Below are 56,343 nucleotides of genomic sequence, written 5' to 3' on the forward strand. Positions count from 1 at the left end.
CAGGCTACCAAGAAATTTGGGGTCCTGGGCGCCATGGTCCTGGCAATAATGTTTTCTGCTACTTCCAGGATCCAGCGAAGTTTGTCATGGAGTATACGTGTTATTTGGAAACAGTTGAAGATGAGGCCGAATGGGTAGCACGTGTTTGGAAACGGGTGCCGCATCTGATGGATCAATGGGGAATTGCCGGACCTCCTAAGCCGGAAACACGGGCAGCGATGGCTGGAAAGCCGGATCCAGGCTGGGTCAATGCAAAAGAATTGGTGTAACGGAGGGGTGACACGATGGATTTAGGATTAAAGGATAAAGTAGCTGTCATAATGGGAGGAACCTCTGGAGTCGGATTAAAAACTGCGGAAATGTTCCTTCAGGAGGGGGCTAAAGTAGCGGTCTGCGGCAGAAACTCAGAGCGGAAGGAAAAAGCTTATGATCATCTCCTTCAATTTGGCTCCATAGATTCCATTTATGCGGCAACATGCGATGTAACGAGTAAAGAGGATGTCAACGAGTTCATCAACGGGACAGCAGCCCATTTTGGCGGGATTGATATCCTTGTGAATGCAGCAGGACAAAGTGTTATGGGATACTTTTTTGATGTGACGGACGAACAATGGGAGCAGCAAATCCAATTGAAATACTTTGCCATCATTTACGCGGTGAAGGCGGTTCATCCTTATTTGGTCAAGCAGGGCGGCGGACGGATCATCAATATCAATGCGACGCTCGCGAAAGAACCGGAACGTCATATGATTGCCACAGCGGCAACGCGGGCCGGATTGCTAAATTTAAGCAAGACCCTTTCCCAAGAGCTTGCTTCCGATAATATTTTAGTTAACTCGGTTAGCTTAGGTTTGATACGGACCGATCAATGGGAGCGGCGCCGATTGAAAAATGCACCTGAAATAAAAGCGGAAGATTATTATGCAGACCTCGCAAAAAAGAGAAATATTCCGCTGGGAAGAGTAGGAGAGGCAGAGGAAGTAGCCAGTGTGATTTTATTTTTAGCCTCAGAGAAAGCAAGTTATGTATCGGGTTCCACGATTGAAACAGCCGGAGCGCTGGGGAAAGCGCTTTAATTTTCGGGTAAAGGCAGGAATAGATGATGAGTGAACAAAAGCAAATGGAATTTACAACAGCAGATGCAGTAGTAAAGGAACTTGTTCGTGCCGGCGTGGAAGTGGCTTTCGGCATTGTCAGTATCCACAACATGCCAATCTATGATGCGATCCTTCGCGAAGGAAGCATCCATTTAGTCTGTTCCCGCGGTGAGAGCGGCGCGGCCAATATGGCGGACGGCTATGCTAGAGCGACAGGGAAATTAGGAGTAGTGATTACAAGTACGGGAACGGGTGCCGGGAATGCGGCAGGTTCCTTAATTGAGGCATGGGCAGCAGGGGTGCCGGTTCTTCATCTAACTGGTGAGGTGGCTTCATCATATCTAGGAACTGGCAGGGGATATATCCATGAATGTAAGGACCAGTTGTCGATGATGGAAGGATGCAGTAAAAAAGCGGTCCGTTTAAGAAGGCCTGAGCAGGCAGCGGCTGTTGTCAGGCAAGCGATTCAGGACGCCTTTGCCTATCCGGCAGGACCTGTAACGCTTGAAATCCCCATTGATTTTCAATCTGCTATTATCCCTAATTATCCGATTGATGAAATCAGAACAATGGCTCCATCCAATCAAACCTTTCCATATTTGCCTGAAGAGGCATTAATGAAAATCTCCCAAGCCCGCCGTCCGGTTATTTGGGCAGGAGGAGGAGTGATTACATCCAGTGCATCAAAAGAAGTTCAAGAGCTGGCAGAAAAGATTGGAGCGGCTGTCATTACAAGCCAGTCTGGAAAAGGAAGTATTCCAGAAGACCATCCTCAGTGCATCGGTCACTTTGCCGCTTATGAATTAACGAAAGACCTGCTGAAAAAGGCCGACTTGTTAATCAGTATAGGTGTTCGATTTAGAGGGAATGAAACCTCCAATTGGAAAGTTACTGTTCCACAAGAACACATCGCCATTGATGCCGACTGGCTGGCGATTAATCGAAACTACGAGGCAAGCTACGGGCTAGTAGGGGATGCCAAACAAATCTTACAAGGGTTAAATCAAGAATTATCTAATACATCAATTGTTCCGGATTCTGCTTATCTTGATGAAGTACAGTCCGTTCGGGAAGAATTGCGTACTCAGCTAAGAGCCACACTTGGACCATATGAACAAATTCTTGATGGCATGCGAAAAGTACTGCCGCAAAACACGATTTTAGTCCGCGATGTCACCGTTCAAGCGAATGTGTGGGGCAGCCGACTATTTGAAATCTATGAAGCTAGGACATCGATTCACGCATCTGGAGGCGGTATTGGTCAAGGGCTGCCAACTGCGATTGGTGCGCAAATGGGCTTCAAGGATCGCCCGGTTGTCCTGATGGCAGGTGATGGCGGGTTTATGGTCAATGTCGGCGAAATGGCAACCGCCGCTCAAGAAAAACTGCCATTAATTATTGTCCTGTTTGATGATGCTGGTTACGGGGTGCTTCGAAATATTCAAAGTGCCGCTTATGGACGTCAAGTAGCTGTTGATTTGATGAGCCCTGACTTTGTGCAGTTAAGTCAATCGATGGGATTTGAAGCATCACGAATCGGATCTCCAGCAGAATTTGTCACAGAACTTGAGAAGGCCGTAGAAAACAAAAAGCCAACGATGATTGTAGTAGACATGGATGCGGTTGGACCAATGGCGAAACCATTTGGAGGTCCTCCGGGTGCAGCTGATGCTTTCAAGCCGAAGAAGTTATAAGGAGGAATGACAGTGATTTCAACATATCCAGCGGTTTCTGGTAAATATCTGATTGACGGAAAATGGATTCAAGCGGAAATAACAGCGAATGTCATCAATCCAGCCAATACGAGTGAAGTGGTCGGCGAGGTGGCTTTATGTTCAAAGGCGGATGTGGACCAGGCAGTAGCCGCAGCAGCGAAAGCCTATGAAAGCTGGTCGCGAACTGAAATCGAGGACCGAGCAAACCGGATGCATCTGGCAGCCGAGGAGATCCGCGCAATCGTGGAAGAGAATGTCAGTTTGCTAGTCCGCGAGAATGGTAAAGTATTGGTGGAAGCGAAAAAGGATATTCTTCGATGTGTAGATATTATGAAACAAGGGGCAGAGGAATTACTAGAATGGTGGAAGCCTGAAAGCCTGCCTGGGAATCAAAAGGTGCAAATTCGCAAGCGTCCGCGCGGGGTTGCCGCGATCATCTCGCCTTGGAACTCACCGATGATTCTGACCTTTAAACGGGTCATCCCGGCTGTTCTGACTGGAAATACGGTGGTTGTGAAGCCGGCAACCAGTTGTCCATTAACGATCATGACGTTTTTAAAAGTCGTCGCTTCCTATTTTCCGGATGGGGTCATCAATGTTGTGTCAGGCTCCGGAGGTGTGATTGGGGATGCGCTTTGCTCGGATCCAAGGGTTCGCACGATTGCATTCGTGGGCAGCACGGAAACGGGGAAGGAAATTATGCGCGCCGCCAGCGGCACCGTAAAGAAACTGTACATGGAGCTTGGTGGGAACGATGCCGCAATTCTTCTTCCGGATGTAAATTTGGATGATGAAGCGATCAAGCGTCTGCGTTTTGGAGTTCTTCGCGCGGCAGGACAGGTGTGCTCAGCGATTAAAAGGATTTATGTGCACGAATCTAGATATGAGGAAGCTGTTGAAAAATTAAAGAAGGAATTCAGCCGTATACGGGTTGGAAATGGAATTCAGCCAGATGTGGAAATGGGTCCTTTAAATAACAAATCCCAGTATGATTACGTTAACGGTCTGATTAAGAGGGCAGCTGAATCTGGAGCCAATGTCATTACGGGAGGAATTCAGCTCGACCCGGAATCATGGGAACAAGGATATTTCATCATGCCGACTATCATTACAGGTATAGAGCAAACAAGTGAAATCGTTCGGGCGGAACAATTTGGTCCGGTCATTCCGATTCTGCCGTTTTCCGATATGGATGAAGTCGTGAAGCTTGCCAATGACAGCGAGTTCGGTTTAAGAGCGTCTGTTTGGACAGAGGATGAAGCGCTTGCGGTCAAATTGGCGGACTGCTTGGAAGCCGGTGCGGTTTTCCATAATAACCATACCGTGTTCCAAGACCTTCATCTTGATTTTCCAGGTTTAAAAGAAAGCGGGCTTTCCCGTGAAACCAGACATTGCGGGCTGGAATATTTCGCAGATTCTTACGGTTTGGCTAACTAAGAAAAGCGGAAGCGCCTTGACCAGGGAAAAAAGCAGTTCATTTTTTCCTAGGGGGACAAGCATAAGCCAATCCGTCGAGAAGGTTGCATTTTAACCTTCTCGACGGATTGGCTTAGACCAAAGAGCCCCTAGGCGCTGGAGCTGGACAATTCTCGAAGTCAGGACTCTTACATTAACTTTAGAAAGGAGGAAACCAGATGAGAATAGGGTTAATTGGCGGAGGAAATATTGGAAAGTTCCTTCTTCAAAGCATCAATATCAATGGTCTTCTTCCAGGGAGTAAAATTGTCGGCCTTTATACTCGAAACGAACAAACGGCAGGGCAGCTTGCGGAGCAGTTTGATACAGAAAGTTTTCTAGAGCCGCAATCACTGATCCAGTCTGCTGACATTGACGTTGTGATCGAAGCGGCGACAATACAAGTTGTAAAGGATTATGCCGCCGCCATTCTTGCAAGCGGCAAGGATTTAGTGCTTAGCAGTGTCGGAGCGTTAGCCGATGTGGATTTTTACCGGCAGCTTGAAGAAATTTGCCAAAAAAACGGCACGAAAATCTATTTGCCATCAGGGGCGATTGGCGGATTGGATATCCTGAAGGCGGCGAAATCCATCGGCGAGCTGGAATCGGTTTCGATTGTAACGAGGAAGCCGCCGGCGGCCCTGCCTGGTGCTCCTGCCGACTGCGAACAAGTGATGTTCGAGGGTTCAGCTCATGAAGCGATTGAATTGTTTCCGAAAAATATTAATGTATCAATCATTTTGTCGTTAGCGGGCCTGGGTCCAGATAAAACGGAAGTTAAAATTATCTCGGATCCAGCTGTCCGGAAAAACAGCCACTCGATTGAGGCAACTGGGTCGTTTGGAAAACTATCTCTGGTTGTCGAGAATGATCCAATGCCGAATAATCCGAGAACAAGCTACCTCGCTGCCCTCAGCGTTTTGTCTGTTTTGAAAAACAAAGATGCGGTGGTCAAGGTCGGATAAGTGCTAGAATGAAGATGGGGATGTTCATTTATAATAAGGAAGAAAACAGGGGATTCTCCTGTAAACATAGGAAATTTGGAACATAGGGGGAATAGGTGATGATGAAAACAAACATAAATCTTGAAGAAATGTCACAGCAAGATGTGATTGAATACTTAAAAGACTCCGTCCAGCCAGAAATTGGCGCAATTCCTGCCTCTCTGTTAGGTGACCCAAAGATTTATGACCTCGAGCATAAAAAAGTATTTTTGAAGACATGGCTGTTTATCGGTCATGAATCAGAAATTCCCAACAAAAATGATTTCATTACCAGGGACGTAGCCGGCTACTCCGTGATTATTACCCGCGGGGCAGATGGCGTCATCAGTGGTCTTTACAATATGTGTACCCACCGTGGGATGAAGCTTTGCCGGGCGGATGCAGGGAATAAATCTTCGTTTACTTGCCCGTATCACGGCTTTAATTTTAAAAATAATGGCGATTGTATCGGTGTGCCGCTGCAAAAAGATATTTACGGCGAGGACTTCGATAAATCGAGAATGGGGCTTTTGAAGATCCGAATCGAGTCCTATAAGGGGCTGATTTTTGGGACATGGAATGATGCCGCTGAACCATTAGAACAGTTTTTAGGTGATTTTAAGTGGTATCTCGATATTTTAGTGGGCCGTGCCGAAATGGAAGTCATCGGGCCGCCGCAGCGATTCATTATTCAATCGAACTGGAAAATCGGGGCGGATAATTTTGTCGGCGATTCTTATCATACAATGGTAACGCATGGTTCGATCGTGAAATTAGGGATGGTACCAAGTGCTACGTATTCCAAAAAGGGCTATCAAATCCATACAGAAAATGGACATGGCTTAAACCTGGGCACCCCTAATCCAGATTTTGCGTTTCCAGTGGAACTGATGGATGAATACAAGGCGAATTTAACAGAAGAACAGTTTGATGTATTGTCCAATTTGAAAAATATGATCGGCAATATTTTTCCGAATCTATCTTTCTTAATTTCTCATACGAAGGTAAAAGGCCAATTGATCTCTAATACGTCGGTCCGCCTGTGGAGACCGGTCGGCGTTGACAAAATGGAGGTTATTACTTGGTTTTTAGTGGAGAAAAACGCATCGGTTGATTGGAAGAGACGTTCACGTGAGTCGTATATTTTAACGTTCAGCCCGTCAGGAATCTTTGAGCAGGATGATACAGAGGTCTTCACGGATATAACAGCGGCATCCTCAGGCACGATGCCATTAGTGAAGCAGCTGACCTTTAATTATACGATGGGCTTACACCGCAAGCCTGTAGAGGATTTCGTCGGTCCTGGCGTGGTGTATGATGATAAGTTCACAGAGGCAAATCAACGGAACTTTTATCGATACTGGCTCGATCTGATGACATCTTAAGGCGGGCGGGGTCTGCATAAAAAGATTGGAGGGATCAAGATGAGTTTGGAAAAGATGCTGGCAACCTATGAATTTGAACAGTGGCTGTATACGGAAGCGAAGCTGCTCGATGATATTGATTTTGATGGTTGGTTCAGCCTGCTGCACCCTGATATTTCGTATCAAATGCCGGTCAGGGTCAACAAGGAAGGGATTGAACGTCCCGATTATTCTTTAGATATGTTCGCGTTTGATGATGATATTGAATTATTGAAAATTCGGGTGGATCGTTTGAAAACGGATTACGCCTGGGCGGAAATTCCGCCATCTCGTACCCGCAGGTCTGTTAATAATGTCCGCCTGCTGGAGTATGTGCCGAATGAAAAAGCGGTCGTCAACAGTTATTTGACGATTTACCGGAGCCGCAGCACCGATATTCACCACGACTTAATTTCAGGCGAGCGACACGATGAATTCACTTATGTGGACGGGGAATGGAAGCTGTCCAAGCGTGTTTTCATCGTTGACCAAACGACATTAAATACTAGAAATTTAGCTATTTTCGTTTAATCGTCAAAGCGAATTGTCGTTATTCTCAGATAAACGACATTACTCTCGGATAAGCTGCATTTACTCTCGTAAACAAAACTCTAAAATTAGCAGTTTTAAATAGAAAGGAGCACCCTGATGTCTCAGCTTAACGGAAAATCAATTTATTTGACCGGAGGTGCCTCCGGTATTGGCAAAGCTGTCACGGAGACATTTGTGAAGGAAGGTGCCACAGTCACCATCCTTGATAAATCTGCCACTGGATTGCATGAACTAAAACAGCTTTTAGGTGAAAAGGTTCAATGTATTGAAGGCGATGTCACAGTCTATGAGGATCATGTTCGTGCAGTCCAGACAGCGGTCCAAACTTACGGCAAATTGGATGTTTTTGTGGCAAATGCCGGAGTATTCGATGGATTTGCCAAGTTTGAAACGGTATCACCGGAAGCCATGTCCTCTGCTTACAATCTTCTGTTTGATATCAATGTGAAGGGATATTTTAACGGAGCAAAAGCTTCAGTGGAAGAGCTGAAGAAGACGTCCGGGAATATGATTTTCACTGTTTCCGGCGCAGGGTTCTATCCGGATGGCGGCGGTGTTTGGTATACGGCAAGCAAGCATGCGCAAATTGGCTTAATGCGCCAATTGGCATTTGAACTGGCACCGGATATCCGTGTCAATGCAGTAGCGCCTGGAGGAACATTAACTGCCCTGCATGTTATCCCGCCTCTACAGCCTTTTGTCAAAATCGTCGATAACGAAACGAAAGAGAAAAGCATAAAAAAACGGAACCCTTTGCAAATTGCCATGAAATCGGAAGACCATGTTGGAGCCTATCTTCTTCTCGCCTCTGATCAGGCACGTGCGATTACAGGTGAAATAATTTCGAGTGATGGAGGGCTGGCTGTTCGCGGTCTTGGATAGGGGGGTGACTGTCACCGCCCTTATTTTGGTGGAGGAAAAATTGTCTGTTGCAAGAGATCTTTTCAAAAAAGCTATAAAAATTGAGGTGAATCAAGATGACCGAATCATTGACGGAAAAAAAGCCGCTGGCCGGCAATAACGTCATCAATCAAATTGCATTTGTTGTTCGTGATCTTGAGCAGGCATCAGAAGCATTTGCTAAACTTCTTGGCATTCCAAAACCAAATTGGTTTTTAACCGGTGACCGTAATATATCAAAAGTGGTCTTTCGCGGTCAACCGACTGATTCGCGCAGTAAACTAGTATTTATGAATACGCCAACTGTGCAATTTGAATTGATTGAACCGAATCAAGAACCTGGGACCATGCGTGAATTTTTAGATACTGCGGGAGAAGGCATTCATCATATCGCCTTTGATGTAGATTCTATAAAAGATAGAGTTCCAGTTTTTGAGGAAAACGGATATCCACTCCTGCAGAGCGGCGAATTTACATCGAATGACGGCAGATATGTGTATGTAGATACATTAACAGATTATAAAACACTAGTGGAATTGCTCGAAAGTGCGGAGCCAAGGGACAACACAACACCTGCTGAAGTCTTCACTCCATTATTAGGAACCAATAAAGTCGAACAGCTTGCGATTGTTGTAAAAGATCTGGATGAAGCGGCTGAAGCGTACTGCAGATTATTGGGGGTGGAAAGACCACCGGTTATTCATTCAGGTCCAAGCGAGCTTACTCAGGTTGTTTTTGAAGGCCAGCCAACCGATGCAATGTCTAAATATATGTTTATTAACACACCTTTACTTCAGCTGGAATTAATTGAGCCGGGTGATTCGCCAAGCACGTGGAAAAAGCATCTCGAAACTCAAGGAGAAGGTGTCCACCATATTTCATTCGTCGTACATGATATGGATGAAAAAGTGAAATTGCTAGAGGATCTTGGCTATCCAGTTATCCAACGAGGGAATTTTTGGAACGGCAAAGGCAGATACGCTTATATGGATACGACCGCTGCATACAAAGTAATCATCGAATTACTTGAAAGATACTAAGTGCGGGAAAAGATTCGAAATTTTATTCAAAAGAAGTCCCTAAAACGGGGCTTTTTTGTTTTGAAGAGAAGTAAACTTTTTCGTCCAAAATGTGTACTGTATTTTTTCCATAAAATTTCTAGGGAAAGAGCCCTTCCCCATCTTAGTTTCTTTACATAAATTGTAGGGAATAAGTCTAAAGGAGGTCTATAGTATGTTCGGTTATGGTGGATTTGGTGGTTGTTGTGGCGGCTATGGCTATGGCGGCGGTTTCGGCTGCGGCTTTGCTTTAATCGTTGTATTGTTTATTTTGTTAATCATCGTAGGAGCAGTAATCTGTTTCTAAGTAAACAATACTTTCAACAAAAAAAGCCTGTAATGGCTTTTTTTGTTGAAATTTTTTTATCAGAGTCAGCACTTGTCTATTCACTTTTCCTATCTTGTACATAGTATATTATTACACCAAAGCCAAATCTAAATAAAATTTTTACCTCCTCAGAAACGTTTGCTTGATCAGCAGACGTTTCTTGTGTTTTATTTCGCAGAAAAGTGACAAGACAGCATCGATTTACGAAGAATACATTAAAAAAGTAAGCTCCCTTTTGAAGCTTACTTTTTTATATTCAACGATTCGAAATTCAATTTTTTAAATCTCCACTATTGTAATCCGTATGCCTTTATTATCTCTTGTTTAATACTATTTCCGGCATCATCCCAGGCACTGGCCCGAAGGGAGACAAAGCCTCCCGGTTTATTTGGATGCTTGATCGTGGCTGTCCAGCCCTTCCCTTCAGCAATTAATCCAACGTTTTCCCAGGATTTTCCTTCGTCAAATGAAACTTCAAGGGATGCTCCATCGATTTTTCCATTTCCTGGGGCACCTGAAATTTGGATCGCCGACAAACCAATTTTGGCCGAATGACCGGCAAGGGCATCTCCGTTCATGTCAGTATCCACTTTGTAATCAAGCGAAAGCAGCGGTAAATCTGTTTTAAATTCCTCTTGCTGTTTAGACCAGAACGTCCACTCTGTATGGGTTCGAACGGATGTATGCCAGCGTTCCTCATCACGGGAGGCATCACTGACTATTCGATATTGGGTATTTTCAACAGGATAGTTTGCAAAAGAATAGATTGCTTGTCCAATACCTTCCTTCACGAGTGTAGAACCTTGATATAGCTTTAGTGTTTGCTGACCAGGGTAAGTCATTTCTGCCCCTGTGCTTCCTAAGCCAGAATCAGCCCATGCAGGAACATTGATAATCAGGCTGTTCCCTGAACGGTAAGGTACCCAGAAGCCATCACCAAAGCGAGGGCGGACTACCGGAGCAAACCAGTCTTCCTCTAACTGCTGCCCTGGCTTGTTTTGGGCTAAAGGCTGACGCACTTCCCATTGGCCGTCTAGCACACTAGCCTGATGATACCAGGATGTACCCTCTTGGGCAGATACCCATTCTGTTCGGACAGCTGGCAGGGATAGACTCATAGGGTAGCCTACTCCAATTGGGCGGTATGCCGGGAGATCCCAGCGGAACTCTGCACCTGGAGCCGTGCGGTCTGATCTATATTGAGTATTAATTTTTACAAGATCCTTTGTTTTAGGTGAATAGGTTAAATCCTTTGGTATAGCATTATGATGGTTATCGACAAGATCATAAATGAAATCACTATCAGGATTACCTTCGACATTCAATTTCAATTTTCCAGAACGGGCAGCTTCAATGAGATTTTTACCCTCTGTTCCACTAATAGCAGCTACCGGAATTGGACTATCTGAAAGTGAGAAATCTTCATTTTCAATTCCAACAAATTCGCTCAGTTCTTTCGGTCCATCATTTACAGTGATCAAGAGTTTAGCCCCGGCCTTATAGGCTGCCGCAGCCCTCTCTGAACCGGATACTTCATCACTGCGTTCCACGATAACGGCCTTGTCCTTTACATTCAATCCATTATATTCTGATGCAGCACCCTTGCCTGCATATACGGTATCCAAATTGTATTTCCCTTTTAGAAGCGTACTTCCCGCTTGAGGGATATCATCTAATTCTTGGCCGTGGAAGTTGATCGTCAATAACGGCTCTGTAAGTCTCCAGCGTGTGTTCATGGTGAAATCACCATTTTTTACTGGCTTAGTTGGTTGAGCGTACATATGATCCTTCCAAACTGGCAGTACGTAAATGTCCTCGACGATATTTCCATCAATCGTACGGTGATATTCCATTTTTCTAAAATTCGCTTCGGTCTCTTTTGGGACATTAGCGGTTATTTCGTTCGCTTTACGGGCATCCAGTTCAACTGTTTGCGGTCCAGTTAGGTCGATTTCAGGGTTACCGACGAGTGCAACACCGGCATGATCTGTATTCACGTCAACATCCATCATCGACATAACCGAATAAGTTCCAGGCGGCAGTCGCAATTCCTTCGTACCGTCAACGGCCATAAACTGTGGAACTCCATCAGGACCAAGAAGGTTGATGTACGCTAGGGCAGGAGCTCCGTCACGATCGATTGCGTTTAAAGTTAGCGGATATCTTTCCTCTTCTTTGATCATACCCATCGCTGTATGGACCACTGTTTGACCATCAGCAGAGGCGGTAAGCTGCCCTTGGTAACGGGCACCGAGAGCTCCAAGCTGTGGGTCAAGTTTTACGGAAACATCAGCAGTACCATTTGCAGGGACAGTTACTTGGTTTGTTGAAAGTTTTATCATCCCAGCAGGCGCTTCTGACCCGCTGTTATCTGTAACCTTTACAGAAAGATCCAGTGTTATTGGCTGGTCGCTGTCGTTCGTGTACGTAACTTTTTTCTCAACCGGAGCATCTCCCTCATGCGGCCAGTCAAAAAAGCCAAAGTCGATGGATCCTTTCGCACGTACAGTTCCCAATGTTGCGGCTGCTACGTCAAGTCGGCCGGTTCCGCCCTCATATGGCTTAATGTTGTCCAGTTTCTTGGTTGTACTCATCAGCGCATCCTTTAGTTGCGTCCCTGTCCAATCAGGATGGCGCTGTGCGAGAATGGCTGCCGCTCCAGCAACATGAGGTGTTGCCATCGATGTGCCGCTCATCTTGAGATAAGAGCCGCTGCCCGAAGTTGCAAATTGAGAGCGGGCCGCAGTAATATCTACACCCGGAGCAGTAAGATCCGGCTTTAAGCCCATATCTCCGAAGCGAGGGCCTTTTGAAGAAAAGTAAGCCAAGTTATCTGACTTGTCAACAGCACCAACTGTAAGGGCTGCATCTGCAGCGCCTGGTGAACCAATGCTTTCAGTTCCCGTGTTGCCTGCAGCAATAACAAACAGTGCGCCTGTATCTTTACTTAGATTATTCACTGCTTCTGCCATCGGGTCTGTTCCGTCACTGGGCTCCGAGCTGCCTAAGCTCATGCTAACAATCTTGGCATTGTGTGCAGCCCATTCCATTCCATCAATAATCCAAGAATCCTGACCGAAGCCGTCATTACCAAGCACCTTCCCTACTAGTAGGCGGGCTCCCGGCGCTACTCCTTTATACTTTCCTGTTGACGCTGCTCCTGTTCCAAGTACAGTGGATGCTACATGTGTACCGTGAGCGTGATGGTCTTCTACGTCCTCGCCAGGGACAAAGCTCTTTGAAGCATCCAATTGACCAGCAATATCCGGGTGTTCCGCATCGATTCCGGTGTCAAGCACTGCTACCTTTACACCCTTTCCGTCATAACCGGCATTCCAAGCCGTTGGTGCGCCAATTTGTGGAACACTTTCTGCAAGGGTGGCTTCCACTTTGCCATCTAGCCAGACCTTTTCGATTCCTGGAGTCAACGCTGCCCGTGAAGCCTTGGCTGGTTGCGTTCCTTTAGTGATGTCTTGCCAGAATGTTTTCGTTTGCTTTTTATCAGTGGAAAGTGCCACACCATTTATGCTCTCTAGCACATGGGTTTGCTTGGCTCCTTTTGGTGTAGGTTTAGGCACAGCAGAACGAGTTTTAGACTCAGAATATTGAACGATGACAGGCAAAGTATTTTGAGAGGCATCATCATATCCATCAGCAATGAGCGTGGAGATATTGAATAAATCCTTATCCAAGAAGCCGGAGGCTAAATAAGACATTGCTTGGTCAGGTATGACATATGTATCCTTGTTGATTGTCATAATTCGTGCCCCGCCGCCAGCATGATCAGCGGGTTCTACGCTAATGACGCTTTGCCCATCGGCTAACTCTGTTACAGTGACAACATCCCCCGTAATAAGCGTGATGACATGCTTTCCTGTACTTGCTTTTGCGTTAATACCCTGAAGAACTTCTGAAATGCCGTCTGCAGATTTTACCAAACTTTTGCTAGAGTCATCGGCAAACGCTTGAAGGGTGGGTACGGTAAGAAGAGCAGTAGTCATCATCGCCGCAAAATACTTCTTGAATCTAGGCTTTTCCATTTTGCATTCTCCTATTCTGTAAAAAATTTGTCTTGCAATCTATCTCTATTAAAAGATTATAGAGTGAATTAAATCTACTGTTAATTGGGACAATTCTGACATTTTGAAAGCGATATACGTTGAATTTTTTTAAGAAGTGGGATTCTTACTGTAAAAAAAAGTTAATTTATCATGCTATCAACTTGGGACAATTTCATCAAAACGACAAAAAGGGACAATTGCTGCTGGCAATTGTCCTATTATTCTTTTTTAGTAGTGAGTATTTTCCTTACGTACACTTACTTTCCTGAGTTCTACTGGGGACCCAATGTTGAAAAGCTGGTTCTTAAGGTGTTGGTTAGCGATACGAAGATAGTGGTTGGCCGAAACAAAGTCCTGCTTTTCTTCATAATAAGCAGCAATCATCTGTAGATATTTACTGCCTCTATCACTTGGCATATGATTTTCAATAATAGCTAGTCCGTGTTTAATTAGATATTGAATGAGTGTTTTTTTCGGACCAGCTGCTTCTAAATATAGGATTTTTAATTCAATGTAGCGTGGGGACTTTTGATCCTGAAAGGACTCTAACACATTGGTTAATATTTCCGCCGCTTTGTCATTTTGTGAATCAGAAATAAGCGCCTCTGCAAGATAGGAAATTGTAATGTAATAATAGGGTGTATTTTTTTCTCTGAGATGAAGGGCTTGTGAATAATAGTCCACTGATTCCTCAATCTTACCCTGTCTGTAATACAAAAACCCTAGATTATGTAATGAAAGGGATCGCGTTTCTGTATCCTGAAGCATTTCGGCGTCACTTAAAATATGGACAAGCATTTCTTTCCCTTTATCAAATTCACCAATATAAATAAAATTAACGGCTAGAATCATTTTCACATAGACAATTCGCAAAAAGTTGTTTGTATTTTGAAAGACCTGCAAGGCTTTATAGGCATAATGAATGGACAAAGAATAGTGGCATAAATGTCCGTGCAAGGCCGAACGATAATAATAGTACTCTGAAATTTTGGTCTGAAATTGCTCAGCTTGTCCTTCAATACGTGATAGGAAAATGAGTGCCCTAGGGAATTGCTCCTTTCTGCCATTATAGATTCCCTGGAGCAAGTCCCACACATAAGCTTCAAACGGAGAAAATTTTGTGACATACCGATGAATACCTAGGGAGGAATTTTCAAAGGATGAAAAATTATCTAAAAGCAAGTAATAGCGGAGCATATATAACTCATAAAGATAAATCATGTCGGTACAATGAACGTATTCCTTGTAATCTTGCAATTCCTTATATAAAACACCAGCCTTCTCCTGGTGCATCCGTTCGATTGTCTCGTAAAATAAATCCAGCTTCTGCCTGATTAATTCAGTCTTTTTGTTTTCTTCCTCTATAGAAATCTGCAATCTTTCACATAACAGCTTCAGTGTTTTGGGATTGGCGTCTTTCGTATTATTTTCTATTTTGCTTAAGTGTGTAATCGAGCAAATGCCATGGCATAGCTGTTCCTGCGTCTTATTTTGCTTTCTGCGATGATAATAAATCACTTTTCCTATGGACATGCAATCTACCTACTCTCCTGGAACGAAAATAAAGGACTTTTTTCCATTTTAACTACTTATAGATTAATAGTAATTAAGTAAATTGGATTAATTTTTCAATTTTCGCACTAAGAAGAAATCATTAATGGATATTTAACTGAATATTACATATAGTCAGTGATATTAATTGACTAATAAAACGTAATAATACTAAAATGGATAAAATCAATAAAGAAGGTGTTTTTTTTTGTCAAAAGTAATGAAAGAAATCAACTCGGATGGTTCATTTAATCGCCAGAAAAATCGATTTACGACACCATTTGGTACTAAAGAAGGGGAGCTTCCTGTTGAGGCGGGAAGATATCGGCTTTTATGGTCGGCTGTCTGTCCGTGGGCGCATCGATCGGTCATCGTTCGCAGTATCCTTGGCCTGGAAGAAGCCATCAGTTTAGGAACCGCCAGCCCAATGCGTCCGAAACTCCCCCATGTGGACTGGGAATTTTCACTTGATGAAGGCGGTGTAGACCCAGTACTCGGAATCAGATACATGAGTGAAATTTATCAGAAAACAGAACCCGAATACTCTGGCCGTCCAACTGTTCCTGTGATGGTGGATGTAAAGGAACAAAAAGTAGTAAACAATGATTATTTTAAACTGACAAATTACCTGGAAACCGTGTGGGCCTCGTTACATAAAGAAAATGCTCCCGATTTGTATCCGGAACACTTGCATGGGGAGATAGATGCTTTAAATGATATCATTTTCCATGATGTTAACAATGGTGTTTATAAATGTGGTTTTGCCCAGTCTCAAGAAGCTTATGAAGCAGCATATGATACCTTATTTGCCAGATTAGATGAATTGGAAGCGCGTCTCTCCACACGCCGCTTCTTATTTGGTGAATATATTACAGATTCAGATGTCCGGCTATATGCCACATTAGTCCGTTTCGATGCCGCCTATTACTCGGCTTTCAAGACAAACCGCAACCGGATTGTTGATTTTTCCAATCTATGGGGCTATTTGCGTGATCTCTATCAAACACCCGGATTTGGGGATACGACTGATTTTCATGCTATTAAAGTGCATTATCATTTATCCAACCATATTGCTGGAGATGATCAAAAAAGCTTTCATATATTGCCGAAGGGTCCGGACTTATCAGGTTTGTATTCGCAGCATAACCGTGAAGTGTTAAGTACTAAAACAGAAAAGTTTTTAATCTATTAAGGGGCGTGTATAAAAGTGATCATACGTGATGCTAATGATGAGGAACTGCCGTATATTCGAGAACAGCGAGTTATTTCCTACGAGGAACATGCAAAAAAAATTCCCGATGGGCATTGGCAGGCATTGAAACGAGGCATTTTATCAGAGAGCGATACTAACCCAGATGTCGAGAGGATTGTGGCTGTTGTAGATGGTGCCATACTAGGGAGTGTCGTTTTGTTTCCTGCCAAATCGAATGCCTATGACGGATTTGTGGAAGAACTGGATTATCCGGAAATCCGTATGCTTGCGGTTTCCCCGCAAGCAAGGGGCAAAGGGGTAGCAACAGCTTTGATTAATGAATGTATAGGACGGTCGAAGGCAAAAGGACATAAAGCAATTGGACTTCATACGGGAGAATTTATGGATGATGCGATGAGATTGTATGAACGCCTTGGCTTTGAACGAGTGCCCCAATTGGATTTTGTGCCAGCGGATGATGGGATCGTGGTAAAGGCATTCCGGTTAGTTTTTAAAGAATAAGAGATTTTTCAAAAACACACTTGACAGGTCGGAAAAGTCAGAATAAAATGGTAATAATTTAAAAGTTTGCCAGGTAATTTAATATTAAGCTGATTGGATAACCAAAGGCTTATACTCACTTGTTGGGTGTAGGCCTTTTTTTGTTCAGAAGGGGGAGTGGATGATATGTTTTATCCGATTAGTAAGGGGAGTCCGCATTGTTGTCAGTTAAAGGGGAATTTTTATTTGAATAAAACCAAGTAAACTTATATGAAATAGGTAGTTTAAAAGGAGAGTGAGAAAATGGCAATAGTGGATCAAGAGAAAGCTAATTTTATTTTATCAACTTTAAAAAATATGGAGTATGGTTCTGTAATTATAACCGTTCATGAAGGTAATATCACACAAATAGATAAGACAGAGAAAATGCGCTTTGCCTCTAAAAGCGCGAGGGTAAAGAACCAAAAGTGACCACACTATGTAAACCGTACTCTTACAAACAAGGTTGCCGATCAGTCGTACTGAAGGCTGCTTATTTTTAGATAATGCTAATGGAGCATACTGCCTGATAAAGGCAACATCTCTTTATGCATTGAGCTAAAATAGGCAGCCTTTTTTATTAGAAAAAAGGGGGATTAACAATGTTATTAAGTCGAAAAATTGCTTACAAATTATCATTCTTTCTCATGCTTTTTGCTCTTGTTCTTGCGGGATGCAGCAGCAATGAGGCAGGCAGTCAGCCTGCCAAGAAAACGGAGGATGCGGCTAAAAAGAAACAGCCGATTGAATTATTAAATGTTTCCTATGACCCAACTCGAGAGCTTTACGAGGAGGTTAATGCGGAATTCGCGAAGGATTGGGAGAAGAAAACTGGCCAGAAGGTTACGATTCAACAGTCACATAGCGGTTCAGGGAAACAGGGGCGGGCTGTCATTGACGGCCTTGAAGCAGACGTCGTGACGCTTGCCTTAGCTTATGATATCGATGAAATCGCAGACAAGGGCGGCTTACTTTCAAAGGATTGGCAAAAGAAGCTGGACGATAATTCCACACCTTACACGTCCACGATTGTTTTTCTTGTTAGAAAGGGAAATCCCAAGGGCATAAAGGATTGGGATGACTTAACGAAAAAAGGCGTTTCCGTCATCACGCCGAATCCGAAGACTTCAGGTGGAGCGAGATGGAATTATTTGGCTGCCTGGGCTTATGCACAGGAAAAATTCGGCGGTGATGAAACAAAGATCAAAAACTTCATGAGCCAATTATATAAAAATGTTGAAGTGCTGGATTCTGGAGCACGTGGAGCAACGACGACATTTGTTGAACGCGGTATTGGTGACGTTTTAATAGCTTGGGAGAATGAGGCATTCTTGACGCTAAATGAGTTAGGCAAGGACAAGTTTGAGATAGTTGTTCCATCCCTAAGTATACTCGCAGAACCGCCGGTTGCCGTGGTCGATAAAGTGGTGGATAAAAAGGGAACAAGAGAAGCGGCAGAGGCTTATTTGAAATTCTTATACACCGATAAAGGACAGGAGATTGTTGCCAAAAATTATTATCGCCCGCGCAATCAAGACATTCTCGCCAAGTACGCGGATGTTTTTCCAAAAATTAATCTTGTAACGATTGATGACTATTTTGGAGGCTGGAAAAAAGCACAGGAAAAGCACTTTAATGATGGTGGAACGTTTGATCAAATTTATCAACCGAAATAATTTTGTAGAGTTTATAGAAAGATGAGCCCTTTCATTTCCCCAAACAGGAAAAAAAGAGCTTAAAGGGTAAATGAAGTGGTTCATTTACCCAAAAAGTTTAAAGCGGAAGGGGTCAACCTCATGTTTCGTTCCTTAAAAAGGAATCATGTGCTTCCCGGATTTGGTCTTTCACTGGGATTTACGATGTTTTACATTAGTTTTCTCGTCATTCTGCCATTATCGATGATATTCATTAATTCTGCTGATGCCCCGTGGTCAAAAGTTTGGCAGACAATTTCTGAGCCAAGGGTCGTGGCTTCCTATCAGCTCAGTATTGGTGCCTCCTTACTGGCAGCGGTTATCAATGTTGTATTCGGTGTTTTAATCGCATGGGTGTTGGTTCGCTATCGTTTTCCGGGGGGACGAATCATTGATGGGCTGGTCGATTTGCCCTTCGCCTTGCCGACGGCGATTGCTGGTATTGCTTTAACGACATTGTACACGGAAAATGGCTGGATTGGAAAATTCCTGGGATTTAAAGTGGCGTTTACACCACTAGGCATTACCATTGCCTTAACCTTTATCGGCTTACCATTTGTTGTTCGCACCGTACAGCCTGTGCTGCAGAGCCTAGAAAAAGAAATCGAAGAGGCCTCTGCAAGTTTGGGGGCGAACCGACTGCAAACTTTTGTAAAAGTACTCTTCCCAGAGCTGCTGCCGGCGGCACTTACAGGTTTCGCACTAGCATTTGCCCGGGCCTTGGGCGAGTACGGTTCTGTAGTTTTTATCGCTGGAAATATGCCGATGCGCACAGAAATAACCCCGCTGTTAATCATGACCAAACTGGAACAATATGACTACGCGGGAGCTACTGCCATTGCTGCCGTGATGCTTGTTTTTTCTTTCATTATGTTATTTATGATTAATTTATTGCAGTGGTGGACTAATCGAAAGTTTATTTAGCGAAATTCGGCAAGATAACAGATCATGAAAGAATTCTACGTGACCGAAAACGGTTAGAAACAGGGAAAAGGGTAACGTAGAAAGACTCTACGTGACCGAAAAGAGTTTGAAGCAGGGAAAAGAGTAACGTAGAAAGGGTCTACGTGACCGAAAAGAGTTTGAAGCAGGGAAAAGGGTAACGTAGAAAGGGGCTACGTGACCGAAAAGAGTTTGAAACAGGGAAAAGGGTCACGTAGAGAGACTCTACGTGACCAAAAAGGTTAGAAACAAAGAAATGGTAATGTATAGCAAACAATAATCAAAAAAATTTTTTAATAAGCAAGGAGGAAAACGATGGCCGGACATGTTTCTTTGCAATATTCAACCGCTCCACAACAAAACCAAATCCAAAACCAAGATACAGACCCTCGCTGGGTGCGCTGGTTCCTAATCTCAATCGCCTTGGCATTCATATGTTTGTTTTTGCTTTTACCGCTTGCAGCGATTTTTATAAAAGCCTTCGAAAAAGGTATACCTGTTTTTCTAAATGCGATAAGCGACCCCGACGCCTTAGCGGCCATTAAGCTAACTGCTACAATAGCCATAATTACCGTTCCACTGAATGCCATCTTTGGTGTTACGGCTGCCTGGGTCGTGACCAAATTCCAATTCAAAGGCAAAAGCCTTCTCATTACCATAATAGACCTGCCCTTCGCAATCTCTCCTGTCATCGCAGGTTTGGTATTTGTCTTATTATTCAGTGCCCACGGTCTGTTTGGACAGTGGCTGCTGGAACATAATATCAAAATCATTTTTGCCGTACCGGGAATTGTACTTGCGACTCTTTTGGTGACTCTGCCATTTGTCGCCCGGGAGCTGATACCATTGATGCAGACGCAAGGAACCGCCAATGAAGAAGCTTCCATGACACTAGGTGCCAGCGGCTGGAAAACATTTTGGCTGGTGACCCTGCCGAATATCAAATGGGGACTTTTGTATGGCATTATTTTGTGTTCTGCTCGAGCGATTGGAGAGTTCGGCGCCGTTTCGGTTGTGTCTGGACATATTCGCGGAGTGACCAATACGATGCCGCTTCATATTGAAATTTTATATAATGAATATCAATTTTCTGCGGCCTTTGCTGTCGCATCGTTAATGTCGTTATTCGCTATCTTTACCTTGATCATAAAAAATGTAATTGAATGGAAAGCGAAGGGAGTTTCCTAAAAATGAGCATCCAAATTCAAAACATCTCAAAATCATTCGGCACCTTTAACGCCCTTGAAAATGTTAATATCGATATTCAAACAGGAGAACTCGTTGCCCTTCTTGGCCCGTCCGGCTCGGGAAAAACTTCCTTGCTAAGGATTATTGCTGGTTTAGAAACGGCAAATCAGGGAGCCATTCTTTTCGGGAATGAAGATATGACCCACATCCATACCAAGGAGCGTAAAGTCGGGTTTGTGTTCCAGCATTATGCCTTGTTCCGCCATATGACCGTATTTGATAATATCGCCTATGGGTTAAAGGTGCGTCCTAGAAAAATAAGACCTTCCAAACAAGAAATAAAAGACAAGGTCTATGAATTACTGAAACTAGTAAAGCTCGAGGCTTATGCCGACCGCTATCCATCCAATTTGTCTGGCGGACAGCGGCAGCGGGTCGCACTTGCAAGAGCCTTGGCAGTTGAACCCAAGGTCCTTCTATTAGATGAGCCATTTGGTGCCTTGGATGCAAAGGTTCGGAAAGATCTTCGCAGGTGGCTTCGAAAGCTGCATGATGATTACCAGATTACTAGTATTTTTGTGACGCATGATCAAGAGGAGGCACTTGATGTTGCGGATCGGATTGTTGTTATGAATGAAGGGAAAATTGAGCAGATTGGTACACCTGAAGAAGTCTATGAAAATCCAAATAGTCCATTTGTTTATCATTTCTTAGGTAATGTTAATTTATTTAAGGGGCGTTTGCATAATGGGAAACTGCGCCATGGGAATTTTGAGGTCGACGCACCGCCTGAATTTGCGGAATCGATGAATACGGATGCAGTTGGCTATGTCCGGCCCTATGATATCAGCATTGAACGAGCAAAAAGCCTTGATTCAGTTGCTGCAAAAATCAGCTATATCCATTTGGTTGGAGCGGTGGTCCAGCTTGAACTTATTCGAAAAGATAACGGTGATTTTTTAGAAGCGGAATTAACAAAAGAACGCTATCGAAGCCTCAATCTAAAAACTGGGGAAGATGTGTACGTAAAACCAAAACAGTTGAAGGTTTTTATACCGGACGATTTTTCAATTTAAAAACAAGCAGATTGCTGCTTGTTTTTTCCATTTCTCCACTTAACCTTGTAAAATAAAAGGTAAGGGAGGTCATTTATATGGATGTAATTGATAAAGCACTTCAAGTTGCTAGTATAGCACACCAAAACCAATGCAGGAAAAATACCGATATACCTTATATCGCCCACCCTGCTGCAGTCGGGATGCTGGTATTGAAGGCGGGGTACAGCGATGACGTCGTCGCAGCGGCGATCCTGCACGATACTGTTGAAGATACAGAACTTACATTAGAAGATATTGTGCGGGAATTTGGAGCGAAAATTGCTGAAATTGTGGCAGGCTGCTCCGAACCAGATAAATCACAGCCTTGGAAAGCTAGGAAGGAACATACGATAGAATTTTTAAAGACCGCTTCTGTAGGAATTCGTGCAGTAGTCTGTGCTGATAAACTCCACAATGTCCGCTCCATTTTAAATGATTATGAACAGGTTGGCGACAAGGTATGGGACAGGTTTAATGCCGGAAAGGATCAGCAAAAGTGGTATTATACGAATATCGTAAAAAGCCTGGGCAGCCAATCAACTTTTTCTCTGTTAGAGGACTTAACAATAGAAGTGGATCAATTATTTCGCAAGGGGGATTAAGGGTGGAAATTAGATTGCTAACTTCAGCTGATGCTGAAAAGTATTGGGGTTTAAGGTTAGAAGCATTAAAACAAAATCCAGAGGCCTTTTTAACAAGTTATGAAGATGCAATGAAAAGAGAAAACCCGATTGAACAGACAGCCCGTAACTTTAGTCAGCCAGGGAACTATACGTTTGGTGCGTTTGAAAATGGGGAGCTGATTGGTGTCGTCACATTACTGCAAGAACAGGCGGAAAAAATCAGGCACCGGGCCAATATCTATGCTATGTATGTAACGCAGTCAAAACGCGGCTCAGGTGTCGGCGAGACACTGATGACCGAGGCTATAAAGAAAGCAAAATCAGTCGCAGCAATTGAAAAAATAAACTTATCTGTTATGGCCAGTAATGAAAAGGCAAAAAAGCTCTATACAAAATTAGGATTTAAAGAGTATGGATATGAGGAAAAGGCCATGAAAATAAATGGCGTATATTATGCAGATGAGCATATGGTATTGCATTTATAAATCATCGAAATTTAACAAAGTCGATTCATGAGGAGAGAAATTATGTGTTAAAATGGCTTTGTAGAGATTGGAGGTCGTCTAAAAAATGATTACATTCTACAAAGTCATTGTTTTCATTCATATTTTTTCAGCCATAATCGGAATGGGACCGGGCTTTATCCTGACAACCGTTGTTAAATCCGGAAATACCATGACTGAATTGCGGCATTCCTATAAAATTAGGCATAAGTTACATATTTATGTGATGATTGGCGGTACGCTTTTGCTTGTGACAGGTTTAACTATGGGCTTCCTCAATCCAAGCCTGTTTCGGATGGGATGGTATGTCATTAGTCTTATTCTATTTTTGGTGGCTCTTGCGTCTGGACCGCTCCTGCTGTCACCAAGGTCTAAACCGGTTAAAGCCCTATTAGAATCCCATAAGGGTGATGATATCCCTGAGGAATATTGGCGCTTAGCCAAAGCCCTTTTCCGAACTGAAAACGTGGCAAATGTTATTTTTATCGTTATCATTATCCTTATGATATTAAAACCATTTTAATCAAACAGGTATGGCGATTAATCCGCCATACCTGTTTTGTTGAGGTCTGAAAATAGATAGGAAAGCATGCCGGGAATTCTTTTTCTAAAAAATTCATAGCGGTGTTCCGCACCTTCAATAAGCTCAAAATGTAAGTTTTCCACTTTGCTTTTCAACATATCATAAACACTGTTCGTAAGACTAAGAAACAGCTGGTTCATTTCCTCGTCTTCGCCGACTTCCTTTGTGCCAAAGTCCATGTAAAATTTCTCGATGGCGGAGAGGGCGGAGTTCCTTAAAAGTTTCTCGATTTCTTCCTAGTTACGGTAAAAACCAGGCGAAATAGCGGCGATTCTTTTAAAGATATGAGGATACTTGCAAGCAGCATATGTAGAAATATGACCGCCTAGAGAAATGCCTGCCATCGAAGTATGGTCCGTAACCGTTCTGTATTTCTTATCGATGAGCGGTTTCAGTTCATGGAGGATGAAGTCCAGATATTCTTCGCCTCTGCCGCCTGAAGGGCTGGTGTACCCTAAAACTTTCTTACTTATTTCACCGTTCACCCATGGACAATATTCATTTACCCGCTCCTCGCCCTCAGGGTTCAAGTCAATCGCAACGACAATAATGTCAAGACCAGTTTGTTCCAAGTGGTCCTTCATTCCTAACGATATCCCTCGTATAGCCCCTTCGTCTTCAAAAACATTTTGTCCATCGTGCATATACAATACAGGATAGCGTCGTTCATATTCGTTATAGCTTTCCGGCAGATAGACTCTTATCATTCTTTCTTGTTTAAAGGAGGACATATAAACAGGGAAATTTTCCAGCACAATCGTTCACCTCTATTAGTCTAGTAATCTAAATTTACCATAATTTTTTAAGATTTTTACAAATTTTAGCTCATCATCTAAAATAAGGATAAAGGGGGAGTGGTATTTTGGTATTAGTAATTTTAGCTGCAGGACTCTTGGTAACGGCAGGAATTATTACGCTGGTCCTGAAAGGCAGGACAAAATTAGCAAAAGAAAATATCCCTGACCGTCTAGGTGCCCTTGAACATGTACCCATCCAGCCGTTGCTTGAAAAATTTAATGCCGCTATAGATGATGATTATATCCAGCAAGTTAAACAGCGGTTCCTTCAGGAGAATCCGAAACGAACTGAAGATGAATTTGAATGGCGGCTGTTCGAGTTAAAAAGGTATTTTGTACTGACGAATCTCTTAAAACAAACGCCTATGTTTAGTGAAGAGGTCGATGAAATCTGGCATGCTATGCTGCTTTTTACACAAAAATATCAGTCGTTTTCAGAGAAATTTATGGGGGAAATGCTTCACCACACGCCTAACACGAGCCCCAAACCTGCTCCGCAGGAACGTGCCTTTTTTGATTGGGTCTTCTCGCAGTTGTTTCAAATTACGGAATATAGCTGGAAATCGTGGGGGAGTTTTTTCAAACATCCGATGGACACCGCGGTTTTAAAGGACTTTAGACAAGGTAGTAATTTATGGCTTCGAGAAAAATATTTTAATATAAATGAAGATAATAAAGAATTGGTTGATTATTTGATTGCTCAAATGAAAGAGCAATTGAATGAAGCTGAAAAAATCTATCAGGAAGATAAGAAAGGGACATTCACAAGGCAGCGGACATTTGGGGAAATGACTTCATTGTCCCTTACGATGGTCTTTTTCTCCTATTATTATTTTGATGATTATTGGAACTATACGAAAGCTTATGCCTATGCGAATGCAGAAATTTCCACGAGCGGATGCACTACCGCCATGTTTTGTGGAACGGGTTCCTCTACAGACGGTTCAGGTGACAGCGGTGGCAGCCACCATGGAGGAGGGGATCACGGCGGTTCAAGCTGCTCTAGTTGTTCAAGCTGCGGCGGGGGATGCTCATCTTAGGCCAGGATATGATAATATTACCTTTATAACCTTTTAGGAGATGGTTTCATGATCAAATATAAAAGCCTCCATCACGTCAGTCTTTCGGTGACAGATTTAGAACGAGCAAAAGCTTTTTACGGAAAAATTTTATGTTTGAAAGAAATTGAGCGCCCTGATTTTGATTTTCCAGGTGCTTGGTATGAAATAGAGGGGAAGCAGCTTCACCTAATTGTGCATCCGTCATCACAGACGATTCGACAGGATAAAAGCCTATCAAGTAGAGAAGGTCACTTCGCGCTAAGGGTGGAAAACTATCATGAAACGCGAAATTGGTTAAGAAAAAATGAGATTGAGATTCTAGAAAAGCCCAATAGCAAAAGTGGATTCGCACAAATCTTCTGCGCGGACCCTGATGGGAATTTAATTGAATTAAATGTAGATCAAAAGGAATTGTAATACAAAAAAACAAGCAGTTGTTCGATCTAACAACTGCTTGTTTTTTCAGCTAAGCCTCATTATTTAATGCTACTTTTTCCTTCAATTCTTCTTCTTCCCAGCCCTTACAAACATCAACCCAATTCTTGGCAAGTGAATATTGAAACATTTCATCATTCGTCAACTCGATTGCAGAGTTGGAGCTCCCGCAAGCTGGAAATAGGGTTTCGAACCGTTTCATGGAGACATCTAAGTAAACATCGAGCTCATTTTTTAAGCCAAAAGGACAAACTCCGCCGATAGCATGTCCGGTTTGATCGAGGACCTCATCGGGAGTAAGCATGCGCGCTTTGAAGCCGAAGGTTTGGCGAAATTTCTTGTTATCGATTTTGGCATCCCCTGCGGCCACGACCAAAATTGCTTGATCGTCTTCTCCGCGAAAGGACAAAGTTTTCGCAATTCGGGCAGGAATTACGCCAATTGCTTCGGCTGCCAGTTCTACAGTAGCACTTGAGGTTTCAAACTCCATCATATCTTGTTCACGATTCCATTGTTTAAAATGCGCTTTTACACTTTCAAATGACAACGTATTTCATCCTTCCTCTAATGGTGTTATGGAAAATCATAACACATATTAAAAAAAGAAGGAAAAAGCTGACTTATAAAATGGAAAGTGTAGTATTAAAATAGAATTATTGAAAGAAGGGGGTCGTGAAAATGGACAGGAACAAATTTTCAGCGATTGCTCATCGTGATCATGCTTTTTATAACCCGATGAGTGAAAAAAAGATGATGAAAATGATAGGTATGCTCTCGGTAAAACAGCAGGATAAGGTAATTGATATTGGTGCTGGCCGCTGTGAGCTCTTGATTCGACTAGTGGAAAATTACCAGGTATCTGCTACAGCTGTTGAGTTGTACGCTGGGGCAATTGAGGAAGCAAAAAGACGTGCAAGCAGCAGGATTCCTGAGGGAAGCATTGAGTTTATTGTAGATGATGCTGGTGCTGCAGTCGAAAAATGTGAATCAGGGAGTTATGATTTAGGAATTTGTATTGGATCGACACACGCTTTAGGCGGGCTGGAGTCTACTTTGGAGACAATGAAGCGTCTCGTCCGCAAAAATGAGTTCATTTTAATAGGGGAAGGTTACTGGAAGCAGACTCCAAGTGCAGAGTATTTGGCGGCACTTGGGGGAGCGGAGGAATCTGAACTCAGGAGCCATGCAGAGAATGTGAAAGCTGGCGAGGAATTAGGCTTAGTTCCGTTATGGTCGTATGTGGCCAGCGAAGAGGATTGGGACGAATATGAATGGCTCTATTCCATGTCGGTTGAGAATTATTGTCTGGAGAATCCGGAAGACCCAGACCATGATGCAATGCTGGAGCGAATCCGTGCCTGGCGCCGCACCTATTTAACGTGGGGCAGGGATACGTTGGGATTTGGATTGTATTTGTTTCGGAACTGATACATGGTTGTGATTTTGTATCTGGCATTAAGAGAGGTTCATAATGCCCGTTAGGCTAAAAAAATAGGGTTGATAGGCATTAAGAGAGGTTCATAATGCCCGTTAGGCAAAAAAATAGTGCTGATGGGCATTAAGAGAGGTTCATAATGCCCGTTAGGCAAAAAAAAATAGTGCTGATGGGCATTAAGAGAGGTTCATAATGCCCGTTAGGCTAAAAAAAGAGGGTTGATGGGCATTAAGAGAGTTTTATAAAGCCCGTTAGGCTAAAAAAATAGAGTTGATGGGCATTAGGAGAGGTTCATAATGCCTGTCTGGATAAAAAAATAGGGGTGATGGGCATTATAAGCTAGATAATGATTGTTAATTCCTTTAATTATCGTGATGCCCCTTGAAATCCCTATTTTTCCAACTGCAATCACAATTAGCTTTTAACTTATTATTAAAAGTCTGACCCCTTTGGACACTATCGCAGCCACTCTCTTTCATTTTATAACTCACAGCTTGACTAGGCCCCGAATACACTAAGAAAAAGCGGTTTTATGCATAATGGAGGGGAACAACTTGAAGGTTTTTCAAGTAAAGGGGATACCAGAGAATAAAGTAGAGCTTTTGGAAATGACACCAGACGGAAAAGTGAAGGTTCGAAATTTAATCACTAACGATATCATTGAAACAACGCAGCTGGCTTTTGATATGGCATTTGAGCCATCAGATTATTCATTCCTTTCGGTAAAGGGCCAGAAAATTACTCAGAAAGCAACAAAGATGGAAATTGACGCGATGATTGAAAAGGCAAAAGTTGAAATAATCCAGATCTTTGGAAAGTGCACCATCATGGCTGTCCAGCTGCCAAATGGTTTTGTCCTGACGGAATCTTGTGTCTCAACAGATAAAGAATTAAATAAGCAGTATTGTTTAGAGCGTATCAAAAATAAAATCTTGGAATTGGAAGCTTACAAATTTAAAAGCTTAACAACTGAATAACGCCCTTTTCCAAAAAACTACAATATTTCTCTTGATTCTTTGAATCGAATCAAGTAGTATAAAACATACGATATAACGAAAGGGTGACCATAAAGCCAATGATCTACTAAACCTATTTTTAGAAAAAAATTTCGTATAAAACGGATATATTTTTTCTGGATAGGTTTAGTGCGGGCTTTTATAGGCAATAGGGGAGTACAAGTAATGAACGGAGTACTCTGCCCTGTTGCCTCAAAGTGCCTCCTATCCAGATTGATGGATAAGGAGGTTTTTTTATGACGGAAACAACTAACCAGGGACTATCAATGGGGGCATTATTCCGTAATCAAGTCATTCGCACCATTTTGCTTTCTACTTTCTTTTTGCAAATTGGTATTTGGGTGCGCAACTATTCGATTTTATTATTTGTAATTGAGCAGACAAATGAGGACCCAGTGGCGGTCTCACTTATATCAGTTGCTGAATTCGCACCAATCTTTCTCTTTTCCTTTATCGGGGGCACTTTTGCTGACAGGTGGCGTCCGAAACGGACAATGGTTTGGTGCGATTTGCTCAGCGCCCTTTCTATTTTTGTAGTATTATTAACACTCGTCCTAGGAAGCTGGAAGGCTATTTTCTTTGCAACACTGGTTTCCTCGATTCTTTCCCAGTTTTCGCAGCCTTCGGGAATGAAGCTGTTCAAGCTTCATGTGAGGGAAGAAATGATTCAGATGGGGATGTCCATGTATCAAACGCTGTTTGCAGTGTTTATGATCCTAGGACCAATTATTGGAACGTTTGTTTTCCAGCATTACGGCATTAACGCAGCGATTGCGATCATGGGTGTTGCCTTTATTCTATCTGCTGTGATTTTGATGCTGCTGCCGCCAGACCGCGAAATAGTGGAAAAGAAAGAAAAAACCACACTCGTCGAAGAAATGAAGGCAGGGTTCCGTTATGTGTTGAACAGTAAAGCACTTACGTTACTTGGAGGCTGCTTTGCTGCAGCTGGCTTGGCGCTGGGCCTGACACAGCCGCTTGCGATTTTCCTCATTACCGAAAAACTAGGTTTGCCAAAAGAGCAGCTGCAATGGCTGATGGCTGCTTTCGGCGCAGGAATGATTTTAGGAGGAGGTCTCACAATGGGACTCGCGAAAAAAACTCCTCCGCAAATTCTGCTTGCCATTGGTATGACTGTGAGTGCCCTAGGGTTTTTTGTGATGGGCCTATCGGAGCAGCTATGGATTACGCTGACAGCACAATTCATTAGCGGTTTGTTTATGCCGTGTATTCACATTGGTATTAATACAATGATTTTGAAAAATACCGATGAAGCCTTTATTGGACGCGTCAACGGAATATTGAATCCCATGTTTATGGGGACAATGGTCATCACCATGACTATGAGCGGCTGGTTGAAGAAGAGCTTATCACTTGTCGCGATGTATGAAGGTTCGGCCTTACTCTTTTTCGTTGGTGTTTTATTCCTCGTGCCACTGTTCAAAGGCTCTTCAGCTTTAATGAAAAAAGGGGAAGAAGTTTAATGAATACAAAAGCAGCTATGCACTTTGCGTAGCTGCCTTTTTGAGTTTAATCCTCAAGGTGCTCCAAATGGTTCAATAGTTGAAAAATTTGCCCTCGGTGATGGGCTTCATGTTCAACTAGATGATATACAACCCACTCGGGGGTTACATCATAGTTTGGCAGAGCTCTTGGCTTTCTCCAATCGTCCATATCCATTGTCCGGAAATGAGTAAGGAAAATTTCACGTATGGAATCCAGTCGATCGAAATGAGCTTCAATGGTTTCACCTTGAAAATGTGCTAATTCTCCTGAGGAATTCCGGTGTTCTAATGGAAACATAGCTTGTACATCAGACGGCCATCCTGAACAAAGGACTTCTTCATATAACCAATCTGCTTCAATTAGCGCAATATGGTAAAGCAGGCTTCCAATTGAATGTCTACCGTCCAGCCTTCTATCAATCAATTCCTGACTCAGTCCAGCTAATCGTTCTTTAATAGTGCGCCGGACATCTTCTAAAGACCAGAGCCAACGACCGATTTCTGGTTCATAGCCAGGTAATGGCATCATCAATAAAGACCTTCTATTCATCCTATCACTCTCCTTCACCGTTCAGTATTCTCCTAAAAAAATTGTATTCCTGCTTTTGGGTGAGAAGAAATAATATAAAAAATCGTAGGGAGACACTACGATTTTTTAGCCAGCATTTCTAGTCTTCCCACCGTTTCACCTAGAAAGTTCTCAATAGTCATGGCATGAAAATTGGCATACTCCTGAGCTTTCTCTTTATATTCTTGTTCCGCGACACTTACCTGATGCTGTGCCAAATAAGAACTAATCGCTAGGGAAGGAACTATCGTTAGCAGAATATATATGAGCCATTTATTTTTAAAAAGTAAAGTTAAAAACCGAAGGAAAGCCAAAAGGATCTACTCCTCAATATGTATATACTATTATCTTTATTATATAACTTTCTGCTAATGCTTGTCTTGAAACTGGGGATTTGCCAATTCATTTTTATCAGACAATCATATTTTAATATAAAGTAATTGGTATGGAGGTGTAAGTTTTGCAAGACAGAAGCCGAAGTGGTCTTTTTTCCTTCTGCATTTTTCCTGGATACCGTTGGTGCGGACCTGGATGCAGCGGGCCAGGCGCCCCGATTAATGATGTGGATGCGTGCTGCCAAAAACATGACCAATGTCTAGATAAAGGGATATCACCTTGTCAATGTGATGAAGAATTCATGGATTGCCTTCATAATAAAAGAAATAGAGAAACCGATAAAGGCAGAAAAGCAGCACTAATGTATGACTTTATGAAAGTGAGGTCCGCGTTTACTTGCGGAGGCAAGAAAAGGTTTTTATGATTTTCCTAATTGTGGTAAGATGGCAGGATAGTTAAGCCTATCTGTTGAATATAATTACTTGAAAGGAACCATTTTTAAATTTGGGGGTAATACATGTTTATTTTTTGGCCTTTCACCATTATTTCGCTTATCCTCGCCATTATTGCCATAATGTTAAATAAGAGAAAAATTCTTTATATTTCCTCCATTCTTATCTTACCCATGTCCCTTTATCTTGCAGCTACTCCACGTTTCGCAGTATGGGGTTTAATTTTCCCCTTATTATATGTTGTGGCAGGGATATCCCTGAAAAAGAAGACTCGCTGGCATGCCATTTTGTTAGTGGTCCCGAATTATCTATTCTTCACATGGCTGGGATATATTGTGATTAATCAGTAACTGCGATACGTCTTATGTATCGTATTTTCTTGTTCATATATTTTAGAGAGTTATAAGTGAGGGGGGATTTGGGATGGAAAAAACACACGAGACACAACCCATTGAAGCATTTAAAGAGATTGATGATGATAAATTGTATACTCCAATCGAGGAGCTGCAGAAGATAACTGCTGGAGGTGTTTATAAAAGAAACAGCTTTAAAATAAGTTCCTTGCCTAAAGGGATTCGCTACATAGGGTATTTGATTATGGGGTTTAGTATCCTTACTTTTGTAATAGCCATAGTTCTAAATTTATTTTATTAAAATAAATTTAGGCGGTATGGGCTTACATACTTTCGGCGCTGATTTGGACGAATTCGTAGATGCCATTTTTAAAGGACTTAAGGAAGGTAAACTTGAAATTGGTTTTGCCAGATCAGAGAAGGCATTGCGGATGTCGAGAGATGAAATCGATGAAGCAGTAATCGGAATTTATGAAAATACGAAGAATTCAATCAAATAGAGGTTGAAAAAAAGGGTTCGCACATTAAATGTGACCCTTTTTTGCATTTTTAGAGTCATTTTTTTGGTGATCTATTGTTTTATTTGCGAATCCAATTTTCCCTCGCATCTCAGTATGGTGGTTGATCCTTAAGAAGGAATTATCCGTGCAAAAATGGAATATGTAGAAACAGAAACTTGATGGAACGGGGGATTCCAAAATGAAAGCAATAATTGTGACTGAGTTTGGCAACACAGATGTGATGAAATACACCGATTTAGAAATGCCGATATTCGGTTCTAAACAGGTTTTAATTCGAGTAGTAAAAACGAGTGTTAACTTTGCTGATATAAAGTCACGGTACGGGAAAAAGGGAGGAACCTTTCCATTTATTCCCGGCATTGATGCTGCGGGTGTGATAGAGGCAGTTGGTTCAGACGTTCAGCATTTAAAAGTTGGACAGCGTGTGATTGCGTTTCCCGCCAATGGTTCCTATGCAGAGTATATTGTGGCTGATGAAAATTTGACCTTTGCTATCCCTGAAAGTATTGGATTTGATGTAGCTGCTGCTAGTCCAATCGTTTCTTTTCTTTCCTATATTTTGCTCGCAGATCTAGCAAAATTAGAGCAAGGAGAAACGGTTCTCGTCCATGCCGCTGCAGGCGGGGTAGGGACGACCGCCATACAATTAGCCAAAATTTTAGGTGCAGGAAAAGTGATTGGGACAGTTGGAAGTGAAAATAAAATAAATGTGGCGCAAGAGGCTGGTGCTGATTATGTCGTTAACTACGAAAAGGAAGATTTCTCCGAAAAGGTGAATGAACTTACTGGAGGACAAGGGGCAAATATTGTTATAGACTCCGTTGCGGGGAAAATTACTGAAAAAAGTTTAGCGTGCCTTGCACCATATGGACGTTTAGTTCAGATGGGTAATTCCAGCGGTGAGGCAGGGAATTTTAAAACAAGCGATCTGCATGCTAGCTGCAGGTCGGTTCTAGGGTTCAGCTTAGGTACGACACGAAAACTGCGCCCCCATTTATTGCAGTCCGTTGCAGAAAAGGTATTTCCACTGTTAGCTAATGGCAGCTTAAAAATAAATATCGGCCACCACTTTCCATTGGTGGAAGCTGCAAAGGCACATGATTTAGTGGAAAATCGGATGAGTACAGGCAAAGTCTTGCTTGATGTAAGGGAAATGAATTAATCGCATTTTTCGATGCGCCGATAAATTAGTTAAAAACTGCGTTGCTGTATAAGTGACTTTAAGAATAGATTGTTCATTTTCAATTTCTTTAATTCAATGCAAGTAATGACTACCGCAATTATCCAATCATAAGCCCTTCCTTTTTAGCCGAAAATAATATGGCTCGCTCAATCAAATAAAGGGGGAAATGGCGTTGAAATGGCATAAATCAATACTTTCAATGATTCAGCAGCGTCAAGACAAGAAGGTTGCCTTAGCCGTGGATACTTCCACCAACGAGGCTCCCGCCATCCTTATTAATAACATAGTGAAACTGTTTGAACAGCTAAAGCCGGATACGATTTTAGTTCAAGCGGATTTTAAAATTCGAAGCATTACTCCCGTAAAAAGTGATACGATCAAATATCATACACATGGGAAATCTTCCTATACATTAGTGCTTGAGTGGGCAAAAGAAGAAAATGTAGATACACTGTTTTATATTACGGACGTAACCGGATTTTTTTCTGAAGAGATGGAGAAGGTCGATTTTGAATTATTTTGGCTGGTACCTGGTGCATTTTTACCAAGAGTTCCATTCGGAAAAGCAATTAAAGTTGCATAAAAAGAAAAAAATCCCTCACAATTTTGTGGGGGATTAATTTTAATGTCTTATGTAAAAAATAACAAGAGAAATCAGGCCCGCACCAACAATAGCTAACAGCAATTGAAGCGGCTTTGATAATTTATTTCCTTTTTCAATTAAATACTCTTTTGCTTTTTCCTCTAACGTAATTATGGAAACAATCCCAATAAACCCCAAAACTATATACAACCAGGTCATGCTCAAACACCATCCCTAGGACTAATGTTACTTATTAGACGAAAATTCTTCCTGTTTAGTTTCCAAATTTTGTACTTTTTTTAAAACACTAAGTAAAAAATACCCATTCATAAAAACAGCACTTATAATGTTATAGAGAAGTGAAAATAGGGCCCTTGGAGGGAATAGAATGAAAATAAGACTTGCCGAATATAATGAAAGTTGGGCGATCCTGTTCCAAAAGGAGGCACAATTTCTCAAAAACATTTTTGGGGATGAAATAATCGGATTCGAACATTTTGGCAGTACATCTGTTCAGGGATTAAAGGCAAAACCTGTTATTGACATGATGTGTATCGTAAAAGACATTGAAAAGGTGGATTCATATAACGACAAAATGAATGAACTTGGATATGATGTTGCGGGAGAATGGGGTATTCCAGGCAGAAGATTATTTCGAAAGGGCGGAGAAAACAGAACTCATCATATTCATTTTTATCAATTCGATAATCCCCAAATCGAGCGTCATTTAATTTTTCGGGATTATCTTCGAACCCATCCAGATGAAGCAGCAAGGTACAGCTGCTTTAAGGAAAAGTTAGCTGAGCAATATGAAAATACAAGCGATTATAGTCCGGCCAAAAAACAATTTGTGAGGGAAATGGAACAGCATGCTCTTGCTTGGTATGCACAAAGCAACGGGTGATTTTCGATGTTTTTTCTATTATTAACTATGATGATTATCTCTTTTGCCGTTGGAACTGTGCTAATTATTAAAACTAAATTAGTCTTTGGTTTATCAAATATATTGAAAAACAGAAAAAAAATGACGTATGGCACACGTCATTTCTTTTATACTAATCAATTTTTCGTAAAATCGCACGGACTGGACTTCCATCCGCCTCCACTAATGGAAGGGGAAGAGCAGCCAATTCATAATCACCAGGTGCTATCTCGTCCAGTACGAGTCCTTCCAAAATATGAATATTAAAACGGGTAAGCTCATGGTGGGCAGACAGTTCCTTGCTGTCGATTTGATCCACAGACGGCAAATCAAGGCCAATCAGACGAACGCCAAGCTCTGAAAGGTAAGAAGCCAATTCGGGTTCAATTGGGGGAATCGACTCAGGAAAAACACTTCGATCCGTCCAGGCGTCCGTCCGAATTAACAAGCGTGTTACCCCTTTAAGATTCATACCGGCAAGGTCCTTTACACCGATGCTGGTCGTTTCCTCTAAGTGAATGACCCGTGCTTCGCCCATATACAAATCAAGATCCAAATCGATAACCTTTTTCCCGTCGTTATCAAAATGGAAGGGGGCATCAATATGGGTGCCGGTATGAGCACTCATCGTAATCTGTCCTACATTGACAGAACCACTTTGTTCTTTACTCCAACTGACTTTGTAGTTGAAGGGTGTATCTCCTGGCCAGACAACGATATTGTTGTCAAGGCGCTGCGAAACATCGATCCATTTACTCATTCTTAGAGCCTCCAACACTTTAGATTCAACTTCTTCATTATCCTACAACTTAGTACGAAGACTCAATAGCTCAGGAAAGAATTGCTGGTCGAGAACTCGTTTTAAATAGGTAACACCAGAAGACCCGCCAGTACCCATTTTATGGCCAATAATTCTTTCAACCGTCGTCATATGATTAAAACGCCATAATTGCTGCTGATTGCCAATATCGACCAGCTTTTCAGCCAGTTCATACAAATCCCAGTATTGATCGGTATTTCGATACACATGCAGCCACGCTTCTTCCACACTAGCATTTGGTTCATAGTTTTGCGACCAGTCGCGGTTCAAGGCTTTTTCATCTACCGTTAAACCATGTGCCACAAGCGCTGAAATCGCAGCATCATAAATACTTGGTGCATGAAGCGATTCCAGAAGCTGTTCATATAATTCAGGCTGATGCTGATAGACTGCAAGTGTATGAGCATTTTTGTTTCCAAGTGCAAATTCAATCAAACGGTTTTGATAGGATTGGAATCCAGAGGAATGGCCTAGTTTATCCCGAAATTGCATATATTCAGCCGGTGTCAAAGTGGATAGGACACTCCATGACTGAATCAGCTGCTGCTGTATTCTTGAAACACGTGAAAGCATTTTAAAAGAAGGTTCCAAATCATTACGTTTGATACACTCAATCGCCGCATTCATCTCATGTAAAATAAGCTTCATCCATAACTCGCTAGTTTGATGGATAATAATAAACAGCATTTCATCGTGATGGCCAGAAAGCCGATGCTGGCTTGATAAAATTTGCTCAAGGTGGAGATAATCACCGTAAGACATTTCTTTTTTAAAATCTAATTGAATTTCCTTTTCGAGATTTGATGTCTTGTGTTCTTGAAGATTATCCAGGTTGCCCATAACATTATCCCTCACATTCTATTAATCTATTTAATTTGTTCATCCAGAGAATCCTGCTGTGATAGATTATTCATGTTTCTTTTATGAAAAAAGAAATATGCTACACATAAAAAGACTAACCACGGTATTCCGAACTGGAGTAAAATCTTGAAATCCGTATACCATGTGGTAATCATTAAACTGACAAGAAGTACTGCCCCTAAAATGGTCAAATATGGGAAGCCCAGCATTTTTACCGGAAGCTTTCGCCCGCCTGATTTTTCCCACATTCTTCTGAAAAATAAATGAGAAACAAAGACCATTAACCATGTAAATAAGGCACCGAACATCGAAATACCCATCATGAAGGCATAGGAAGTGCCAGGGAATAACGCGCTTACCACTGCTGCCACAATAATTCCAAGAGTGGAAACGGCCAGCGCTGTTGACGGAACACCTTTTTTGTTTAATTTGCCTAAGAACGCAGGTGCAAAATTACTGCGGGCTAAGGAAAACACCATCCGTGTTGAAGCATATAATTGGCTGTTCATGGCGGATAATGCGGCCGTTAAAATAATAAAATTCATAATTCCAGAGGCTCCAGGGATATTCAAAATTTCCATTACTTTAACAAACGGGCTTTTATCAACTCCAGCTGCTTTCCAAGGAACAATCATTAACATGATCGCAAGTGTTAAAACATAGAAGGTGGATAAACGGAAAACCGTTGCTTTCAAGGCTTTCGGAACTGCTACATCGGGATCCTTTGCTTCCCCAGCCGTTACGGCAATCAATTCAGTCCCTAAGAAGCTGAATAGGGAAATAAAGATGGCAATCCATACTCCATTCCAGCCAAACGGGAGAAATCCTCCGTCATTGACAAAATTCTCAGCACCTATTTTTGGATGATCAGATGTTCCAAATAAAACATAAGCTCCAAGAATGATAAATCCGACAATAGCACTAATTTTAATCATCGAGAACCAATACTCAAAGGTTGCAAAGGTATTGACACTTGTAGCGTTTACGTAAATTAACACGGCTCCAAATAGTAAGATCCAGACCATTCCTGGCACCGTCGGGAACCAGTATTTCATATAAACAGCGATGGCACTTACTTCTACCCCAACTGCCAGTACATTTGCAATCCAATACGAGTAGCGAACAAGAAAGCCTGCCATCGGATGAATATATTTTTCTGAAATAACGCCGAAGGATCCTGAAGCCGGGTGTGCAACCGTCATTTCAGCTAAACAGCCCATAAGAAGAAGGACAATAAAGGCACCAACCGCATAGCTGATTAAAACTCCAGGTCCTGCTGTTTGAATGGCGAGTCCGCTTCCAAGGAAGAGCCCCGTTCCGATGGCGCAGCCCATCGCAATCATCGTAAGCTGGCCTGTTTTTAATTCCCTCTTTAAACCTTTTTCTGGTCCATTTGTATTCATATTCGTCATACTTTCCCACCTTCCCTTGTTTTATCTTCAATTTACATTCATTTTACTTTTAATCATAGTGAATTTTAAGAGTTTAGCTGTTTTTAAAAAATTGATAGAGTTTTACTTTTTTTGGAACCGCTTACAAATGATTTTCGACAAAGGATGCCGTTAGGGAAAAAATCTATCTTGATTAAAATCCTCCTTTTTCCATAATTCAAAGTGAATCATAACAAGGAAAATGACACGGTGTCAATAATATATTTCTGAAAATTATAAATGTTATATCATTACGAATTCTTTTTTAGTAAAAACTTTTATTTTCAGAGGAATCCTTATATGCTGTTAATAGAAACAGGAGGAATGGGTATGACGGATGAAAAAGTGATCGATAAACGGCATTTGCGTTCAATCAAAACACGGATAAAGTTATTAGATGCAGCTAAAGAGGTATTTCTTGAAGAAGGCTTTCATAAGGCAACCATTTCTCAGATGATCAAAAAGGCCAGTATTGGGTACGGAACGGCATATGTTCATTTTGAAGGGAAGGAAGACATATTAATTGTTTTGATGGAGAATGTCATGGAGAAGTTCTATGAAATTGCCGAGGTTTCCTTTTTGCCTAAAACCAAAAAGGAAGCTATAGAGATTATCCTAAAGCAAGCCACTGCATTTTTGAAAATGGCAGAAACAGAACGGAACATGATGCAGGTTTTCGAGCAGGCGATTGGCATTTCGACCGCCATCTCAATCAAATGGAAGGCGATTCGGGAAAAATTTATTCAGCGAATTTCAGAGGATATTGCCTATGCTCAAGAAAACGGGCTGGCCAGACCCGAGTTAAATCATAAGCTCGCAGCCAGAGGATGGTTTTTCACAAATGAAATGTACCTATGGGAAATTGTCCGGAACGAACATCACGATACTGTAGAAGAAATTGCGAAAACAATCACGTCTATTTATACTAGAGGACTTTATCTCTAAGCTTTGTTAAAGGGAACTGCTAAATTTTTTAACACTGTTGATTGGAGCGCAAATCAACAACAAAGTTTAACAAGGCCTATCTTTAAAATGTGAAAGGGTGATAAAATGCAGGAGCTTCGCTATAAATGGGAACCATTTTTAAAATATGGCCAGCGGTTTGAGGTAGAAAAAAATAAGGTCATCTATCGCCAAGGGCATAGTGGAAGAGGATTTTATTATCTCAGCATCGGCGAAATAAATATCACCCTTCTGTCGGAAAAAGGGAATGAACGGATCATTAATGTTGTGCCGCCAGGGATGCTGTTTGGTGAACATGGTGTCCACCAGGAACCATATTTGACAAGTGCCACCGCGGCCTGCCCCTCAGTTATCCATTTCTTTTCTGATGAGGCAGCTGCAGCTATTTACGGGGAACATCCGGAGGCCTCCGTGATTTACACCGACTCACTAATCTACAAATTTAGAACTTTAGCAGAAATCCTTTCTCTCATCGAAAGTCCGGTGGAACAACAAATGGCTTATTATTTGTTAAAATTGTCAGAGGAAAATGGCAGCGCTTCCATGAATCAAACTTCTTTTGCCAAATACCTAGGTACGTCCCGTATTACACTCAATAAGGTGATTCAAAAGTGGAAGCAGGAAAACTATATCACCCTTCATAACCGTCAAATTGTTATTAAAGACATGGAAAAAATAAAGGCGATTGCAAACCAATAATAAAATTTAGTTAACCAGGTTTCTTAAGAAATCTGGTTTTTTTATATAGTATTTTCGGTTCATAATCTCGATGATGCCATCCTCTTGCCATTGCTTTAACACTTTATACACTGTGATTCTTGTTAATCCTGTGCAACTGGCAATGTCCTGCTGTGAAATAGGGATCTCGTAATTTTTAAATTCATAGCAAATATTGTGGAGCAGTAAGGCGATTTTTTGTTCGGATGTTAGCGCATCCAAATTGATGCGATCTAATAAAATTTTCATCTTATGAATAACCGTACGCGAAAAAAGTGGAACTAACTTAGGGTGCTCTTTAAGGAGTGCCTTAAATGTTTCACAGGGAAAATGATAAACGACGGAATCCTTTACGGCAATGGCGGATGTAAAATGCTGCTTTTGATCCAAAGACTGGACGCCTAAGAGCTGGTTCGGGATCACGATGTTTAAGATTCTCTCCTTGCCTGATGCGTTTACACTGACAATCCTCACTAAACCCTTTTTAAGATAATAAAATCCATCCCCACAGGTTCCTTGACTGTAGATGGCTTCCTTTCTCTTAAAGAACTGCCTCGTTCCAAACTGTAAATAGCTGTCCCAATCAAAAACATGTTCATACAGTGTGGCCATAGCATTACCTCCAAAAATTTTTTGGATGCCCTACTCAGATGTCTACTGTTTTTTCACTTTTATCATAGTGGAAATCAAAGGGATTATCCATTGATTATACTTATTATTTTGATAATTAAAAATATAAAATCAAGAAATATGTTAAATAGGCTACAGTTTCATTTTGTGGAAGCGGTTACAATTCAGTTGTGAATTTCCGTAAATTAAGGAGGCCCAAACGATGGGAATTAGAACAGGTAATCAATATATTGAATCCGTAAAATCCAGAAAACCAGATGTGTGGCTGCATGGCAAAAAAGTGACCAACTTATTTGATGAACCGGTTTTTAAACAGCCAATTCTGGAAATTGCCAAACTATATGATCTCCAGCATAATCCGGAGTACCAAGATAGAATTACCCATATATGCGAAGAAACTGGCGAGAGAGTCAACAACGCTTTTTTAGTGCCAAAAAGCTATGAAGATTTAATGAAACGCAGAGAAGTTTTTGAAGTGTTTGCTAAGGCGACCTTTGGGTTAATGGGCAGAACTCCGGACTTTTTAAATGTTGTTGTGACGTCCATGTACAATAATTCTTGGTTTTTTGAAAAATACAATCAAAATTGGGCTGAAAATATTCGCAATTATTATAAATACCTTCGTGATCATGACCTGTTTTTAACCCATGCGATTATTAATCCGCAAAATGACAGAAGTAAGACCTCACACGAACAAAAGGATACTTATACCCACCTGGGAGCTGTAAAGGAAACTCCGGATGGTTTAGTCGTAAGAGGAGCGAAAATGCTGGCGACGCTTGCTCCGATTACAGATGAAGTCATCATTTACTCATTCCCTGGCTTTAAACCGGGTGATGAAAAGTATGCTCTTGCCTTTGCGATTCCAATTGAAACACCGGGATTAAAAATTATTTGCCGGGAACCGATGCAGGATGGGACTCGTTCCCTCTTCGATCATCCGTTAGCGTCAAGATTTGAGGAAATGGATGCCCTGCTTGTTTTTGAAGATGTTGTCGTTCCTTGGGACCGAGTCTTCCTTTATAACAATGTTGAAGCAGCGAATAAACTGTACCCAATGACTGGAGCAGGCCAGCAGCCGGCACACCAGTCCGGTGTTAGAGGACTTGTTAAGCTGCAATTTGCAACTGAAGTAGCTATGAAAATAGCGGATTCCATTGGAGTCGATGTCTATTTAAATGTCCAAAATGACCTCGGAGAATTAATTCAATCGGTTGAATCCATCAGAGCATTATTACGGGTTGCCGAAATGGAATATACGATGACAGAACACGGAGAAGCAATGCCAAGTTATGTTCCGCTTGAAACGATTAGAGGATTGCTGCCAACGATGTATCCACGGGCCATTGAAGTGATGCAGATTATTGGGGCTGGCGGGCTGTTGATGTCGCCAACGGGCGCCGATTTTGAATGTGAGCCATTAAAGGATGCGATGGAAAATTATTATGTGGGAAGAGAAGGAGTGTCTTCATTAGACCGTGTAAGTTTGTTCAAGCTTGCTTGGGATTTATGCGGGGAAGCGTTTGGTCAGCGTTTGCTTCAATACGAACGCTATTATACAGGGGATCCAATCCGTAAACGTGCGATATTTTACAATAATTATAAGCGTACTCATTCGCTTGATATGGTGGAAGAGGCATTGGAGGTAAGTGTATTAAATAAGGGATTGGAGAGCCAAGTATGAAGTTATTAGGTATTTCTGGGACGATTATTGGGGCAAAAACAGGAATTCTGGTCAGAAAAGTATTAGAAGAAGTGAAGCAAAAGCACCCGGAAATGGAAGTGGAGTATTTAGATCTGATGGACTACGAGGTTCAATTTTGCGACGGCCGCAATCCTTCCACGTATTCCGAGGATACAAAGACGGTGATCCAAAAGGTTTCTTCTGCGGATTTTTATATTATTGGAACACCGATTTTTCAAGGCTCCATCCCAGGACCGTTAAAAAACTTGTTTGACTTAATCCATCCAAACGATTTCCGAAACAAAGTGATGGGATTTGTGGCAAATGGCGGAACCTACCAGCATTATCTGGTCATTGAGAATCAATTAAAACCGATCGCTGGTTACTTCCGTGCCTTTGTCGCACCAGGCTATGTCTATGCGAACAATGAGCATTTTAACCAGAAAAATGAAATTATTGACCCTGATTTGCTGCGGAGGATCTCCGATTTGGCAGAAGAAGTGGTCCATATGCAAAAAGCTCTTAAAGGAAATTTCGAAATCATAAGAGGATAGAAGGGAGAAGAGGAAATGACAAAAACTCAGTTTTTACCGATTAATCTAATGAAATTTATTGAAGAGAACAAGGATCAGCTTCAGCCTCCAGTTAATAATAAAGTGATTTGGAAGGATGCGGAATTAATGGTGATGCTTCTTGGCGGACCAAACAAAAGACGTGATTTCCATGTTGATCCTTCGGAAGAAATCTTCTATCAAATTAAAGGAAGCTGCTACGTGGAAGTGATTAATCATGAAGGAAAGCGTGAAGTTGTAGAGGTGAAGGAGGGGGAAATGTTCCATCTCCCTGCCAATGTTCCCCATTCACCGCACCGAGTGGCAGATACGATTGGTCTAGTAATTGAACGAAACCGTGCACAAGGAGAACTGGAAGATTTCGTCTGGTTCTGTGATGAGTGCGACAATGAAATGCACCGAGTAAAGATTCAATTAACCAATATCGAAGTACAAGTTAAAGAAGCCATTGCCGGTTTTAACGGCAGCCGGGAGCTAAGAACTTGCATGAATTGCGGTCATGTAATGCCGGAAGAAGCGAGTGAATGGAAATGCGAGTAGACTTTCATACGCATATTATTCCTGAGAATTGGTCCGAGCTGACTCAGCATTTAACTGGAGAAAGATGGCCAAAGCTTGAACGGACCTGTGCCTGCGGCGCCAATATTATGGTCGCTGGAAAGGTATTTCGGGAAGTCACCGATCAGGTTTGGAGTCCGGAGAAACGAATTTATGATATGGAGCGGGAATCGGTTGATATTCAAGTGCTTTCGCCGATTCCAGTAACGTTCTCTTATTGGGCACCTGCCGAAGACGCAGAAAGATTAGCACGGATTCAAAATGATTTTATCGCTGAAACTGTCAATCAGTATCCAACTCGATTTATAGGATTAGGGGCTGTGCCACTGCAAAATGTGGATATTGCCATTCGTGAAATGGATCGCTGCATCCACGAATTAGGGTTAAAGGGCATTGAAATTGGTACAAATGTAAACGGTGTTAATTTGGATGATCCTTCTTTCATCGAGTTTTTCGAGATGGCGGAAAAATGGGAGGTCCCCCTCTTTATTCATCCTTGGGAAACGCTAGGAAAAGAGCGGATGCCGCGTCATAATTTGATGTACACAGTGGGGATGCCGAGCGAAACAGCCCTTGCAGGCGCAAGTCTTATTTTAGGAGGGGTCATCGATAAATTCCCTAAGCTAAAAATTTGCTTCGCACACGGCGGGGGATCCCTTCCATACCTTTTGCCAAGACTTGATCAAGGCTGGAAGGTTTGGCCGCATTTACGATTGCTCGACAAACCGCCAAGCTATTATGCGAAAAATTTTTACTTTGATTCTTTAGTCAATGCTCCTATTAATCTCCGATATTTAATTGAAAATTTCGGTCATGAAAAAATTATCATGGGCTCTGACTACCCATTCCTATTAAGAGAAGTGCCTCCTGGAAAAGTGATTGATGAAACGCTGGGACTCACGCAAGAACAAACAGAAGCCATGCTCGGAAAAAATGCAATGCGATTCTTAAATATTCCTGTAAAGGCTGGAGTGTGACATGATGGAAAATAAAATTCTTACACCTGAAGATAAATTAGCAGAACTTGGGCTGACCTTGCCGCCTCTTCGCCCTGCCTCAGGGAATTATGTGAGCTGCGTTCGGACTGGAAATCTTATTTTTACATCAGGTCAGGGGACGAATGAGTTCCGCGGCCAATTGGGGAAGGATGTCACCATTGAAGTGGGCTATGATGCCGCAAAACAATGTATGTTAAATCTCCTAAGTGTTATTAAAAATGAACTTGGCGAATTAAGCAAAGTGAAACGGATTGTGAAAATATTAGGTTTTGTCAACAGCACACCTGATTTTGACGATCAGCCTAAAGTGATGAATGGTTCTTCCGATTTACTTGTTCAGGTATTTGGCGAAAGAGGCAGACATGCCAGATCGGCTGTTGGAATGGCCCAGCTTCCACACAATAATGCAGTGGAAGTTGAAATGATTGTAGAAGTAGAGTAGCAGGAGGCGATGGGGATGAACTTAACCCAGCAACAAGTAATCAAGGATGCAAAACTCTTCATCAATGGAGAATATAAGGACGCTTTTTCAGGTGAAACCTTTGATACCATCGATCCTTCCACGAATCAAAAGCTTGCTTCGGTTGCCAAGGCAAATGAAGAAGATGCTAAATATGCCATTGAAGTAGCACAACGGACGTTTGAAAGCGGCATATGGAGCGAAATGCCTGTCGCGGAACGGTCGAAGATTTTGTGTAAAATGTCTGACTTGGTCATGGAACGAGTCGATGAATTGGCGCTCGTTGAAACACTGGATGTCGGAAAACCCATTAAAGAAAGCCGCGGCTTTGATATTCCAAGGGCTGCTGCCAATCTCCGTTTTTTCGCGGAAATGGCCAATTATATTCATCATGAACACTATGATCAAGCAAAATATATGTCATATTCCAAGTATGCACCTGCAGGCGTAACTAGCTTAATTATTCCGTGGAATCTTCCGTTTATGCAAATGACTTGGAAGGCATCGGCTGCTTTGGCAGCTGGGAACACGGTTGTGGTGAAGCCGGCATCCTATACACCGCTAAGTGCCGTCATGCTAGGTGAAATCGCCAATGAAGCAGGACTGCCACCTGGTGTATTGAATATTATTACCGGGCCTGGCGGAACAGCCGGAACAACGATGACCAACCACCCATCGGTCCGCCGCATCTCCTTTGTTGGCGACAGTACAACCGGCCGGACGGTAATGCAAAATGCAGCTTCCCAATTAATTCCGGTTTCATTGGAACTTGGCGGTAAATCTGCGAACATAGTGTTTGAAGATGCCGATTTGGATGAAGCAGTAGCGGGATCAATCGAAGCCATTTTTCGAAACCAGGGTGAAATTTGCTTAGCCGGCTCTAGGCTTTTGGTGCAGGAGAGTGTTTACGATCTGTTCCTTGATAAATTTTTAAAGGCTGTACGAAAAATAAAGGTAGGAAATCCGCTGGATGAAGCAACCGATATGGGGGCATTAGTATCAAAAGGTCACTTGGAGTCTGTTGATCAATATGTTCAAATCGGGCTTTCTGAAGGAGCCAAACTGGCAATCGGTGGAAAAAGAATGCTAGAATTAGGCCAAGGAAATTTCTATGAGCCAACGGTTCTTTATGACGTTGATAATAAAATGAGAGTGGCACAAGAGGAGATATTTGGCCCTGTCCTTGTTGTCATTCCATTTAAAACAGAGGAAGACGCAATTCGAATTGCCAATGATTCCATCTATGGGCTTGCCGGTGTCGTTTGGACAAATGACCTTCGTCGTGCCCACCGTGTTGCGGCAAAAGTAAATTCTGGCTTACTTTGGATCAACTGCTGGTATTATCGCGATTTACGAACACCTTTTGGCGGGGCAAAAGCGAGCGGCATTGGCCGTGAAGGCGGCCGTCATAGTTTTGAATTTTATACAGAAGCAAAAACAATTACGTTGAAGCTTTAGGGCAGAATCGAAGAGTGCTTTTATGGCACTCTTTATGAGTTCATATAGAAAGAGTGAGTGTATGAATCAGTTAGTGGACAAAATTGTGGAAAGTCTTATAGAAGCGGAGAGCACGAAGCAAGCCATTGCTCCCATTACTCAGCAATATCCTGAATTGAAGGTAGAAGATGCCTATAAGATTCAGCTTGAGGTCATGGCTAAAAAAGTGAATCTTGGCAGTAAAGTCATTGGCAAGAAGGTTGGTTTAACCAGCGTGGCGATGCAGCAAATGCTGGGAGTCGATGAACCAGATTATGGCCATTTGTTGGAAGAAATGAAGGTGGAAGATGGCGGCATCGTGAAAGTTGAGGGGTTGATTAGTCCAAAAGTTGAGGCAGAGATTGGGTTCATTCTTGGCGAGGACTTAAAAGGACCGAATGTCACGTTTTTGGATGTATTAATGGCCACGAAGTACGTGGTGCCAACACTTGAAATTATTGATAGCCGGATTGAGGATTGGAAGATTCAATTAGTCGATACGGTTGCCGACAACGGTTCTTCCGCAATGGTTGTGGTGGGTAATCAATTAACTCCGATTGACGGAATCGATTTACGTACTGTTGGAATGGTGATTTTTCAAAATGGGGAAATGGCCGAAACAGGTTCTGGTGCTGCGGTTCTTGGACATCCGGCACAAGCTGTGGCTTGGCTTGCGAATAAACTTCATGAATTTGGTATTACGCTTAAAGCGGGTGAATTAATCCTTCCGGGTGCGCTGACGAAGGCTTTGCCTGTTCGGGCGGGCGATCAATTTTCCGCACATTTTGGTTCACTTGGATCGGTTTCGGTTACTTTTGAGTAGGGAGGTATAGCAAATGACGTTAACCAGCGGTGTTGACTTAGAAATTGTAGATTATTTGTATTCGGCAGAAAAAGAGCGTCGGGAAGTGGTTAAGGTTACGGATCAATACCCGGAATTAACCATCGATGAGGCTTATCTAATCCAAGAAAAACTCGTCCAAAGAAGAGTAAATGATGGGGCGCGCCGAATTGGGTTAAAGCTCGGGCTTACCAGTAAAGCCAAACAAGAAATGATGGGTGTACATGAAGCAATCTATGGTTATTTGACCGATGACATGCTTTCTCTTGAATGGGAACCCCTTGATTACAATAAATTCATCCATCCAAAAGCAGAACCCGAAATCGCATTTATGATTGCGGAGGATCTGCAAGGTACCAATATTACAGCCGAGGATGTATTGCGGGTTACCAAATATGTGGCGCCTGCAATCGAAATCATTGACAGCCGTTACTTAAATTTTAAGTTTACCCTGCCAGATGTGGTTGCCGACAATTGTTCCTCATCAAGCTTTTTTATTGGAAGCAAGTGGATGTCGCCAAAAGTCTTAAATTTGGCTGATATCGGTATGGTAATGTCAAAGAACGGACAGGTGGCCCAGACGAGCTCAAGCGCCGCTGTGCTGGGACATCCCGCCACATCAGTAGCCTGGGCTGTTAATAAGCTTGGGGAAGCAGGAAAAGGAATTAAAAAAGGGGATATCATCCTTAGCGGAGCCATTTCCGAAGCCATCGCGTTTGAACCAAAAGATACCATCCTTGTACAATTTGCCGAACTTGGCAGCGTTGCATTTACTTGTAAGTAATCTACTTTTTCAGAATATTATCTATTAATATTACTAAACCATTAATATTTCCCAAGGCTATTATGAAACAAGCCTTGGGTTTTTTTTTAGATTCGACAAACTTCGAGTAGGGACAGGCACTAGCAGTAATCACTTTTTTCCCAATAATGCAGATAGATTTACCATGATATTATTAAATTCCAAACAAATCTTTTTATCTATTAGGAGGATGGAAGAATGAAAAAGAGAACGTCACTGGTACTAGCATTGGGACTAACTATTGGGGCAGTATTGCCGATCACTGCTGCGGCACAAACACAGAGTGCGGTTCCGTACAATGTTATGGTCACAAAGGATGCAAAGCAATTCGGTAAAGATGCAAAGGTGAACTGGAAAAAGGGTCAAACAGTTCCTTCTTTTGTACATGGAAAACTATCAACAAAAGCATTGAACGATAAAGCGGCGGTCAAGCAATTTTTAAAGGAAAATAAGGAACTTTATCAATTAGATGCCGATAAAGATTTGACTTTACTAGGTGTCCAAAAGGACGAGCTTGGCACTACGCACTATGATTTTGTCCAATCTGTTCAGGGAATTCCTGTGGATGGTGCGAAATTCAAGGTTCATACCGATAAAAATGGCATCGTAACCGCTGTAAATGGCGACGTCTTCCCAGAAGCTTCCTCCTACTTTAAAGGCGCCCTTAAAGCACAACTATCCAAGGCAGATGCACTTGATAAGGCTTGGAAATCTATTAATCTATCAAAGAAAGATACACTAACGAATGCCGAGGTAGACCCTACCGGTAAAAAGGTAGAAGATACGGCTGAAAAGGCAGAATTAGTTGTTTATAAAAAAGCCAATGACTTTTATTTGGCGTACAAAACAAATCTTCAATTCATCCAGCCATATGGGGCAAACTGGGTTGTTTATGTTGATGCTGTGAATGGCAACATTTTAAATTCCTATAATGCTGTCGCTGATGGGGCTACAACTGGTTCGGGCTACGGTGTATTAGGAGACTATAAAACATTTAATACTTATTTTTCAAACAGTACGTATTATTTGTATGATGTGACAAAACCGATGACTGGAGTCATTGAAACAAGAACAGCACAAAATCGTACCGTTTTACCAGGCAATTATTCTGTTGACCCTGATAATCTATTTAATGCTGTTTCACAAGGTGCAGATGTAGACGCTAACTACTATGCTGGTAAAGTATATGACTACTATAAAAATACATTTAACCGCAATAGTTTTGATAATAATGGAGCAACGATCCGTTCCTCCGTCCACTACAGCAGAAATTACAACAATGCCTTCTGGAATGGCCAGCAAATGGTATATGGCGATGGAGACGGGGTACAGTTTAGACCGCTTTCCGGCGCTCTTGACGTTGTAGCTCACGAATTAACCCATGCGGTAACAGAAAGAACAGCAGGACTGGATTACATTAATCAATCTGGAGCACTTAATGAGTCTATTTCTGATACATTCGGCGTATTCCTTGATAAGGGAGATTATTTAATTGGTGAGGATGTTTATACACCAAGCAAAGCTGGCGATGCATTAAGAAGCCTGTCCAACCCAACGCTATACGGACAGCCTGATCATATGAATAACTATGTAAACACAACTTCTGATAATGGTGGTGTCCATACGAATAGTGGTATTCCTAACAAGGCGGCCTATTTAACCATTAATAGCCTTGGTACAGCTGTTGCGGAGAAAATCTACTACCGTGCTTTAACGGTTTATCTAGCACCACAAAGTAATTTTAGCGATGCCCGTGCGGCTCTGCTTGCTTCTGCAGCGGATCTTTACGGCTCTGGAAGCACGCAATATAATGCAGTTGCTAGTGCTTGGTCACAGGTTGGCGTAAACTAAAAATTTTTAAAGATGTCAGCCATCACATTTGTGGTGGCTGACTTTTTTTATGAAAAATCCCGAGGTTTTCCTGGTGGATAAAAATATTTGTCAAATTTAGCCCCGATTATTTTTTTGTTATTTTTCCAAATAAGGAAAACAAATTACACAAAAAAATGGACTGGTGCAAGCACCAATCCAAAATGGGAAGTTTTAAGAAATGAGTTCAAGAACCTATTTCTTAATTAAGTTACCTTTATATTAGAAGAAACTTGTGTAGAAATTAGGGGGAACTTGTGTGGAAGTTGTGAAGATTTATTCGGTTTTTGTTAAGATGGCAGGCGTCCGATTAAAACTTCCTCCGCCATAAATGGAGAATAGCTTAAAGATCGTGAAAATGCCAGGAGAATCTATTCGAAATAATTAAAAAGCGGATGGATGAAAAAAATGTAGAAGCATATAATGAAATGTTTCACCCGATAAAGAAATCATCAGGAGGATAGTTAAATTGATACTTAGAAGATATTTGTCGCTCGTTGGCATTGGTTCGGCGGAGATTGACCTTATCCTGCAAAAGGACACGTTTAAAGCAGGCGATTCTGTTGGCGGATATTTCTTGATTAAGGGCGGCACAATCGAGCAGCAACTTAAACAAATAGATTGTGATTTGGTCTTATTGGATCAGGCAAGCGGAATAGAAAAGGTCATTGATAGCACAACAATCATGCTATCCGCTTGGATTGACTCTGAAGCATCGAATAAGGTGGATTTTATCTTTCAGCTGCCAGAATCGGTCCCGGCTTCATCGAAAGATATTTCTTACCGATTTAAAACCAAGCTCACTTTTGATGAAGGTGTAGAAAGCTTCGATCAGGATATTATCAAAATTAAATAATAATTTTAAAAAAGGTAGTTGATGAACGCAATCAACTGCCTTTTTTTATGCTATTATGCCTGGCACCGAAAAAATTTTTAACATCTAAAACTTTTATTCTCCTTAATAGTCTAATATGTAGTTACATCAGGGGAAGTTAGGGGGGCGGGAGCTTGAGTGAGAATCAACAATTAGTGGAGAAAGCCATAAAAGGCGATGATTCTGCTTTTTTGAAGCTGATTCATTTATACAAAATAGACTTATATAAAACAGCACTTTCTTTTTTGAAAAACGAAGGAGAGGCGCTGGAGGCAATTCAAGAAGTTACATATCGAGCTTATAAGAATATCGCCGCTGTGAGGGATTCCTCTTATTTCAAGACTTGGCTGATTCGTATTATGATCAATTATTGTAACGATCAATTAAAAAAGAAAAAGAGATTGGTTTTTAACGAAGAACTCTTAAGCCTTCAAGGTGCTCATGTTAACCATAGCGAAATCGAGCTAAAAGAAGCAATGCTTGGCTTAGATGAACGCTCACGCGAAATTCTTACGTTAAAATATTTTAATGATATGAAAATTAAGGATATTGCCTGTACAATGCAGTGTCCAGAAGGAACAGTAAAAACGTGGCTTAACAAAGCATTAAAAGCTCTTCGGGAGAAGCTTGAAGAAAAGGGTGGTGACCTTCATGTTTGAAAAGGAAGAAGCAAAATTAACCGAATATAGGAATCAATATGACAATCTTAATATTTCGATGGAAAAGTTGGATGATGCCATTTTAGCAGGCTTTCAAAAAGCAAAGGCAGAAAAAAAGCGGAAGCCGCGCCGAAAAAAATGGTCATTTACTCTTGCTGCCGCCGCTATTATTTTCATTGGATTTTTCGCATCCATCCGGATATCCCCTGCATTTGCTGATTATATTACAGTCCTTCCAGGGATGGAAAAATTAGTTGAACTCATTCGAAATGATAAAGGAAAAATGCTGGCAATTGAAAATGATTACTATGAAAAACTGGGCGTTTCACAACAGAAAGATGGAATGAAGTTTACAATTGATGGAGTGATTGCCGATGAAAATGATTTGGTGATATTTTATACTCTTCAATCAAAAGAAAACATAGAGGATTATCCAATCGAGGTACCTCGACTATTCGGCAGTGATGGGAAAGAATTAAACTGTGGAATTGGCTGGGGAAATGGAAAACTCCATAAAACAAGTGGTGGAGAAAATGTCTATAACGGAAACTTGGATTTTTCATTTGAAAAACCACTTAAGGAAAATAAGTTCGAACTCTCAATTAAAATAAATAGCGATAAAGAGAAATCTTTCTCCCTTCCTTTTGAACTTAAAAATGATATTCAAAAGAAAAAGACCTATTTATTGAATAAGACAATTTCAATAGAAGGACAAAGGATCACATTTTTAGAAACAGACGTTTATCCAGTCAAAGCAGCAGTTCATGTAAAAATGGATCCCCAAAACACCAAAAAGCTATTAAATTTTGATGATATTCGTCTAGTTGATGAAAATGGAGAAACCTGGAATAAAATATCCGATGGAGTTACAGCAAGCAAGATTTCTGATGATGAAGCGATTTTGTATCTGCAAAGTAATTACTTCCGAGAACCTAAAGAATTGTACTTGGTTATTAATAAAATTCAAGCTGTTGAAAAAGAGGAGGCAAATGTCATAGTTGATACGCAAACAAAACAAATTTTGAAACAGCCAAAAGGAGATAGGTTTAGCGATTTGGTTGTTGAAGGCAACCGCATCCTTTTTAAAATGCGTACCGAAAAAGAATTCAACTATGGTCTCTTTAATACTGCATGGGATCGAAATGTGAATGAAATAACAATTCCGGAGACCTCCATGGCGTCAGGATTAAAGGATGGAAATGTAGAATTCGGGGTTACGATTCCGGATTTGAAAAAAGAAATGAGTCCGATCTCCTTACAGCTTGAATTTTTTCCGGCTTGGATTGAAGGAGACGTGAGGGTACAGATAAAATAATAGATTTGTTATGAAAAATTATTTTAAAAAGAAAAATGGGTCGTCCGATTTATGCTGGCGGCTCCTTTTTTGTAAAACTTTTTTCTAAAAATTACGTCTAACATTTAAGAGGTGATATTGATGAAAGCGATCATTTTTGATTTTGATGGTTTAATTGTTGATACAGAAACCATTTGGTTTGAGAGTTATAAAGAAGTTTTAGGAGGCCACGGCTTGGAGTTGACCCTGGAACGATTCTCCAAAGTTATTGGAACGGAGGATACGGAATTTTTTTCATACATACAACAAAAGATTCAGGTTGATCCTAGTGTGATAGAAGCTAATGCCCATGAACTCTTTAATGCGAAAATGGGTGAACCGGCTGCACGAGAAGGGGTCGAGGCTTACTTAAAAGAGGCAAAGGATATAGGGCTCAAAATTGGATTAGCCTCAAGTTCGAGCCGTAAATGGGTGGAAAGATTTTTAACCAAACTCGACATTATCCAGTATTTTGATGTAATTAAAACACGAGATGAAGTTTCAAAAGTAAAGCCAAATCCGGAATTATATTTGAAAGCTGTGGAAGCACTAGGTGTACTGCCCTCTGAAGCGATTGCCTTTGAAGATTCTTTGAATGGACTAAGAGCAGCGAGGGCCGCTGGCCTCCAATGTGTGATTGTTCCGAATCCCGTTACTGCTCATTTAGATTTTCAAGACTATTGTCTAAGATTATCTTCAATGGGTGAAAAGGAATTGAAGCAAGTAATACAAGCAATTTCTGATAAATCAAACACCTATAATATTAGAATAGGCACTGCAGCTGACGAGGATTTTTTATGGGAAATGTTATACCAAGCGATTTTCATTCTCGATGGAGAGCCTCGACCTTCTAGGGACATCTTAAAAGAACCCAACATTCAACATTCTTTAAAAGGGTGGGGGAGGAAAGGTGATACTGCCTTAATCGCAAGCGATGCCTCTAATAATCCAATTGGGGCAGTTTGGGTTCGATTATTCGAAGAAAATAATAGTACATATGGATACATCGATAGCCAAACCCCGCTGCTAGGCATGGCACTGCTTCCGGAATATAGAGGTAATGGAATAGGTACAGCGATGCTTGGAGAAATGCTAAGAATAACGAAAGAGGCTGGATTCGGTGCAGTTTCATTAAGCGTTGATCCCAATAATCCTGCTTTAAAGCTCTACAATCGCTTAGGATTTCAAAAGGTCGGTGTTGATGGAACATCCTGGAATATGATAGTGAAATTTAATGAATAAAATAATAGTGTAAAAATGTCTTTTAAAATAAAACGTCAATCTAAGGTGTCAGCACCATGTGAAAAATAAGAGCCTGAAATGTTTCAGGCTCTTGTATCTTTCCTCACAATTTTCTGCTGTTTTTCCCCGATTTGATGATAATAATTACCCCTTTTGCTTCGCCGCTATCAATGTGGTGAGCCATTTTTGAGACATCAATATTTGTTTCAATCTTCACTTTTCTGCTCTCTTTACCACCCAACTTGACCTTATAGGGGGCGTAGTTATTCATAAGAGATAAAATTCGAACATCATCTTCGAAGGCATATTCTCCATAAAATTCGATGGTGAATTGGGCATCATACTTGCTGTAATTTTCAAAAGGCAGTTCACATTCACCATGCAATATTGTTTTATTGGTCATTTCAAAGCGGCAACTACTTTCATTCCGATCATAGGAAATCGCATAGATGCCAGTTGCAATAGTTCTTTGAAATAATTCAACAAAGTAATGAGGTGTTGAAACGGAGATTAATATGGCGAGAAAAATAAACCTGCCTTGATATTTTTTCAATGATTTTGCAAGAAAAAATAAACCTGCAATAAATAAAGAAAGAGCGGTAATTCCTACAATTGATATTCCATTAACCGTGGTGATTGACATATTAAATATCGACATAGTCTCACCAAACGTTTTTTCGTGAGGGAAAGGAAAATTTATTACCATAGACGATAAAAGAAGAAAAAGAGCAAGTAATAAAAACTTCTTGTTTTTTACCATTTTGACTCCCCATTTCAGACACTGACCATTTATAATCCAATGTAGTATTATTTTAACATTGCAGATTTTTATATTGGTATATTTTGAGAATTATTTTTTAGAAGAGTGTGCATGGATTATAATGGAAATAGGTATAAATTATGTGAATTAAATAAAATAAGTGCTTCATAAGGCCCGTCCGCCTAGAGAAAAAGGAGTGCTGGTCGATAAGAACGTTTCATAAAGCCCGTTGGCCGAGAAAAAAAGGAGTGGCGGTCGATAAGAGCGTTTCATAAAGCCCGTCGTCCATGAAAAAAAGGAGTGGCGGTCGATAAGAGCATTTCATAAAGCCCGTTGGCCGAGAAAAAAAGGGGTGCCGGTCGATAAGAGAGATTCATAAAGCCCGTTGCTTAGAAAAAAAGGAGTGGCAGTCGATAAGAGCGTTTCATAAAGCCCGTCAGCCGAGAAAAAAGGAGTGGCGGTCGATAAGAGCATTTCATAAAGCCCGTTGGCCGAGAAAAAAAGGAGTGGCGGTCGATAAGAGCGCTTCATAAAGCTCATCAGCCGTATAAAACAGTAGAGCTGGTCGATGAGAACGGTTCATAAAGCCCGGCGACCTAGAAAAGCAGGTAGGCCTGTCGATTAGAGAGGTGACTTAAACTGATAAAAGCTGTCATCTTCGATTTAGATGGAACATTATTAGACCGTGAAGGATCGGTAAAAAAGTTTATTGATGATCAATACCAACGACTAAATAATGCATTAGGTCATATACCAAAATTGATGTAAAAGCTGACCAGAACGCAGGGATGCAATCCATCTGGAAAAAGAATTTTCAATGGAACGATGTAGATGCTGATGTTATTATCAATGATTTAGCGGAGTTACCCTTAATCATAAAAAATTTGGGCAGCCGAATTATGAAGTCATCTTAGCTGCCCCGTGTTTTACATTAGCACCACCTAATTTAAATACAAGAATTCCGCCAACAATGACCAGAACACCGATCAATTGCTTGAAAGTAAATGGGACCTGAGTAAGACCAAGCAAGCCTAATGAATCACCCAATAGGGCAAACCCTAGCTGTGATGACATGACAATTGAAATCGTATACGTTGGGCCAAGCAGTCGCATCCCCTGCACAATACTGGTTACCACTCCCACCCCGATTAAACCGCTGAACCAATACCAGGTTTTCATATTTTGCAGGACAAATAGTTGTTTTCCATCAAAGATGAAACCAATCGACAGCGATGCCAGAAATCCTAATCCTAAAACCAAAGTTGTGGTTGCCCATGATCCGGCACGTTCATTTACTTTACTGTTAAAAATATTTTGCAAGCTGACCAAAGAACCCGCAATAATTGAAAATACTAGTCCTACAATCATATTCTCAACTCCTTAATTATTAAAATCTTCCCCGCGGAAAGTCTATTCGTATATATTATCGCCTGCAATAGCTCGTAATCCTTCTCTGTCCTTAACAAGAATGAAACCTTTATTTCGTTCAATTAACCCTTCTGTGCAAAACTGCCCGATGACCCGATTGAGATGACGGTAACTGGTTCCTATAAAGTTCGCGGCATCCTTTATACTGATGCGCAGCTGCTCTTTATTTATAGAATCGGATTCATTAATGGAGACAGACAATAAATAACTGGCGAACCGCACCTCCACTGGATACAATATATTGAAGCTCATAGAATTGGTCTTAAGGTGAAATTTTTGAGTTATGATATCTAGTAAAAATTGCAGAAGAGGGGCATGATCTTTTCCGTATTTTCTCAACCAGTAATACTGCACTCCGATCATATGAACCGATGATACGGCTTCAACGGTATTAATAATGTTTATATCCTGCACGTATTCAATATCCCCGATCACCTCAAGAGGTGTCTTAAATGAAAGAATAAGGGTCCTTCCTTCTGCCGAAGTGGTATACACTTTAATTTTACCTTTAACAAGTACGTACAAATACTGGGAAGCCTCACCTTGGGAACAAATGAATTCTCCATGTTCAAAGGTGTAGAGCGACAAATGCGGTATTATTTGTTCATTAAATATCGATTCGATTTGATGAGCAGACAAATATGATTTAACTTGTTCAAGGTCATTGATTTCTTTCATTTTCCGGACTCACCTCCAGTTAAAATCTTAAAATCACCACACCCGCTATCATCAAG

The 56,343-nt window shown here is 41.5% G+C and carries 63 protein-coding genes and 2 pseudogenes (2 of these 65 only partly in view); 49 read left to right on the plus strand and 16 right to left on the minus strand.

The annotated features are described in order from the left end of the window. The 10 genes from AC59HZ_RS13980 to AC59HZ_RS14025 form a co-directional block, all read left to right on the plus strand. A protein-coding gene (locus tag AC59HZ_RS13980) for a VOC family protein (protein WP_496546418.1) crosses the window boundary here: on the plus strand, positions 1 to 269 show its final stretch. 646 nt of this gene lie to the left of the window's left edge; the window shows 269 of its 915 coding nt (coding positions 647-915); its start codon lies beyond the left edge, outside the window; it ends in the stop codon at positions 267 to 269. A 15-nt stretch (positions 270 to 284) separates the two neighbouring features. Next, positions 285 to 1,076, plus strand: coding sequence for an SDR family oxidoreductase (locus AC59HZ_RS13985; RefSeq protein WP_496546419.1), 792 nt, complete (start codon positions 285 to 287; stop codon positions 1,074 to 1,076). 26 nt (positions 1,077 to 1,102) lie between these two features. Next, positions 1,103 to 2,791 (plus strand): thiamine pyrophosphate-binding protein, encoded by a 1,689-nt coding sequence (locus AC59HZ_RS13990; protein ID WP_496546597.1) that lies wholly within the window; start codon positions 1,103 to 1,105, stop codon positions 2,789 to 2,791. A gap of 6 nt (positions 2,792 to 2,797) precedes the next feature. Next, positions 2,798 to 4,249 (plus strand): aldehyde dehydrogenase family protein, encoded by a 1,452-nt coding sequence (locus AC59HZ_RS13995; RefSeq protein ID WP_496546420.1) that lies wholly within the window; start codon positions 2,798 to 2,800, stop codon positions 4,247 to 4,249. A 197-nt stretch (positions 4,250 to 4,446) separates the two neighbouring features. Next, positions 4,447 to 5,232: an aspartate dehydrogenase gene (gene nadX / locus AC59HZ_RS14000; protein ID WP_496546421.1), complete on the plus strand. Its 786-nt coding sequence runs from the start codon at positions 4,447 to 4,449 to the stop codon at positions 5,230 to 5,232. A gap of 98 nt (positions 5,233 to 5,330) precedes the next feature. Further along, positions 5,331 to 6,635, plus strand: a complete 1,305-nt coding sequence (locus AC59HZ_RS14005; RefSeq protein ID WP_496546422.1) for an aromatic ring-hydroxylating dioxygenase subunit alpha — start codon at positions 5,331 to 5,333, stop codon at positions 6,633 to 6,635. A gap of 39 nt (positions 6,636 to 6,674) precedes the next feature. Further along, positions 6,675 to 7,184 carry an aromatic-ring-hydroxylating dioxygenase subunit beta gene (locus AC59HZ_RS14010; RefSeq protein WP_430064203.1) on the plus strand — a complete coding sequence of 170 codons (510 nt, stop codon included), beginning with the start codon at positions 6,675 to 6,677 and terminating at the stop codon, positions 7,182 to 7,184. Between the two features lie 117 nt (positions 7,185 to 7,301). After that, complete coding sequence (locus tag AC59HZ_RS14015; RefSeq protein WP_496546423.1) at positions 7,302 to 8,087, plus strand: SDR family NAD(P)-dependent oxidoreductase; 786 nt, start codon at positions 7,302 to 7,304, stop codon at positions 8,085 to 8,087. Positions 8,088 to 8,182: 95 nt separating this feature from the next. Further along, positions 8,183 to 9,145 carry a VOC family protein gene (locus AC59HZ_RS14020; RefSeq protein WP_496546424.1) on the plus strand — a complete coding sequence of 321 codons (963 nt, stop codon included), beginning with the start codon at positions 8,183 to 8,185 and terminating at the stop codon, positions 9,143 to 9,145. 193 nt (positions 9,146 to 9,338) lie between these two features. Beyond that, positions 9,339 to 9,470, plus strand: a complete 132-nt coding sequence (locus AC59HZ_RS14025) for a YjcZ family sporulation protein (protein ID WP_496546425.1) — start codon at positions 9,339 to 9,341, stop codon at positions 9,468 to 9,470. A 311-nt stretch (positions 9,471 to 9,781) separates the two neighbouring features. Here the strand turns inward: AC59HZ_RS14025 and AC59HZ_RS14030 are convergent, their stop codons facing one another. Then, positions 9,782 to 13,531: a S8 family serine peptidase gene (locus tag AC59HZ_RS14030; protein WP_496546426.1), complete on the minus strand. Its 3,750-nt coding sequence runs from the start codon at positions 13,529 to 13,531 to the stop codon at positions 9,782 to 9,784. A 249-nt stretch (positions 13,532 to 13,780) separates the two neighbouring features. Continuing rightward, a complete protein-coding gene (locus AC59HZ_RS14035) occupies positions 13,781 to 15,085 on the minus strand; it encodes a helix-turn-helix domain-containing protein (RefSeq protein ID WP_496546427.1) in 1,305 nt (434 codons plus the stop codon). A gap of 238 nt (positions 15,086 to 15,323) precedes the next feature. Between AC59HZ_RS14035 and AC59HZ_RS14040 the strand changes: the two genes are divergently transcribed. From AC59HZ_RS14040 to AC59HZ_RS14085, 10 genes are all read left to right on the plus strand, one after another. Then, entirely contained in the window at positions 15,324 to 16,295 is a 972-nt protein-coding gene (locus AC59HZ_RS14040) for a glutathione S-transferase family protein (RefSeq protein ID WP_496546428.1), read from the plus strand. Between the two features lie 15 nt (positions 16,296 to 16,310). After that, a complete protein-coding gene (locus AC59HZ_RS14045) occupies positions 16,311 to 16,817 on the plus strand; it encodes a GNAT family N-acetyltransferase (RefSeq protein WP_496546429.1) in 507 nt (168 codons plus the stop codon). A gap of 282 nt (positions 16,818 to 17,099) precedes the next feature. After that, positions 17,100 to 17,267: a YezD family protein gene (locus AC59HZ_RS14050; RefSeq protein WP_496546430.1), complete on the plus strand. Its 168-nt coding sequence runs from the start codon at positions 17,100 to 17,102 to the stop codon at positions 17,265 to 17,267. Positions 17,268 to 17,437: 170 nt separating this feature from the next. Next, entirely contained in the window at positions 17,438 to 18,511 is a 1,074-nt protein-coding gene (locus tag AC59HZ_RS14055) for a sulfate ABC transporter substrate-binding protein (protein ID WP_496546431.1), read from the plus strand. 120 nt (positions 18,512 to 18,631) lie between these two features. After that, entirely contained in the window at positions 18,632 to 19,453 is an 822-nt protein-coding gene (gene cysT, locus AC59HZ_RS14060) for a sulfate ABC transporter permease subunit CysT (RefSeq protein ID WP_496546432.1), read from the plus strand. A gap of 333 nt (positions 19,454 to 19,786) precedes the next feature. Next, a complete protein-coding gene (cysW, locus tag AC59HZ_RS14065; RefSeq protein WP_496546433.1) occupies positions 19,787 to 20,659 on the plus strand; it encodes a sulfate ABC transporter permease subunit CysW in 873 nt (290 codons plus the stop codon). 2 nt (positions 20,660 to 20,661) lie between these two features. Further along, positions 20,662 to 21,735: a sulfate/molybdate ABC transporter ATP-binding protein gene (locus tag AC59HZ_RS14070; protein WP_496546434.1), complete on the plus strand. Its 1,074-nt coding sequence runs from the start codon at positions 20,662 to 20,664 to the stop codon at positions 21,733 to 21,735. A 77-nt stretch (positions 21,736 to 21,812) separates the two neighbouring features. Next, complete coding sequence (locus tag AC59HZ_RS14075) at positions 21,813 to 22,358, plus strand: HD domain-containing protein (protein ID WP_496546435.1); 546 nt, start codon at positions 21,813 to 21,815, stop codon at positions 22,356 to 22,358. Positions 22,359 to 22,360: 2 nt separating this feature from the next. Continuing rightward, the gene (locus AC59HZ_RS14080; RefSeq protein WP_496546436.1) at positions 22,361 to 22,864 is read left to right on the plus strand and encodes a GNAT family N-acetyltransferase; all 504 of its coding nucleotides are present in this window, start codon (positions 22,361 to 22,363) and stop codon (positions 22,862 to 22,864) included. Positions 22,865 to 22,949: 85 nt separating this feature from the next. Then, positions 22,950 to 23,405 (plus strand): DUF2269 family protein, encoded by a 456-nt coding sequence (locus AC59HZ_RS14085; RefSeq protein WP_496546437.1) that lies wholly within the window; start codon positions 22,950 to 22,952, stop codon positions 23,403 to 23,405. Positions 23,406 to 23,422: 17 nt separating this feature from the next. Here the strand turns inward: AC59HZ_RS14085 and AC59HZ_RS14090 are convergent, their stop codons facing one another. Next, entirely contained in the window at positions 23,423 to 23,644 is a 222-nt protein-coding gene (locus tag AC59HZ_RS14090) for a hypothetical protein (RefSeq protein ID WP_496546438.1), read from the minus strand. 57 nt (positions 23,645 to 23,701) lie between these two features. After that, on the minus strand, positions 23,702 to 24,220 hold the full coding sequence (locus tag AC59HZ_RS14095) for an alpha/beta hydrolase (protein ID WP_496546439.1): 519 nt from the start codon (positions 24,218 to 24,220) through the stop codon (positions 23,702 to 23,704). Between the two features lie 107 nt (positions 24,221 to 24,327). Between AC59HZ_RS14095 and AC59HZ_RS14100 the strand changes: the two genes are divergently transcribed. Next, the gene (locus tag AC59HZ_RS14100; RefSeq protein ID WP_496546440.1) at positions 24,328 to 25,302 is read left to right on the plus strand and encodes a UCP032817 domain-containing protein; all 975 of its coding nucleotides are present in this window, start codon (positions 24,328 to 24,330) and stop codon (positions 25,300 to 25,302) included. 48 nt (positions 25,303 to 25,350) lie between these two features. Next, the gene (locus AC59HZ_RS14105; RefSeq protein WP_496546441.1) at positions 25,351 to 25,740 is read left to right on the plus strand and encodes a VOC family protein; all 390 of its coding nucleotides are present in this window, start codon (positions 25,351 to 25,353) and stop codon (positions 25,738 to 25,740) included. Between the two features lie 49 nt (positions 25,741 to 25,789). On the opposite strand, the gene AC59HZ_RS14110 is transcribed toward AC59HZ_RS14105, so the two are convergent. Beyond that, on the minus strand, positions 25,790 to 26,305 hold the full coding sequence (locus AC59HZ_RS14110; protein ID WP_496546442.1) for a YbaK/EbsC family protein: 516 nt from the start codon (positions 26,303 to 26,305) through the stop codon (positions 25,790 to 25,792). Between the two features lie 131 nt (positions 26,306 to 26,436). On the opposite strand from AC59HZ_RS14110, the gene AC59HZ_RS14115 reads away from it, so the two are divergent. The 3 genes from AC59HZ_RS14115 to AC59HZ_RS14125 all read left to right on the plus strand — a co-directional run bounded on the left by AC59HZ_RS14115 (position 26,437) and on the right by AC59HZ_RS14125 (position 29,693). After that, complete coding sequence (locus AC59HZ_RS14115) at positions 26,437 to 27,186, plus strand: SAM-dependent methyltransferase (RefSeq protein ID WP_496546443.1); 750 nt, start codon at positions 26,437 to 26,439, stop codon at positions 27,184 to 27,186. 561 nt (positions 27,187 to 27,747) lie between these two features. Continuing rightward, on the plus strand, positions 27,748 to 28,170 hold the full coding sequence (locus AC59HZ_RS14120; RefSeq protein ID WP_496546444.1) for a hypothetical protein: 423 nt from the start codon (positions 27,748 to 27,750) through the stop codon (positions 28,168 to 28,170). A gap of 275 nt (positions 28,171 to 28,445) precedes the next feature. Further along, entirely contained in the window at positions 28,446 to 29,693 is a 1,248-nt protein-coding gene (locus AC59HZ_RS14125; RefSeq protein WP_496546445.1) for an MFS transporter, read from the plus strand. A gap of 46 nt (positions 29,694 to 29,739) precedes the next feature. On the opposite strand, the gene AC59HZ_RS14130 is transcribed toward AC59HZ_RS14125, so the two are convergent. Both AC59HZ_RS14130 and AC59HZ_RS14135 read right to left on the minus strand, forming a co-directional pair. Further along, on the minus strand, positions 29,740 to 30,264 hold the full coding sequence (locus AC59HZ_RS14130; protein ID WP_496546446.1) for a DinB family protein: 525 nt from the start codon (positions 30,262 to 30,264) through the stop codon (positions 29,740 to 29,742). 95 nt (positions 30,265 to 30,359) lie between these two features. Beyond that, positions 30,360 to 30,596 carry a hypothetical protein gene (locus tag AC59HZ_RS14135; RefSeq protein WP_496546447.1) on the minus strand — a complete coding sequence of 79 codons (237 nt, stop codon included), beginning with the start codon at positions 30,594 to 30,596 and terminating at the stop codon, positions 30,360 to 30,362. Positions 30,597 to 30,742: 146 nt separating this feature from the next. Here AC59HZ_RS14135 and AC59HZ_RS14140 point away from each other — a divergent pair, with 146 nt between their 5' ends. From AC59HZ_RS14140 to AC59HZ_RS14165, 6 genes are all read left to right on the plus strand, one after another. After that, positions 30,743 to 31,042: a phospholipase gene (locus AC59HZ_RS14140; protein WP_496546448.1), complete on the plus strand. Its 300-nt coding sequence runs from the start codon at positions 30,743 to 30,745 to the stop codon at positions 31,040 to 31,042. A gap of 93 nt (positions 31,043 to 31,135) precedes the next feature. After that, positions 31,136 to 31,420, plus strand: coding sequence for a hypothetical protein (locus AC59HZ_RS14145; RefSeq protein WP_496546449.1), 285 nt, complete (start codon positions 31,136 to 31,138; stop codon positions 31,418 to 31,420). Between the two features lie 73 nt (positions 31,421 to 31,493). Next, a complete protein-coding gene (locus AC59HZ_RS14150) occupies positions 31,494 to 31,724 on the plus strand; it encodes a hypothetical protein (protein WP_496546450.1) in 231 nt (76 codons plus the stop codon). 16 nt (positions 31,725 to 31,740) lie between these two features. Further along, the gene (locus AC59HZ_RS14155; protein ID WP_496546451.1) at positions 31,741 to 31,923 is read left to right on the plus strand and encodes a hypothetical protein; all 183 of its coding nucleotides are present in this window, start codon (positions 31,741 to 31,743) and stop codon (positions 31,921 to 31,923) included. 199 nt (positions 31,924 to 32,122) lie between these two features. After that, positions 32,123 to 33,106: a quinone oxidoreductase family protein gene (locus AC59HZ_RS14160; protein WP_496546452.1), complete on the plus strand. Its 984-nt coding sequence runs from the start codon at positions 32,123 to 32,125 to the stop codon at positions 33,104 to 33,106. A gap of 193 nt (positions 33,107 to 33,299) precedes the next feature. Further along, positions 33,300 to 33,710, plus strand: coding sequence for a vWA domain-containing protein (locus AC59HZ_RS14165; protein WP_289987789.1), 411 nt, complete (start codon positions 33,300 to 33,302; stop codon positions 33,708 to 33,710). Between the two features lie 39 nt (positions 33,711 to 33,749). Here the strand turns inward: AC59HZ_RS14165 and AC59HZ_RS14170 are convergent, their stop codons facing one another. Further along, on the minus strand, positions 33,750 to 33,929 hold the full coding sequence (locus AC59HZ_RS14170; RefSeq protein ID WP_496546453.1) for a hypothetical protein: 180 nt from the start codon (positions 33,927 to 33,929) through the stop codon (positions 33,750 to 33,752). A gap of 169 nt (positions 33,930 to 34,098) precedes the next feature. Between AC59HZ_RS14170 and AC59HZ_RS14175 the strand changes: the two genes are divergently transcribed. Further along, positions 34,099 to 34,614 (plus strand): GrpB family protein, encoded by a 516-nt coding sequence (locus AC59HZ_RS14175; protein WP_496546454.1) that lies wholly within the window; start codon positions 34,099 to 34,101, stop codon positions 34,612 to 34,614. A 151-nt stretch (positions 34,615 to 34,765) separates the two neighbouring features. On the opposite strand, the gene kynB is transcribed toward AC59HZ_RS14175, so the two are convergent. The 3 genes from kynB to AC59HZ_RS14190 are packed head-to-tail and all read right to left on the minus strand — an operon-like array spanning position 34,766 to position 37,725. Further along, complete coding sequence (gene kynB, locus AC59HZ_RS14180) at positions 34,766 to 35,392, minus strand: arylformamidase (RefSeq protein WP_496546455.1); 627 nt, start codon at positions 35,390 to 35,392, stop codon at positions 34,766 to 34,768. Between the two features lie 42 nt (positions 35,393 to 35,434). Continuing rightward, positions 35,435 to 36,292 carry a tryptophan 2,3-dioxygenase gene (gene kynA / locus AC59HZ_RS14185; RefSeq protein ID WP_496546456.1) on the minus strand — a complete coding sequence of 286 codons (858 nt, stop codon included), beginning with the start codon at positions 36,290 to 36,292 and terminating at the stop codon, positions 35,435 to 35,437. A 26-nt stretch (positions 36,293 to 36,318) separates the two neighbouring features. Beyond that, positions 36,319 to 37,725 (minus strand): amino acid permease, encoded by a 1,407-nt coding sequence (locus AC59HZ_RS14190; RefSeq protein WP_496546457.1) that lies wholly within the window; start codon positions 37,723 to 37,725, stop codon positions 36,319 to 36,321. Positions 37,726 to 38,073: 348 nt separating this feature from the next. On the opposite strand from AC59HZ_RS14190, the gene AC59HZ_RS14195 reads away from it, so the two are divergent. Then, complete coding sequence (locus AC59HZ_RS14195; RefSeq protein WP_496546458.1) at positions 38,074 to 38,688, plus strand: TetR/AcrR family transcriptional regulator; 615 nt, start codon at positions 38,074 to 38,076, stop codon at positions 38,686 to 38,688. Between the two features lie 105 nt (positions 38,689 to 38,793). Beyond that, positions 38,794 to 39,405 (plus strand): Crp/Fnr family transcriptional regulator, encoded by a 612-nt coding sequence (locus AC59HZ_RS14200; protein ID WP_496546459.1) that lies wholly within the window; start codon positions 38,794 to 38,796, stop codon positions 39,403 to 39,405. Between the two features lie 6 nt (positions 39,406 to 39,411). Here the strand turns inward: AC59HZ_RS14200 and AC59HZ_RS14205 are convergent, their stop codons facing one another. Further along, a complete protein-coding gene (locus AC59HZ_RS14205; protein ID WP_496546460.1) occupies positions 39,412 to 40,035 on the minus strand; it encodes a Crp/Fnr family transcriptional regulator in 624 nt (207 codons plus the stop codon). Between the two features lie 220 nt (positions 40,036 to 40,255). Between AC59HZ_RS14205 and AC59HZ_RS14210 the strand changes: the two genes are divergently transcribed. The 14 genes and pseudogenes from AC59HZ_RS14210 to AC59HZ_RS14275 all read left to right on the plus strand — a co-directional run bounded on the left by AC59HZ_RS14210 (position 40,256) and on the right by AC59HZ_RS14275 (position 53,421). Next, on the plus strand, positions 40,256 to 41,737 hold the full coding sequence (locus tag AC59HZ_RS14210) for a 4-hydroxyphenylacetate 3-hydroxylase family protein (RefSeq protein ID WP_496546461.1): 1,482 nt from the start codon (positions 40,256 to 40,258) through the stop codon (positions 41,735 to 41,737). Beyond that, entirely contained in the window at positions 41,734 to 42,291 is a 558-nt protein-coding gene (locus AC59HZ_RS14215; RefSeq protein WP_496546462.1) for an NADPH-dependent FMN reductase, read from the plus strand. Before AC59HZ_RS14210 ends, AC59HZ_RS14215 begins: the two co-directional genes overlap by 4 nt. Positions 42,292 to 42,306: 15 nt before the next feature. Further along, on the plus strand, positions 42,307 to 42,849 hold the full coding sequence (locus AC59HZ_RS14220; RefSeq protein WP_496546463.1) for a 3-hydroxyanthranilate 3,4-dioxygenase: 543 nt from the start codon (positions 42,307 to 42,309) through the stop codon (positions 42,847 to 42,849). Then, positions 42,834 to 43,844 carry an amidohydrolase family protein gene (locus tag AC59HZ_RS14225; RefSeq protein ID WP_496546464.1) on the plus strand — a complete coding sequence of 337 codons (1,011 nt, stop codon included), beginning with the start codon at positions 42,834 to 42,836 and terminating at the stop codon, positions 43,842 to 43,844. The genes AC59HZ_RS14220 and AC59HZ_RS14225 overlap by 16 nt, the downstream gene beginning before the upstream one ends. A 4-nt stretch (positions 43,845 to 43,848) precedes the next feature. After that, positions 43,849 to 44,307: a RidA family protein gene (locus AC59HZ_RS14230; protein ID WP_496546598.1), complete on the plus strand. Its 459-nt coding sequence runs from the start codon at positions 43,849 to 43,851 to the stop codon at positions 44,305 to 44,307. Between the two features lie 15 nt (positions 44,308 to 44,322). Then, positions 44,323 to 45,783 carry an aldehyde dehydrogenase gene (locus tag AC59HZ_RS14235; RefSeq protein ID WP_496546465.1) on the plus strand — a complete coding sequence of 487 codons (1,461 nt, stop codon included), beginning with the start codon at positions 44,323 to 44,325 and terminating at the stop codon, positions 45,781 to 45,783. A gap of 61 nt (positions 45,784 to 45,844) precedes the next feature. After that, a complete protein-coding gene (locus AC59HZ_RS14240; RefSeq protein ID WP_496546599.1) occupies positions 45,845 to 46,624 on the plus strand; it encodes a 2-keto-4-pentenoate hydratase in 780 nt (259 codons plus the stop codon). Between the two features lie 13 nt (positions 46,625 to 46,637). Further along, a complete protein-coding gene (locus AC59HZ_RS14245) occupies positions 46,638 to 47,426 on the plus strand; it encodes a 2-keto-4-pentenoate hydratase (RefSeq protein WP_496546466.1) in 789 nt (262 codons plus the stop codon). Between the two features lie 216 nt (positions 47,427 to 47,642). Continuing rightward, a complete protein-coding gene (locus AC59HZ_RS14250) occupies positions 47,643 to 49,295 on the plus strand; it encodes a M4 family metallopeptidase (protein ID WP_496546467.1) in 1,653 nt (550 codons plus the stop codon). 487 nt (positions 49,296 to 49,782) lie between these two features. Continuing rightward, entirely contained in the window at positions 49,783 to 50,169 is a 387-nt protein-coding gene (locus AC59HZ_RS14255) for a sporulation protein (protein ID WP_496546468.1), read from the plus strand. 152 nt (positions 50,170 to 50,321) lie between these two features. Next, positions 50,322 to 50,846, plus strand: coding sequence for a sigma-70 family RNA polymerase sigma factor (locus AC59HZ_RS14260; RefSeq protein ID WP_496546469.1), 525 nt, complete (start codon positions 50,322 to 50,324; stop codon positions 50,844 to 50,846). Then, positions 50,839 to 52,161 (plus strand): DUF4179 domain-containing protein, encoded by a 1,323-nt coding sequence (locus tag AC59HZ_RS14265; RefSeq protein ID WP_496546470.1) that lies wholly within the window; start codon positions 50,839 to 50,841, stop codon positions 52,159 to 52,161. The genes AC59HZ_RS14260 and AC59HZ_RS14265 overlap by 8 nt, the downstream gene beginning before the upstream one ends. 120 nt (positions 52,162 to 52,281) lie before the next feature. Then, positions 52,282 to 52,917: pseudogene (locus AC59HZ_RS14270) on the plus strand (HAD family hydrolase); the annotation flags it as partial. Positions 52,918 to 52,983: 66 nt separating this feature from the next. Next, complete coding sequence (locus AC59HZ_RS14275; RefSeq protein WP_496546600.1) at positions 52,984 to 53,421, plus strand: GNAT family N-acetyltransferase; 438 nt, start codon at positions 52,984 to 52,986, stop codon at positions 53,419 to 53,421. 103 nt (positions 53,422 to 53,524) lie between these two features. Here AC59HZ_RS14275 and AC59HZ_RS14280 read toward each other — a convergent pair whose 3' ends face one another. After that, positions 53,525 to 54,181 carry a hypothetical protein gene (locus AC59HZ_RS14280; RefSeq protein ID WP_496546471.1) on the minus strand — a complete coding sequence of 219 codons (657 nt, stop codon included), beginning with the start codon at positions 54,179 to 54,181 and terminating at the stop codon, positions 53,525 to 53,527. A gap of 639 nt (positions 54,182 to 54,820) precedes the next feature. On the opposite strand from AC59HZ_RS14280, the pseudogene AC59HZ_RS14285 reads away from it, so the two are divergent. After that, positions 54,821 to 54,940 (plus strand): annotated as a pseudogene (locus tag AC59HZ_RS14285) (HAD family hydrolase); the annotation flags it as partial. Between the two features lie 138 nt (positions 54,941 to 55,078). On the opposite strand, the gene AC59HZ_RS14290 reads toward AC59HZ_RS14285, so the two are convergent. The 3 genes in view from AC59HZ_RS14290 to AC59HZ_RS14300 are tightly spaced (at most 42 nt apart) and all read right to left on the minus strand, a layout consistent with a single transcriptional unit that may run on beyond the window. Then, on the minus strand, positions 55,079 to 55,549 hold the full coding sequence (locus AC59HZ_RS14290; RefSeq protein ID WP_496546472.1) for a DMT family transporter: 471 nt from the start codon (positions 55,547 to 55,549) through the stop codon (positions 55,079 to 55,081). A 42-nt stretch (positions 55,550 to 55,591) separates the two neighbouring features. Next, entirely contained in the window at positions 55,592 to 56,287 is a 696-nt protein-coding gene (locus AC59HZ_RS14295) for a Crp/Fnr family transcriptional regulator (protein ID WP_496546473.1), read from the minus strand. A gap of 19 nt (positions 56,288 to 56,306) precedes the next feature. After that, positions 56,307 to 56,343 carry the 3' portion of a DMT family transporter gene (locus tag AC59HZ_RS14300; protein WP_496546474.1) on the minus strand. It continues 389 nt past the right edge of the window, so the window shows 37 of its 426 coding nt (coding positions 390-426); its start codon lies beyond the right edge, outside the window; the stop codon is at positions 56,307 to 56,309.

The sequence above is a fragment of the Neobacillus sp. DZ-9 genome (assembly GCF_059587065.1).

Excerpts from the sequence above, each read along its gene's own strand:
- AC59HZ_RS14195 (WP_496546458.1), top strand. The coding sequence starts at position 38,074 with ATGACGGATGAAAAAGTGATCGATAAACGGCATTTGCGTTCAATCAAA.
- AC59HZ_RS14160 (WP_496546452.1), top strand. The coding sequence starts at position 32,123 with ATGAAAGCAATAATTGTGACTGAGTTTGGCAACACAGATGTGATGAAA.
- AC59HZ_RS14015 (WP_496546423.1), top strand. The coding sequence starts at position 7,302 with ATGTCTCAGCTTAACGGAAAATCAATTTATTTGACCGGAGGTGCCTCC.
- AC59HZ_RS14055 (WP_496546431.1), top strand. The coding sequence starts at position 17,438 with ATGTTATTAAGTCGAAAAATTGCTTACAAATTATCATTCTTTCTCATG.
- AC59HZ_RS14030 (WP_496546426.1), bottom strand. The coding sequence starts at position 13,531 with ATGGAAAAGCCTAGATTCAAGAAGTATTTTGCGGCGATGATGACTACT.
- AC59HZ_RS13990 (WP_496546597.1), top strand. The coding sequence starts at position 1,103 with ATGAGTGAACAAAAGCAAATGGAATTTACAACAGCAGATGCAGTAGTA.
- AC59HZ_RS14070 (WP_496546434.1), top strand. The coding sequence starts at position 20,662 with ATGAGCATCCAAATTCAAAACATCTCAAAATCATTCGGCACCTTTAAC.
- nadX (WP_496546421.1), top strand. The coding sequence starts at position 4,447 with ATGAGAATAGGGTTAATTGGCGGAGGAAATATTGGAAAGTTCCTTCTT.
- AC59HZ_RS14005 (WP_496546422.1), top strand. The coding sequence starts at position 5,331 with ATGATGAAAACAAACATAAATCTTGAAGAAATGTCACAGCAAGATGTG.
- cysW (WP_496546433.1), top strand. The coding sequence starts at position 19,787 with ATGGCCGGACATGTTTCTTTGCAATATTCAACCGCTCCACAACAAAAC.
- AC59HZ_RS14170 (WP_496546453.1), bottom strand. The coding sequence starts at position 33,929 with ATGACCTGGTTGTATATAGTTTTGGGGTTTATTGGGATTGTTTCCATA.
- AC59HZ_RS14020 (WP_496546424.1), top strand. The coding sequence starts at position 8,183 with ATGACCGAATCATTGACGGAAAAAAAGCCGCTGGCCGGCAATAACGTC.
- AC59HZ_RS14240 (WP_496546599.1), top strand. The coding sequence starts at position 45,845 with ATGAATCAGTTAGTGGACAAAATTGTGGAAAGTCTTATAGAAGCGGAG.
- kynA (WP_496546456.1), bottom strand. The coding sequence starts at position 36,292 with ATGGGCAACCTGGATAATCTTCAAGAACACAAGACATCAAATCTCGAA.
- AC59HZ_RS14105 (WP_496546441.1), top strand. The coding sequence starts at position 25,351 with ATGATCAAATATAAAAGCCTCCATCACGTCAGTCTTTCGGTGACAGAT.
- AC59HZ_RS14035 (WP_496546427.1), bottom strand. The coding sequence starts at position 15,085 with ATGTCCATAGGAAAAGTGATTTATTATCATCGCAGAAAGCAAAATAAG.
- kynB (WP_496546455.1), bottom strand. The coding sequence starts at position 35,392 with ATGAGTAAATGGATCGATGTTTCGCAGCGCCTTGACAACAATATCGTT.
- AC59HZ_RS14230 (WP_496546598.1), top strand. The coding sequence starts at position 43,849 with ATGGAAAATAAAATTCTTACACCTGAAGATAAATTAGCAGAACTTGGG.
- AC59HZ_RS14090 (WP_496546438.1), bottom strand. The coding sequence starts at position 23,644 with ATGGACTTTGGCACAAAGGAAGTCGGCGAAGACGAGGAAATGAACCAG.
- AC59HZ_RS14250 (WP_496546467.1), top strand. The coding sequence starts at position 47,643 with ATGAAAAAGAGAACGTCACTGGTACTAGCATTGGGACTAACTATTGGG.
- AC59HZ_RS14010 (WP_430064203.1), top strand. The coding sequence starts at position 6,675 with ATGAGTTTGGAAAAGATGCTGGCAACCTATGAATTTGAACAGTGGCTG.
- AC59HZ_RS14225 (WP_496546464.1), top strand. The coding sequence starts at position 42,834 with ATGGAAATGCGAGTAGACTTTCATACGCATATTATTCCTGAGAATTGG.
- AC59HZ_RS14265 (WP_496546470.1), top strand. The coding sequence starts at position 50,839 with ATGTTTGAAAAGGAAGAAGCAAAATTAACCGAATATAGGAATCAATAT.
- AC59HZ_RS14190 (WP_496546457.1), bottom strand. The coding sequence starts at position 37,725 with ATGACGAATATGAATACAAATGGACCAGAAAAAGGTTTAAAGAGGGAA.
- AC59HZ_RS14040 (WP_496546428.1), top strand. The coding sequence starts at position 15,324 with ATGAAAGAAATCAACTCGGATGGTTCATTTAATCGCCAGAAAAATCGA.
- AC59HZ_RS14275 (WP_496546600.1), top strand. The coding sequence starts at position 52,984 with ATGTTATACCAAGCGATTTTCATTCTCGATGGAGAGCCTCGACCTTCT.
- AC59HZ_RS14210 (WP_496546461.1), top strand. The coding sequence starts at position 40,256 with ATGGGAATTAGAACAGGTAATCAATATATTGAATCCGTAAAATCCAGA.
- AC59HZ_RS14130 (WP_496546446.1), bottom strand. The coding sequence starts at position 30,264 with ATGAATAGAAGGTCTTTATTGATGATGCCATTACCTGGCTATGAACCA.
- AC59HZ_RS14290 (WP_496546472.1), bottom strand. The coding sequence starts at position 55,549 with ATGATTGTAGGACTAGTATTTTCAATTATTGCGGGTTCTTTGGTCAGC.
- AC59HZ_RS14175 (WP_496546454.1), top strand. The coding sequence starts at position 34,099 with ATGAAAATAAGACTTGCCGAATATAATGAAAGTTGGGCGATCCTGTTC.
- AC59HZ_RS14125 (WP_496546445.1), top strand. The coding sequence starts at position 28,446 with ATGACGGAAACAACTAACCAGGGACTATCAATGGGGGCATTATTCCGT.
- AC59HZ_RS14075 (WP_496546435.1), top strand. The coding sequence starts at position 21,813 with ATGGATGTAATTGATAAAGCACTTCAAGTTGCTAGTATAGCACACCAA.
- AC59HZ_RS14050 (WP_496546430.1), top strand. The coding sequence starts at position 17,100 with ATGGCAATAGTGGATCAAGAGAAAGCTAATTTTATTTTATCAACTTTA.
- AC59HZ_RS14280 (WP_496546471.1), bottom strand. The coding sequence starts at position 54,181 with ATGGTAAAAAACAAGAAGTTTTTATTACTTGCTCTTTTTCTTCTTTTA.
- AC59HZ_RS14200 (WP_496546459.1), top strand. The coding sequence starts at position 38,794 with ATGCAGGAGCTTCGCTATAAATGGGAACCATTTTTAAAATATGGCCAG.
- AC59HZ_RS14145 (WP_496546449.1), top strand. The coding sequence starts at position 31,136 with ATGTTTATTTTTTGGCCTTTCACCATTATTTCGCTTATCCTCGCCATT.
- AC59HZ_RS13985 (WP_496546419.1), top strand. The coding sequence starts at position 285 with ATGGATTTAGGATTAAAGGATAAAGTAGCTGTCATAATGGGAGGAACC.
- AC59HZ_RS14115 (WP_496546443.1), top strand. The coding sequence starts at position 26,437 with ATGGACAGGAACAAATTTTCAGCGATTGCTCATCGTGATCATGCTTTT.
- AC59HZ_RS14245 (WP_496546466.1), top strand. The coding sequence starts at position 46,638 with ATGACGTTAACCAGCGGTGTTGACTTAGAAATTGTAGATTATTTGTAT.
- AC59HZ_RS14025 (WP_496546425.1), top strand. The coding sequence starts at position 9,339 with ATGTTCGGTTATGGTGGATTTGGTGGTTGTTGTGGCGGCTATGGCTAT.
- AC59HZ_RS14205 (WP_496546460.1), bottom strand. The coding sequence starts at position 40,035 with ATGGCCACACTGTATGAACATGTTTTTGATTGGGACAGCTATTTACAG.
- AC59HZ_RS14150 (WP_496546450.1), top strand. The coding sequence starts at position 31,494 with ATGGAAAAAACACACGAGACACAACCCATTGAAGCATTTAAAGAGATT.
- AC59HZ_RS13995 (WP_496546420.1), top strand. The coding sequence starts at position 2,798 with ATGACAGTGATTTCAACATATCCAGCGGTTTCTGGTAAATATCTGATT.
- AC59HZ_RS14295 (WP_496546473.1), bottom strand. The coding sequence starts at position 56,287 with ATGAAAGAAATCAATGACCTTGAACAAGTTAAATCATATTTGTCTGCT.
- AC59HZ_RS14220 (WP_496546463.1), top strand. The coding sequence starts at position 42,307 with ATGACAAAAACTCAGTTTTTACCGATTAATCTAATGAAATTTATTGAA.
- AC59HZ_RS14215 (WP_496546462.1), top strand. The coding sequence starts at position 41,734 with ATGAAGTTATTAGGTATTTCTGGGACGATTATTGGGGCAAAAACAGGA.
- cysT (WP_496546432.1), top strand. The coding sequence starts at position 18,632 with ATGTTTCGTTCCTTAAAAAGGAATCATGTGCTTCCCGGATTTGGTCTT.
- AC59HZ_RS14155 (WP_496546451.1), top strand. The coding sequence starts at position 31,741 with ATGGGCTTACATACTTTCGGCGCTGATTTGGACGAATTCGTAGATGCC.
- AC59HZ_RS14085 (WP_496546437.1), top strand. The coding sequence starts at position 22,950 with ATGATTACATTCTACAAAGTCATTGTTTTCATTCATATTTTTTCAGCC.
- AC59HZ_RS14235 (WP_496546465.1), top strand. The coding sequence starts at position 44,323 with ATGAACTTAACCCAGCAACAAGTAATCAAGGATGCAAAACTCTTCATC.